The sequence below is a fragment of the Jidongwangia harbinensis genome, from assembly GCF_020216025.1.
In the GTDB taxonomy this organism is placed as follows: Bacteria; Actinomycetota; Actinomycetes; order Mycobacteriales; family Micromonosporaceae; genus Actinoplanes; species Actinoplanes harbinensis.
The window spans coordinates 227779-274228 of the sequence record NZ_JAIWNC010000011.1 but is presented as its reverse complement, the minus strand read 5'-3'; the positions used below and the strand labels follow the sequence as shown (position 1 = coordinate 274228).

The window sequence follows — 46450 nt, the reverse complement described above, 5'->3', positions numbered from 1 at the left end:
GTGTAGAGGATGAGTTGGCTGTTGGTGTCGTTGACGGCGAGCAGGTCGTCGTACTGGTCGCGGTTGACCCGGCCGATGGTGAGGTCGCGGAAGGTGCCCCAGCCGGCCCCGATCTCGGTCTTGGTGGCGAAGGGTGCGCCGGCGGCGTTGCCGGGGTAGAGCCAGAGTTTGCCGGTGGCCTGTTCGATGGCGGCGAGGTCGTCGTACTGGTCACGGTTCATCTTGCCGACGACGAGTTCGCGGTAGCCCGTCCAGCCGGAGCCGACCTGCACCCGGTCACCCCACAGCTCGGGGTTCGCGGTGCCGGGGTAGAGCCAGAGCCGGCCCGCCTCGTCGGGAGCGAGAAGGTCCGGGAAGCTGTCCCCGTTGAACTCGCCGATGACCGGATCGCGCAGGCGGTCCGGCTTGAGGGCGGTGCCGGCGCGGATCCAGCCGACGAGGTCGTCGGTGCGGGCCTCGACCGCACCGGACCGGGTCTCGGTCTCGCCGAGGCAGCCGCTCTGCCAACTCGTGTCGCTGGTGCCGACGAGTTCCGCACGACCCCCCACCACGCGGAAGGCGGGACTGCCCGCGTCGCCCTTACAGAGAGCGGCGCCCTGCACGGCGATCGAGGTGGCGGTGGTCGACTCGACGGTGAACGTGCCGGCGTGGAGGCGGTTCGGCACCCATTCCGAGGCGGTGCGCCCGAATCCGGCGATCCGCAGCGTCTCGCCCGCCTGCGGTGCTTCGCTGCTCAACGAGATCGGGTTGATGTCCTTGACCGGCCCGGACAACTGGGCCAGGGCGATGTTCCGATCCGGGTGCGGGGTCACCGAGACCACGGACAGCCGGTGTCCGGCGGTCCTGGTGAGGTCCGGGCGTCCGAGCAGGACGGTGGTCGGTCTGGCCGGAGCGCCGGCCGCCACCGGCGCCGAGCCGTCCGCGAAGCACGACTTGGCGGTGATGATCCACCGGGTGGCGACCAGGGCGCCGGTGCAGGCTCGTTGATCGGCGAAGCTGACCTTAGCCACGAAGGGGAACTCGCCGTCGGCGACGGTGGCCCCACCGCCCACCGCGTCGGCGCTGCCGCCGACCAGACCGCCGGTCAACACCGCGACCAGCAGCGCACCGCCCCATGCCCGCACTGATATGCGCACGAAAATCCCCCCGAGTATTCAGATGTGCAGCTTCGTCGATACCTGGGGGACCTTCGCACAACGACTCCGGCCGGCACAAGGGGACGCCGGGCGCTGTGATCTGAGCGGCGGAAGTGCCGAGGTACGCCCGACTGTCGTACCGGTGAGGAACACTGGTGACCATGGCCGCGCGTGGATTCCCGTACCCCGATCTGCAGAGTTTTCTGACCGCCCTGGAGGCCGCCGGTGAGCTGCGGCGGGTCGGTGTGCCGGTCGATCCGACGCTGGAGATCAGCGAGGTGGTCACCCGGACCGTGCGGGCCGGTGGCCCGGCCCTGCTCTTCGAGCGGCCCACCCGTGGGGAGATGCCGGTCGCGGTCAACCTGTTCGGCACCGAGAAGCGGATGGCGATGGCGCTCGGCGTCGAGTCGCTGGACGAGGTCGGCGACCGGATCGGCGCGCTGATCAAGCCGGAGCTGCCGGTGGGCTGGTCCGGCATCCGGGAGGGGCTCGGCAAGGTGCTGCAGCTCAAGTCGGTGCCGCCCCGCAAGGTGAAGTCGGCGCCCTGCCAGGAGGTCGTGCTGAAGGGTGACCAGGTGGATCTGGACCGGTTGCCCGGTCTGCAGGTGTGGCCGGGCGACGGCGGCATCTTCCACAACTACGGGCTGACCCACACCAAGCACCCGGAGACCGGCAAGCGCAATCTCGGCCTTTACCGGCTGCAGCAGCACTCCCGCAACACCCTGGGCATGCACTGGCAGATCCACAAGGATTCGACCGCCCATCACGCGGTGGCCGAGCGGCTCGGGCAGCGGCTGCCGGTGGCGGTGGCGATCGGCTGCGACCCGGTGGTGAGCTACGCGGCGAGCGCGCCACTGCCCGGCGACATCGACGAATACCTGTTCGCCGGGTTCCTGCGCGGGGAACGGGTGGAGATGGTCGACTGCCTCACCGTGCCGTTGCAGGTGCCGGCGCAGGCGCAGATCGTGCTGGAGGGCTATCTGGAGCCGGGGGAGCGGGCCCCCGAGGGGCCGTTCGGCGACCACACCGGCTTCTACACCCCGGTCGAGCCGTTCCCGGTGCTGCACATCGAGTGCATGACCATGCGGCGGGAGCCGGTCTACCACTCGATCATCACGTCCAAGCCGCCGCAGGAGGACCACGGCCTCGGCAAGGCCACCGAGCGCATCTTCCTGCCGCTGCTCAAGATGCTGATCCCGGACATCGTCGACTACGACATGCCGGCCGCCGGGGTGTTCCACAACTGCGTCATCGTGTCGATCCAGAAGCGCTACCCGAAACACGCCCAGAAGATCATGAACGCGGTCTGGGGCGCGCACCTGATGTCGCTGTCCAAGCTGATCGTGGTGGTGGACGCCGACTGCGACGTGCACGACTACGCCGAGGTCGCGTTCCGGGCCTTCGGCAACGTCGACTACGACCGCGACCTGCTCATCACCCAGGGCCCGGTGGATCATCTCGATCACGCCTCCTACCAGCAGTTCTGGGGCGGAAAGGCGGGCATCGACGCAACCCGTAAGCTGCCCACCGAGGGCTACACGCGGGGCTGGCCGGAGGAGATGACGATGACGCCCGAGGTGGTCGCGCTGGTGGACAAGCGCTGGAAGGAGTACGGGCTCTCGTGACCGCGGTCGCCCCCGAAACTCCCGGCCGGGTCCGGGCCTTCCTGCGACTGGTCGCCATCGAGCACTCGGTCTTCGCGCTGCCGTTCGCCTACCTGTCCGCGTTCGTGGCCATGTGGCCGGAGCGCCGCTGGACCGACCTGCTGCTGATCACGGTGGCCATGGTCGGCGGGCGGACGTTCGCGATGGCGGCCAACCGGATCCTGGACCGCAAGATCGACGCGCAGAACCCGCGTACCCGCAACCGTGAACTGGTCACCGGGGCGGTCAGCGTGCGCACCGCCTGGACCGGCGCGGTGGTGTCGATCGCCGTCCTGTTCCTCGCCGCGGGCCTGCTCAACCCGCTGTGCCTGCTACTGGCACCGCTCGCGGTGATCCCGCTGATCGTCTATCCGTACGCCAAACGCTTCACCAGCTTCCCGCACTACGTGCTGGCGCTGGCCCAGGCGGTGGCGCCGGTGGGTGCCTGGATCGCGATCACCGGTACGTTCGCCGGCTCCGGCCCGGCCTGGGTGCTGGGCGCCGCCGTGGGGCTGTGGATCGGTGGCTTCGACATCATCTACGCCTGCCAGGACGTCGAGGTGGACCGCCGGATCGGCGTGCACTCCACGCCGGCCCGGTTCGGGGTCCGCACCGCGCTGCGCATCTCGACCGCCACGCACGTCGTCACGTTCGCGCTGTTCGTCTGGTTCGGCGCGCTGGTCGGCCTGAGCTGGCTGTGGTGGGTCGGACTGGCGCTGACCGCGGTCGCGTTCGGCTACCAGCACGTGGTGGTCACGGAGCACGACCTCTCCAAGGTCAACCGGGCGTTCTTCACCGCGAACGGCTTCGTGGGCATCGCCCTCTTCCTGTTCGCCCTCCTCGATCTCATTCTGTTGTAACCCCGGAGGCCGGTCCATCCGTCTAGTCCCCGTGAATGACAGAGAGACGGAGTTCCGCGACTTCGTCGGCGCGCAGATGGAGCCGTTGCGCGGGCTGGCGTACCTGACGTGTGGTGACTGGCAGACGGCCGAGGACGCGGTGCTCACCGTGCTCGCGAAGCTGTACGTCAAGTGGGGCCGCATCGAACGTCCGGACAGCTACGCCCGGACGGCCGTGGTGCGGGCGGCGATCGACGAGACCCGGCGACCGTGGTGGCGACGGGAGCAGTCGACCAGTCACGCGATGCCGGAACCGCCGAGCTTCGACCGTACCCACGCGGTCGACGACCGGCTGCACATTCGCGCCGCGCTGCAGCACCTGCCGGCCCGGCTCCGGGCCGTGGTGGTGCTGCGCTTCCTGGAGGGACTGAGCGTCCAGCAGACCGCGGAGGCCTTGGCCTGCCCGGAGGGCACGGTCAAGAGCTACACCGCACGCGGACTGGACATCCTGCGGAAGGTCCTCGGCACCGACTTCACCGACCAGAACCCTGAGGAGGGGCGTTATGCAGCACGATCTGTACGACCTGCTCCAAGCCGCTAAGTCCGACGCCCCGCCGGCGCGCTACACGGTCGACGACGCGGTGGCGGCCGGCCGGCGGCGCCAGGGCCGGCGCCGGGTGGCGCTCACCGGCGCGGCGTCGTTCGCCGTGGTCGCGGCCGTCGCCGGCGCCGTGGTCCTGCCGCAGGCGCTGGCCGGCCGCACCCCCGGCCGCCCGGACGTGGCCGCCGCCACCGGTGCGACGACGAAGGCCGCGGCGGACGTACCGTTCACCTACCCGGCCGGCGACTTCCAGTTCGGCTTCCGCGGCTACACCGTCGGCAAGTACCGGGTGACCGATCCGGTGCTGGTCGCGCCGAACTTCCAGCAGGCCGACATCCGGGTCGGCAACGAGACCGAGACGATGTACGGCAGCGACTCGGCGGCCGACGAGAAGGCGACCGAGGACAAGAAGAACGGTCGCCCGTTCAAGTCGGGTGAGCGGAAGGCGTCACCCGACGACGTCACCGGGCCGAAGTTCGCGCTGAAGCTGACCGTCTACCGCCCCAAGGCGTTCAGCCCGGAGCGGTTCCGTACGTTCAAGGCCGAGCCGGTGACCGTGGCCGGCCGCCCCGGCTACTTCAGCACCGACATGCCGATCGACCGGGACCCGAGCGGCGGCGAGGGCCTCAAGTGGCCGGCGCTCGCGTGGCAGTACGCCGACGACGCCTGGGCGGTCATCGACAACGTGACGCCCGACCAGCACGGCAAGCGTGACCTGATGTCGATCGCCGCGGGCCTCCGGGGCGCGGACGCGTACCCCGCCTCGATCGTCTTCGAGACCACCTATCTGCCGGAGGGCTACCGGCTGGCCTCCGGCGGTCGCGGCGCGGACTGGCCGAACGGCGGCGGCTGGGCCCAGATCACCGGCACCCGGTACGTGCACGGCGCGGGTTCGGCGGCCGGCACCACCACCATGCCGGTCCTCGACCCGGAGGACAGCACCGAGCGCGACCTGCGGATCAACGTGTACGACCGGAAGTGGGCGACCAACAGCCAGCCGCCCAAGGGCCAGCCGGAGGACGCCGTCTGGTGCAACTCGGGCAACGCCCAGCTCTGCTACCGCCTGCTCCCGGGCGGCAAGTACGTGGCCGAGGTGCAGGGCAGCGGCCAGGAGTCGACCGCCGACCTGCGCAAGGTGATGGCCGGCCTGCGGTTCGCCGACGTCGACGACCCGGCCGCCTGGTTCCCGATGACGTAGGTGGACGGGCCGGTCGCGCCGCCGATGCGGCACAGCGCCGACGACATCGTCGCGGCCGGCCGCCGGTTACGCGACCGGCGGCGGGCGGGATGGCTCACGGCGGCGGTCGCGGCGCTGATCACGGCGACGATCGCGGTGCCCGGGGCACGCCAGCACGAGGGTTCCGTGCCGGTGGCCCCGGGCGTCAGCCGGGCTCCCGCGCCGGTTTCCGGGACAGGGCATGCTTGAGTCATGCGCACTCCCTGGGTGGTCGGCGTCTCGGGTGCTTCCGGCACCCCCTACGCGCGGGCGGTGCTGAACGCGCTGCTGGACGCCGGCGAGTCCGCCGATCTGGTCGTCTCCCGGGCGGCCCGGCTGACCCTGCTGGACGAGACCGGCATGACGGTGCGGGACGCGCACTGGAAGGACGACGTGGCCGCCTGGCTCGGCCGCGACCTGGGCGACCTGGTCTACTGGCCGGCCGGCGACCTGGCCGCCGGGCCGAGCAGCGGCTCGTACCCGGCCCGGGGCATGGTCGTGGTGCCGGCCAGCACGGCGGCCTGCGCCGGCATCGCCATCGGTCTCAGCAAGGATCTGCTGCAGCGGGCGGCCGAGGTGAACCTCAAGGAACGCCGGCGGACCGTGGTGGTGCCGCGGGAGACCCCGGTGACCCGCAGCCACCTGGAGCACCTCATCGCGTTGCACGACGCCGGAGCGGTGGTGCTGCCGGCCAGCCCCGGCTTCTACGGTTCCGGGGCGCAGGCGACCGCGGCGCAACTGGTGGATTTCGTGGCCGGGAAGGTGCTGGACGCGCTCGGCGTACCGCACCAGCTGTTCACCCGGTGGGCCGGTGAACTGAACGCTCAGCGCAGCCCGTTGGGCGGACCGTAGGTCGATCCCGGGTTTGCCGGGCCGCTGTTGCGCGGCCGGTTCGCCGCGTCGTCCTCACGCATCTCCTCGACGACGCCGTCGCCTTCCAGGAGCGCACGCACCTCGGACTCGCGGAACCGGCGGTGTCCACCCGGAGTGCGGATGCTGCCGATGCGTCCGGCGGCCGCCCAGCGCGTGACCGTCTTGGGGTCGACGCGGAACAGCGCGGCCACCTCGCCCGGTGTCAGCAGACGATCTCCAGTGTCCACAACCCCCTCCTCGCGTCATTGGTTTGGAGCGGCCGGTGGTCACGGTGCGTGTCGGCGAGCTCGGTCGGGACGTAAAGCAATTAGAGCATCGCCCCCACTACAAGTCCGTGAAATGCGGAAAAAGCCCCGATTGCGACAGTGATCATTATCCTGGCTTCCCTCAGCCACTACCGGGCGTGAGATGGCTTTACCCACCCGATTAGGGTCTGATGCCATGGACGCCATCGACCGTCGGCTGATCGACCTGCTGCGCCAGAACGCCCGTTCCTCCTACGCGGAACTCGCCCGGCAGGTCGGCCTCTCGGCCCCGGCCGTGCACGAACGCGTCGGAAAACTCGAGGCGGCCGGCACGATTCAGGCCTACCGCGCGGAAATCGATCACGAGGCGATCGGGCTCGGTGTCACCGCACTGATCGGCATCATCGAGGACTCCGGCGCCGACACCGACGACGTGCTCGCCGCCGTGCGGGCCATGCCCGAGGTGGAGTCCTGCTACTTCATGGCGGGCGTCGAGTCGTACCAGCTGACCGTGCGGGTCGGGACCATCGCCGAGCTGGAGCAGCTCATCGTGCGGATCAACCGCACACCGGGGGTGGCCTCCACCCGGACCGCCATCGCGCTCTCCACCAAGTGGGAGAACCGGCCCCAGCCCAGCGTCGGCTAGCGTCTCACGTCATGGAACAGCTGGACCGCTGCGACGACGCGGCACGCGACTGGGCCCGTACCGCCATCGCCCTGGTCGAGGCGGACGCGAACCGTTCCGCCGACACCCACCTCCTGCCCTTTCCGCTCCCTGCCGCCTGGGGCATCGACCTCTACCTGAAGGACGAGTCGTCGCACCCCACCGGCTCGCTCAAGCACCGCCTGGCGCGCTCGCTCTTCCTGTACGCCCTCTGCAACGGCTGGGTCGGCCCGCACACCACCGTGGTGGAGGCGTCGTCCGGCTCCACCGCGGTCAGCGAGGCCTACTTCGCCCGGATGCTCGGACTGCCGTTCATCGCGGTCATGCCGGCCACCACGTCGCCGGAGAAGATCTCGCTGATCGAGTTCCAGGGCGGCAAGTGTCACCTGGTCGACGATCCGACCAGCACGGTCACCACCGCCCGCGGGCTCGCCGCGGACCTGGGCGGGCACTTCATGGACCAGTTCACCCACGCCGAACGGGCCACCGACTGGCGGGGCAACAACAACATCGCCGAGTCGATCTTCGCCCAGCTCGCGCTGGAACGGCACCCGGTGCCCGCCTGGGTCGTGGTCGGCGCCGGCACCGGCGGCACCAGCGCCACCATCGGCCGGTACGCCCGCTACCGGCAGTTCCCCACCAAACTGTGCGTGGTCGACCCGGAGGGATCGGCGTTCTGGCCCGCGTACGTCTCCGGCGACTGGACCCACTGCACCGGCGGTGGCTCCCGCATCGAGGGCATCGGCCGCCCCCGCGTCGAGGCCTCATTCCAGCCCGCGGTGGTGGACCGGATGATGTCGGTGCCGGACGCGGCGTCGCTGGCCGCGATGCGGGCCGGATCGGCGGTCCTCGGCCGGCGGGTCGGCGGCTCCACCGGCACCAACCTGTGGGGCGCGTTCAAGCTGATCGCGGGCATGCGCGCGGCCGGGGTGAAAGGTTCGGTGGCGACCCTGATCTGTGACGGCGGAGAACGGTACGCCGACACCTACTACTCCGACGACTGGGTGGCCGCGCAGGGCCTCGACCTGGCACCGCACCGGGCGACCGTCGACCGGTTCCTGCTCGACGGCGTCTGGCCCTGAGCGGTCAGCGGATCAGCCTCGCCAGATCCGGGTAGTCCGCCACGAAGCCGTCGTCGTCGACGATCAGGTCGGCACTGAACGTCTCGTTCGCGAACCGGATCACCCCGGCGTCCAGCGGCGTGTAGATCTGGTCCGCCTGCACCACCTCGAGCGACGGCAGGAGCACCCAGGCCACGCTGATCCGGTGCGCCACCCCGGAGTCCGCCTTCAGCAGGTCCAGCCGGCGGATCGGCAGCGTATTGGTCATCGGCGAGCCGGTCAGATCCACGTCGAACGCGCCGTACAGCAGATCCGGATCCTCGGTGCCGGGCAGGCCCGCCCCGGCATGGCCGGCCGCGGACAGCACCGCATCGAGATCGCCCTGCTCGGAGGTGGTCGCGCGCCAGCGGCCCGCGGCCAGTTCCAACCGGAGGGTACGGGCCCAGCCGGCCCCCTCCACGCTCACGTCGAAGCGGTTGGTCACCCAGCCGGGGTCGGTCTGCAGCTCATACCGGCAGGTGTACGGAATCGGGTCCACGGCCAGCGCGATGCCCCGGGCGTAGAGGCCGGTGCGGGTGTCCACCAGGGCATGCTCGGTGCCGTCGGTGTCCCGGCGGGCCCAGAACCGGGAGGCGGGCAGTGTCGGCATGATGGCACGCTACCGCTTCCCGGCGCCGTCGCGCTCGCCTCCGCACCCGCCCGGCCGCCGTGTTGGCCGTCCCGCCCGGCCGCTGTGTGCCCCCGCCCGGCCGCGGTGTTGCCCGCCCGGCCGCGGTGTTGGCCGGCACGGCGGAGCCCCGGCACGCGATGCGTACCGGGGCTCCGTGATGGTGCGTCAGTAGGTGCGGGCCGGACGCGGCGCGCTGTACCGCCGCTCGCCCGCCGCCGGCTCGCGCCGGTCGTTGCGCGGGGCGTCGCGCCGGAAACCGCCGACACGTTCGCCGTTGCGGGCCGGGCGCTCGCCGAAGCTGCGCTCGGTACGCGGGCGGTCGCCGTACGGACGGTCGCCGGTCGGCCGCTCACCGTAGGTGCGCTCGCCGGTCGGCCGCTCACCGTACGTGCGCTCGCCGGTCGGACGACTGCCGTAGCCGCGGTCACCGGCCGGACGGCTCGGTGCCCGGTCGCCGTACGACCGGTCGCCGGTCGGGCGGTCGCTGTAGCCGCGGTCGCCGGTCGGGCGGTCGCCGTACGCCCGGTTGCGGTCGCCGTAGCTGCGGTCGCCGCGCGGCCGGTCCCGGTCGCCGTAGCCGCTGCGCGGCCGGTCGCCGTACCCGGTGCGGGGACGGTCACCGAAGCGCTTCGGCCGGTCGCCCCGCTCGCGGCGGGCCTCCGGCTCCGGGGGAACCGGGACGCCGCTGGGCTCGCGGGCGCCGGTGACCTCGGCCAGCTTCTCGTCGCCCAGGCGGACCCGGACCTCGGAGGGCGTCACGCCCGCCTTGGTCATCATCGCCGTGGTGGTGCGGCGCTGCTTGGGCAGGACCAGCGTGACGACCCCGCCGGACTCACCGGCGCGTGCCGTGCGGCCCGCCCGGTGCAGGTAGTCCTTCGGGTCCTTCGGCGGGTCCACGTGCACCACGAGCGAGATGCCGTCGACGTGGATGCCGCGGGCGGCGACGTCTGTGGCGACCAGGACGTTGGAACGCCCCTCCTTGAACTCGGCGAGCGTGCGGGTGCGGACCCGCTGGGTCTTGCCGCCGTGCAGCGCACCGGCCCGGACACCGACCGCGGCCAGCTGGTCGACCAGGCGGTCGACACCCATCTGGGTGCGGGCGAAGACGATCGTCTTGCCCGACCGGTTGGCGATCGCCGCGGTGATCGGGAACTTCTCGTGCGGCGGGATCAGCAGCAGGTGGTGGTCCATGGTGGACACGCTCGCCTCGGCCGGGGCCGTGGAGTGCGTGACCGGGTCGGTCATGAACCGCTTGACCAGCGTGTCGACGTCGCCGTCCAGGGTGGCCGAGAACAGCAGCCGCTGGGTGCCCTCCGGCGTCTTGGCCAGCAGCTCGGTGACCTCGGGCAGGAAGCCCATGTCGGCCATCTGGTCGGCCTCGTCCAGCACGGTGATCTCGACCTGGTCGAGCTTGCAGGCGCCACGCTCGATGAGGTCGCCGAGGCGGCCCGGGGTGGCGACGATGACCTCGACGCCGCGCCGCAGCGCGTCCATCTGACGGTCGTACGGCACGCCGCCGACCGCGGTCTTGAGGAAGACGCCGACCGAACGGCCGAGCGGCATCAGCGCGTCCGCCACCTGCATGGCCAGCTCGCGCGTCGGCACCAGGATCAGTGCCTTGGGGTAGTGCGGCTGCGCGCGGCCACTCTTGGCGACACGCGCCAGCAGCGGAAGCCCGAACGCCAGCGTCTTGCCGGAGCCGGTCTGGCCACGGCCGAGCACGTCCCGGCCGGCCAGCGCGTCCGGCACGGTCGCAGCCTGGATCTCGAACGGGGCGGTGATGCCCTCGCGGGTCAGGACGCGCACCAGCTCGGCGGGGATACCGAGATCGGCGAAGCTGACCGGGGCGGGGGTGTCGATCGTGGGGGTGGCGGCCTCGTCCACAGGCTGTGCCACCTCGGGGGAAGGGGTTTCGAGGGCGGACGGGAGCGTGCTGGGATCAGCGAAAGTCGTCAAGAGAACCTCTCTACGGGGGCGCATGCTCGCGAATGGCCCGCCGCGGCTTGAAGCCGACCGCTGAATTGCCCGCAAGAACGCCCGTGGCGCACCCCGTGGTGCGCCGCATCAATAATTACCATCAGTGTACGGGTCAACGTTTCCGTCAACGCCCGCATTCCGCCCCGGTAGTGGGCATACTCACGCCCGGGCGCAACCTCGCCAGCTTAGGGTCTGGCCGTCCGGCCGACAAATCGGATCCGGTCACTCCTTGCCGAGGACGCCGTTGAGCATGTCGGTGAACGCCTCACCCGCGGTGAAGAGGAAGAGCACGCTGATCCCCACCAGGACCAGCAGCACCACCAGCATCGCGATGCCGACCTTCATGTTGCTGCGCCGGCCGGTGTCCGCGCCGAAGTCCCAACCCTGGGCCAGGATGTGACCGGTCAGCGAGCCGGAATTCTCCACCGCCGGGTTCATGCTCACCGGCATGGTCATGTCGATCGGTGACTGATTCCCGACACCGCCGTACACCGTGCCCTCGCCGCGCTGCTGCGGCACGCCACCACCACCACCACCACCGCCGTACGTGCCGGGCGCGGGCGGCGTGCTGACCTGGGCGGCCGGCGCCGGCCGGAAGCCGCCCGGGGAGTGCGGGCCGCTGGGTGCGTTCCAGGCCGGGCCGCTCGGGGCGGGCGCGGCGCCGGGGTGGTCCCAGACCGGGCCGCCGGGGGTGCCATACGCCTGGTCGCCGTCGGACTGCTCCGCCGCCGGCCGGCCCCAGGAGGATTTGCCGGAGCGGTACGGGTGGTCCGAGTCGTCCGGCGCGGCCGGCTTCTCCGACGCCGCGCCGCTGGTCGGAATCGTGTAGCTGGGCAGCCCGGAGGCGGACGGCATGGTCGGCGGCGGCGGGAAGATCGGCACCGGCGGCCCCGGCACCGGCGACGGTTCGGGGCCCGGCGGGACCGGGTTCGGCGACGGCGGTCCGGGCACGGGGGACGGGCCCGGACCGGGCGGCACCGGACTGGGCGACGGTCCCGGGCCGGGAACCGGGGACGGCCCCGGGCCCGGTGGCACCGGCGACGGCGAGGGGCCGGGCGAGGGGTACGGACCCGGCTGCGGGCCCGGGCCCGGCGCCGGGAAGGGGCTCGGCGACGGCCCGATCGGGTCCGGCGGGTCGAACGGCTTGTACGGCTCGGGCTTGTCCGGATCGCCGGGCCTGCCGGGCGTGGGCATGGGCGCGGGCGGACGGCCCGGTTCGGGCTCTCCCGGCTCCGGGCGCCCCGGCTCCGGGTGCCCCGGCTCGGGGCGTTCCGGGTCGGGTCGGCCCGGTCCGGGCTGGTCGGGGTCGGGCCGGTTCGGGTGAGGTTCGTCCGGTTGGGGCTGATCGGGATCGGGATGCCCGGACTCGGCGGAGGCCGGCTTGCGGATTCCGTAGACCGTGGACTGACCGACCGGGCGGCTGCCGGAACCGACGTCCGCCGGATCCGGGCGCACCGCGCCGGGCACGGTGGCACGGGCCGCGTTCGGGCTGGGCATGGCGGAGATCGGCCGGCTGCTGCTGCCCACGTCGAACGGCCGACCCGAGCCGGACGAGCCGGACGAGCCCGATCGGGCCGGGGACAGGGGCGCTCCGGGCACCGAGGCGCGCCCACTGGAACCGGGACTGACCGGCGCGGCACTCGAGAACGGGCCGGTCCCGGCGGCCGGTGCGTCCGGTGTCGAGGCCCACAGGGCGCCCTTGGCGGGCGGCGGGGGAGGCTCGTATCCCTGGTCGTCGTGCGGCGTCCGCCCAGCGTGCGGCTTGTTGCCGTCGCCGTCCGGTGGAGCCTGCTGCTCGTCCATGGGTCCTCCCGATCCCCGCGTGCCGACACCGGTGGAGACGTCGGGCGCTGCCTTTACCGTGCCATATCGGCGCGCGTATGCGCACGCGGCGTCGGCCGGTGCTGGCGCGGATCGGGCCGGGGACTACTCGCCGTCGTCGTCCGCTGACGAGGAACTGGACGCCGAGGCGGAACTCGATGCCGACGAGGAGGAGCCGGCCGAGGAGGACGCCGCCCCGTCGCCTTCCGGCGACTCGTCCTCGTCCGAGGAGGCCGGCGGGTTGCTGGGCTGCTCGGGAGGGTCCGTTTCCTCCGCGGGCGGCTCCGTCGTCGGGGGCGTGGTGGTCGGATCGGTCTTCGGCGGCGTGGTGGTGGGGTCCGTCTTCGGCGGGGTGGTGGTGGGGTCCGTCTTCGGCGGCGTGGTGGTGGGATCGGTCTTCGGCGGCGTGGTGGTGGGGTTGGTCTTGGGCGGGGTGGTGGTGGGGTTGGTCTTGGGCGGCGTGGTGGTCGGGTTGGGCTGCGTCGGGTTGCCCGAGTTGCCCGGGTTGTTCAGGTTGGGAACCGAGGTCGGTCCGTCGACCGAGCCGTAGATCCGGGTGGCCGCGAACAGCCGGGACCACCGCACCGGCACCAACCGGACATTGAGCCCGCTGCGCGGCGCCTCGACCATCTTGCCCTCGCCCGCGTACATGGCGACGTGGTGGATGCCCGTCCAGCTGTTCGAGGAGCTGAAGAAAAGCAGGTCGCCGGGGACGAGCGAGTACCGGTCCACCGTCTTGTCGTTGGTCTGGTCGTACTGGTCGCGGGACACCCGCCGCAACGGGAAGTTGCCGGCCGCGTTGCTGCGGTACGCCGCGTACATCAGGCCGGAGCAGTCGTACTGGTCCGGGCCCTCCTCGGACCAGACGTACGGATCGCCGATCTGGGCCAGGGCGAACTCGACCGCCTTCACCGCCCGCGGGTCCGCGCCGCGTCCCTGGGCGGCGCCGTCCAGGTAGTTCGCGCCCAGCCGGCGGTCGGCGGCACTCTCCGCCGCCTCGGCCGCGGACAGCTCGGTGCGGTGCTTCTGCTCCAGCTTCTGCAGCGCGGTCTGCTTCTTCGCGATGGACGCGTTCAGCTTGGTGTACTGCTGGGAGAGGTCGGTGGCGCGGGCGGTGGCCGCCGACTTCTCGGTGAGCGCTGCGGCCTGTGCGGCCCGGGCGATGGCGAGCTGGCGGGCCGCGGCCTGCTCGGTCGCCGACTCGCCGCGCTGCATGCGGGCAAGCGCGTCCAGGTCGGCGAGACCGGAGCCGACCGAGCCGGGCGGCAGGGCGGCCTGGTCGCGGAACGCGTTGGCCGCCGCGATGGCCGCTTCGCGCTCGGCCTGCAGCAGCGCGGCCTGGGCGTCGGTCACCTTCCGCTCGGCGATGGTGACCTGCTGCAGGGCCAGGTCGCGATCCTCGCCGAGCTTGATCAGCTGGTCGCCGAGGGTGGCGATCTCGGTGCGCCGCCGCTCGATCTGGGTGAGCAGCGGAGAGCTCGGCAGACCGGTCGGCGTCACCACCGGCGTGGTGGGGGTGGTGGTCGGCGTGGGCCGCTGTCCGGGCATGGTCAGCGGACCGAGCGGCTGGGGGCGCGAGCCGGCATCGGGCACCACCGGGGCCACCGGTGGCCCCGGGACCTGCGGGGCGGCGGATGCCGGGAGTGGCTGGAACAGCATGGCGATGGCCGCAGCGGTGGCAGCGGAGTACGCCAGCGGTGTGCACCGCCGGAGTGGCCGCTGTCCGAACTGCCGGTCCGTCCCCATACACTCCCCGTCCGCCGCGCCGGTGTCCGCCGTCGCGTAGTCGTCCCTACCTAAGGTATTACCCCACCCGGAGCATCGCTGTCGATTGATCCGGCATGAAAGGAAGCTGTGAATCGCCGATCGGTCAGGTGACCTTCGCCGCCCCGGCGCGTCCGACCGGACGTTCTGTCGGGGGCGGGACGTACTCTCGACGACGAGTGGAGAGAGGGGCGCACATGGATGCCGGACTGAAGCGTGAGCTGGAGGCCAAGGTCTACGCCGGCGAGCGGCTGACGCGCGAGGACGGCATCGCTCTGTACGCCTCGGACGACCTGGCCTGGCTCGGCCGGTTGGCCCACCACAAGCGTACCGAGATGAACGGCGACCGGGTGATGTTCAACGTCAACCGGCACCTCAACCTCACCAACGTGTGTTCGGCCAGCTGTGCGTACTGCTCCTTCCAGCGTAAGCCGGGGGAGAAGGACGCGTACACGATGCGCATCGACGAGGCCGTCCGCAAGGCCAAGGAGATGGAGGACGAGCAGCTCACCGAGCTGCACATCGTCAACGGCCTGCACCCCACGCTGCCCTGGCGCTACTACCCCAAGGTGCTGCGCGAACTCAAGGCGGCGCTCCCGAAGGTCAAGCTCAAGTGCTTCACCGCCACCGAGGTGCAGTGGTTCGAGAAGATCAGCGGCCTGCCGGCCAGCGACATCCTGGACGAGCTGATGGACGCCGGGCTGGAGTCGCTCACCGGCGGCGGGGCGGAGATCTTCGACTGGGAGGTCCGCCAGCACATCGTCGACCACAACTGCCACTGGGAGGACTGGTCGCGGATCCACCGGCTGGCGCACTCCAAGGGCATGAAGACCCCGGCCACCATGCTGTACGGCCACATCGAGGAGCCGCGGCACCGGGTCGATCACGTCATGCGCCTGCGTGAGCTGCAGGACGAGACCGGTGGCTTCGCCGTGTTCATCCCGCTGCGTTACCAGCACGACTTCGTCGACTCGGCGGACGGCAAGGTCCGCAACCGGATCCAGGCGCGCACCACGATGGCGGCTCCGGCCGAGTCGCTGAAGACGTTCGCGGTGTCCCGGTTGATGTTCGACAACGTGCCGCACGTCAAGTGCTTCTGGGTGATGCACGGGCTGTCGGTCGCCCAGCTCTCGCTCAACTTCGGGGTGGACGACCTGGACGGCTCCGTTGTGGAATACAAGATCACCCACGACGCCGACTCGTACGGCACACCCACCACGATGCACCGCGAGGACCTGCTCAATCTGATCTGGGACGCCGGTTTCCAGCCGGTCGAGCGCAACACCCGCTACGAGGTCGTCCGGGAGTACGACAAGCCGGTGTCGCTGTCCGACCGGCGCAGCGTGCCGCAGCAGGTCTGGGCGTAACCGGACCGGACCGACCGCGTACCCTCGAACTGTCATGACCGACACCCGGAGTGCCCGCCGCCCGCGCCGTGACGCGGACGGACGCCTGGCGACCATCGCCGACCTGGTCGGCGTCGCGCTCGCCGGCCTGGTGACCGGATTCGCCGTGCTCCTCGTCTTCGAGGGGGCGATGTCGCTGGCCCGGTTGTCCGAGTTCGGCGACTCCAGCGGCTGGCTCGCGCTGATCCTTCCGGTGTGGCTGTTCACCGAGGAGTTCCGGGCGGCCGGCTTCGGCGCCTACCGGATCGTGGTGGCGTTTCTCGGCGCCGGGTTCGGGGTGGCGACCGGGATGACGCTGGCCGGGCTGGCGTCCGGCATCTTTCCGTCGTTGATCAGCGGCGCGATCGGAGCACTCGCTCTGACCGTGGTGTATTGCCTGGTCTGGTTCTACGGCCTGCGCTGGCTGGGCCACCGCGCCGGGACCGGCCGCAGGGGAACGGAGTGACCTGGTGAGCCCCGCCGTCAAGTACACGCTCGGCCGGATCGGCCTGTTCGTGGTCGTCTTCGCCGCACTGCTGCCGGTGCCGCTCAACCTCTTCGTCAAGGCGATGATCGCGGTGATCGCGTCGGCGGCGTTCTCGTTCTTCCTGCTGGCCAAGTGGCGCCTGGAGATGGCCGAGCAGCTCAGTTCCGCCGCGCAGCGCCGGGCCGCGGAGAAGAAGCGGCTGCGGGCGGCGCTGGCCGGCGACGAGGACGCCGCGGCCGAGGGTGACCGTGCCGTGGACACCAAGGACGGCGCCTGACCCGCCCGGTCGGCGGCGGTACGACCATCACGCGGACGTAGGGGGAACATTGGCATGCCCGGCGTGAGCCGTGATGCATTGCCAAGTGTCGATCGCGGGTGATGCAGTGACGGGGCCCGAACCCCTCATTCCCGGAGGTCGTTCATGAGACGACGCGCCACCGTGTTGGTCGCCGCCGCCCTCGTCGGGTTGGCGATGACCGCTGCTTCCTCCGCCGTCGCGGGGCCCGCCACCGCGGAGCCGCGCGCCGACGTCGCCGCCCCGTACGAGGTCTTCGACGTCCGTACGCCCGCCCAGCGCAACCTCATCGCCGGCACCGGCGCCGCCATCGACAGCGTGGAGCACGGCGTGGTGGCGATCACCGCGACCGGGAGCGAGATCAAGGCGCTGCGGGCGATGGGCTTCACCGTCAAGGCGACGCCGGCCGCCACCGCACCGGGCGGCCTGTCCACCTTCGACTTCCCGTCGCGGGACGCCGCCTTCCACAACTACAGCGAGATGATCGCCGAGGTGAACCGCGTCGTCGCGGCGTACCCGTCGATCGCCTCCCGGCGGGTCCTGGGGCGGACCTACGAGGGCCGGGACATCGTCGCCGTCAAGATCTCCGACAACGTCGGCACCGACGAGGCGGAGCCCGAGGTGCTGTACGACGCCAACCACCACGCCCGCGAGCACCTCACCGTGGAGATGGCGCTGTACCTGCTGAACATGTACACGTCGAGCTATGCCGGCGACACCCGGGTGCGGAACGTGGTGAACAGCCGGGAGATCTGGATCATCCCGTCGGTCAACCCGGACGGCGCCGAGTACGACGTGGCGACCGGCGAATACCGTTCGTGGCGCAAGAACCGGCAGCCGAACCGGAACTCCAGCTATGTCGGCACCGACCTGAACCGCAACTACGGCTACCGCTGGGGCTGCTGCGGCGGCTCGTCGGGCAGCCCGTCGTCGGACACCTACCGGGGTACCGCGGCGTTCTCCGCCCCGGAGACCCAGGTGATCCGGTCGTTCGTGGAGAGCCGGGTGGTCGGCGGCGTGCAGCAGATCAAGGCCGCGATCGACTTCCACTCGTACTCGGAACTGGTGTTGTGGCCGTTCGGGCACACCACCGCGAACACCACCACCGGGATGAGCGCGGACCAGTACAACACGTTCGCCACGCTGGGCCGGCAGATGGCCGCGACGAACAACTACACGCCGGAGCAGTCGAGTGACCTCTACATCACCGACGGCGACTCGCTGGACTGGCTGTGGGGCACCCAGCGGATCTGGGCGTTCACGTTCGAGCTGTACCCGCGGTCGTCCTCGGGCGGCGGGTTCTATCCGCCGGCGAGCGTGATCACGCGGGAGACCAGCCGGAACCGGGAGGCGGCGCTGATCCTGGCCGAGGCGGCGGACTGTCCCTACCGGGTGATCGGCAAGGAGTCCACGTACTGCTGAGTTTGGTGATTTCGGGCTACCTGTCATAGCTTTTGGGCTATGACAGGTAGTTCGCATGCCTAGGGCCGGCCTGACCACCGGCGCGGTCGTCGACGTGGCGCTCGCCCTGGTGGACGAGAAGGGCCCCGACGCGCTCAGTCTGGCCGCGGTGGCGGACCGGGCCGGCGTCGCCGCACCGTCGCTCTACAAGCACGTCGGCAGCCTCGCCGACCTGCGCGACCTGATCGCGCTGAAGGCCCTCCGGCAGGCCACCGCCCGGTTCGCGGCCGCGGTCATGGGCCGCGGCGGGGACCAGGCGGTGGAGGCGCTGATGCGGACCTACCGGGAGTACGTCCGGGAGTTCCCGTCCCGGTACCGGCTGATCCCGCTGGATCCGCTGCACAGCCCGGACCTGGCCGAGGCCGGCCGGGAACTGCTCGCCGTGTTCGTGGCGGTGATGCACGAGTACGGGCTGGACGACGCGGCCGCCACCCACGCCATCCGGCGGATGCGGGCTGCCGCGCACGGCTTCGCCGACCTGGAGGCGCGCGGCGGGTTCGGCATGCCGGAGGACATCGAGACCTCGTACGACCAGGTCATCGACATGGTGCTGCGCAGCCTGCGGGAACCCCCGGCAGGTGGGATAGCGTCATAGGGACCGCGTCGCAGCGAAGCCGGTGCGAATCCGGCGCTGTCCCGCAACTGTGATGCCTGCCGAGGCGCAGGCCAGCCAGGTCGCCTGGACGCCGGTCGCGAACCAGCGCTCTCGGGGAGGGGCGCCTCGCGGACGGGACGTCACACCGCCCTGTCGGCGAAGCACCGTATGCCCGGCCGACAGGAGGACCCATGAAACGCATCTGGACCGCCGCGATCACCGCCGCGGCGTTACTGCTCGGCGGGTGTGCCGGCGGCGCCGACGAGGGCACCGGCACCGCGCAGCCGAGCGCCGGCGGACCCTCGTACCCGGTCACGGTCGGCTCCCTGACCCTGGAGAAACGGCCGGAACGGATCGTCTCGCTCTCGCCCACCGCCACCGAGATGCTCTTCGCTCTCGACGCCGGACCGCAGGTCACCGCGGTCGACGACCAGTCGACCTATCCGGCCGAGGCGCCGCGCACCGACCTGTCGTCGTTCAAGCCGAACGCCGAGGCGGTCGCCGCGAAGAACCCCGACCTGGTGGTCGTCTCCGACGACCTGGACAAGATCGTCGCCCAGCTCACCGCGCTGAAGATCCCGGTGTTCCACGCGCCCGCGGCGAAGTCGCTGGACGACACGTACACCCAGATCGGCCAGCTCGGCGCGCTCACCGGGCACCCGGGCGAGGCGACCGCGCTGACCGGGCGGATGCGCGCCGACATCACCGCGATCGTGCAGGGCGTGCCGAAGCGGGCGAAGCCGCTCACCTACTACTACGAACTCGATCCGACGCTGTACTCGGTGACGTCGAAGACGTTCATCGGCTCGCTGCTCAGCCCGCTCGGCCTGACCAGCGTGGCGGACGCCGCCGACCCGGACGGCGCCAAGGGCGGCTACCCGCAGCTGTCCCAGGAGGCGCTGGTCGGCGCGGACCCGGCGCTGATCTTCCTGGCCGACACGAAGTGCTGCAAGCAGTCCGCCGCCACGGTGCAGGCGCGTAAGGGCTGGTCCGGGATCAGTGCCGTGCGCACCGGACGGATCGTGGCGATCGACGACGACATCGCCTCGCGGTGGGGTCCCCGGGTCGTCGACCTGGTCCGGACCGCGGCCGACGCGGTGGCCGACGTCCCGGCGTGACGCCGGTGGGCCGGACCGGCACCGTGCGCCCGCGGCCGGCCGGGCTGCGGCCCTGGTGGCTGGTCGCGGGCGTGCTGGCGGTGGCGGTCGCCCTGGTGGCCGGGATCGCGTTCGGGCCGGTCAGCCTGCCGCCGGGCAGCGTCGCGGTGGAGCTGCTCAACCTCATCCCCGGGGTACGGATGGACAGCGGCCTCACCGAGCGTGAGATCGCCATCGTCACCGAGCTGCGGCTGCCGCGGGTGGTGCTCGGGTTGCTGGTCGGGGCGATGCTGGCGCTGGCCGGGGCCGCGTACCAGGGCGTGTTCCGCAACCCGCTAGCCGACCCGCACCTGCTCGGGGTGGCCGCCGGTGCCGGGCTGGGCGTCACCGCGGTGATCGCCGGGCGGGCCAGCACCAGCGACGTCACCGCGAACCTGCCGATCGGCGTGCCGCTGGCCGCGTTCGCCGGTGCCCTGATCGCGGTGGCGCTGACCTGGGTGCTCGGTTCCGCCGGGGGCCGGGCCCGGACCCCGGCCACGCTGATCCTGGCCGGGGTGGCCGTGTCCGCCTTCCTGTCCGCGGCGCAGACCTTCCTGCTGCAGCGGCACGTCGACGCGATGCGCGAGGTCTACTCCTGGCTGCTCGGCCGGCTGGGCACCGCGGGCTGGCACGACGTGCTGATGGTGCTGCCGTACGCGGCCGTCACCGGCGCCATCGTGTTGTCCCGCCGCCGCGAACTCGACGTGCTCACCGTCGGCGACGAGGAGGCCGCCAGCCTGGGCCTGCACCCGCAGCGCAGCCGGTACCTGCTGATCGTGGCGGCCTCGCTGGCCACTGCGGCGGCCGTGTCGGTGTCCGGCTTGATCGGCTTCGTCGGCATCATCGTCCCGCACACTCTGCGGCTGCTGGCCGGGCCCAGTTACCGGTCCATCCTGCCGCTGTCGGTGCTGTTCGGTGCCGCGTTCCTGGCGCTCACCGACCTGCTCGCGCGGACCGTCGCCGGCCAGGCGGAGATACCCATCGGCGTGGTCACCGCGTTCCTCGGCGCGCCGTTCTTCGTGCTGGTGCTGCGCAGCACCAAGGCGGTGGCGCCGTGATCGTGGTACGGGACCTGAGCGTCCGGCTGGACGGCCACCTGATCGTGGACCGGGTCGACCTCGACGTCGCCGAGGGCGAATGGGTCACGATCATCGGCCCGAACGGCGCCGGGAAGAGTACGGCGTTGCGCGCGGTCGGCGGCGTGCTGCCGTTCCACGGATCGGTCCGGCTCGGCGGCGACCCGGTCGAGCGGCTGCCCCGGCGGGAACGCGCCAAGATCGTCGCCACCGTGATGCAGTCGCCGGTGGTGCCGCCCGGCATGCACGTCCTGGACTACGTGCTGCTCGGCCGTACCCCGTTCATTCCGCCGCTGGGCCGGGAGTCGGCGTCCGACCTGGCCGCGGTGGACGAGGTGCTGGCCGCGCTGGACCTGGCCGACATGAGCGGACGGCGGCTCGACACGCTGTCCGGCGGGGAACGGCAGCGGGTGTTCCTGGCCCGGGCGCTCGCCCAGGGCCCGCGGATCCTGCTGCTCGACGAACCGACCAGCGCCCTGGACATCGGGCACCAGCAGGAGGTGCTGGACCTGGTCGACCGGCTGCGCACCGAACGCGGCCTCACCGTGCTCGCCACCATGCACGACCTGACCATCGCCGGCGAGTACGCCGAACGCATGGTGCTGCTGGCCGGCGGCCGGGTGGTGGCCGCCGGTACGCCCGCCGAGGTGCTGACCGAGGAACTGCTGGCCGCGCACTACCGGGTCCGGGTGCGGGTCATCGACGGCGACCACGGCCCGCTGGTCGTGCCGGTCCGCCGCTAGCGGCTCTGCAGGATCGAGAACGTGCCGCCCTGCGGGTCGGAGAGCACCGCGTACCGGCCCATCGGGAAGGTGGTCGGCGGGTGCACGATCCGCCCGCCGAGCGCCCGGGCCAGGTCGGCCGACTCGTCGCAGCTGCGGACCGCGAAGTAGATCATCCAGTGCGGCGGGAGGTCGTCCGGCCAGGCCGCGCCGACCATCGGCTGCATCCCGGCGACGGTCCGGCCGTCCTGCTCCCACACCACGTACGGCACGTCGGACATCGCGTTCGGCCGGGCCGTCCAGCCGAAGACCGCACCGTAGAACGCGATCGAGCCGTCCACGTCCCGGGTGGTCAGCTCGTTCCAGGTGAGCGCGCCCGGTACGTCGAACACCTCGCCGCCGGCCATGGTGCCGGCCTCCCACACGCTGAACGGCGCACCGGCCTGGTCCAGGCACGCGGCCATCCGGCCCTGCTCCATCACGTCGAACGGCGGCACCAGCACCTTGCCGCCGGCCGCCTCCACCCGGTCCGCCACGCCGTCCGCGTCGTCGGTCGCGATGTAGGTGCTCCACGCGGTCGGCTGGCCCTCGCCGAGCAGTGGTCCGGCGCCCGCCACCAGGCGCCCGTCCAGCGCGAAGAAGGTGTAGCCGCCGTAGTCGTCACCGGAGACGTGCGCGGTCCAGCCGAACAGTTCGGTGTAGAAACCGGTGGCGTCGTCCAGGTCGGCGGTTGCCAGATCGACCCAGTTCGGTACGCCGGGCGTCGGTGCGGTCATCCGGCGTCTCCTCCGGCATGCCCTCCCGGCCCCGGCTTCGGGGCGGTGCAGTCGGTCATGTCGGCATGGTCCCACCGGTTTTCTTTGGTCGGGCTTAAGTGTCGATGTTCTGGCTGAACCGACGACCCTCTCCCGTCGATTGGCCCATGCGCCCTAGCATCGCGGCATGGCCGACCTGGTGCTGCGTTCCGCGGAAGCGCACGACGTGCCCGCCGTGCTCGCGTTCTGGCGGGTCGCCGCGGTGGACCGGCACCGGCCGGCGGACACCGCCGGCGCGGTCGCGACGCTGCACCTGCGTGACCCGGACGGGCTGATCCTCGCGGTGGACGGCAACGACATCGTCGGCACCGTCATCGCCGGCTGGGACGGCTGGCGCTGCCACCTGTACCGGCTGGCGGTGGCACCGGACCGCCGCCGCGAGGGCATCGGGCGGGCCCTGGTCACGGCCGCCGAGGACCGGTTCCGCATCCTCGGCGGTGGCCGGGTGGACGCCATGGTGCTGGACGACAACGCCGACGCCCACCGGATCTGGCAGGCCTGCGGCTACCGCCGCCAGGACGAGTGGTCGCGCTGGGTCAAGCCGCTGTAGCCGCCGCGGTGGAATCGCGTAACGGGCCGGGCAGCGGTTGCGCGTGCAGCACCGACAACCGGGACACCGCGCGGGTCAGCACCACGTACAGCCGGTGCAGCCCGCGCGGCTCCGCGGTCACGATGTCCGCGGGCTCGACCACGATGACGTGGTCGTACTCCAGGCCCTTGACGATCGTCGCCGGCACCACCGTGACGCGCGCCGTGGAGTCGACGTCGTCCGGTGTCGCGGTCTCCACCCCGGCGGCCGCCAGATGGGCGCGCAGCCGCCCGACCGCCCGGTCCGCCGCGATGACCGCGACCGAGCCCTCGTGCTCCAGCGCCGCGGTCACCTCGACCAGCATGGCGCCGTCCAGATCGGACGGTGCACCGACCGGCACCACGGCCAGGTCGCCGTCGCGGCGCAACGACACCGCCTCCGGCACGTCCACGTCGAGAGCCGGCAGCAGCCGGTTGGCCAGGGCGACCACCGCGGCGGGTACGCGGAACCCGACGGTCAACGGCACCACGGCCGCGTCCGGCTTGCCGAGATGGCGGAGCGTCGTGCCCCAGTCCCGGGCCGCCCACGGCGCGGTGCCCTGCGCCAGATCACCGAGCAGCGTGACGGACCCGTGCTCGCTGCGCCGGGCGATGGCCCGCGCCTGCATCGGCGACAGGTCCTGCGCCTCGTCCACCACCACGTGCCCGAAGCTGGTCTCCCGTTCCAGCAGTCCGGCCGCCTCGTCCAGCAGCACCAGGTCGGCGGCGCTGAACCGGGCCGCCTTCACGGTCCGCGGCGGCCGGGCCCAGCGCAGCGCCTCCTGCTCGGCCGCGCTCAGGAGACCGTCCGCCACCGACGGGTCGGTGAGCAGATCCACCACCAGCGCCTCCGGGGTGACCGCCGGCCACGACGCGTTCAGGAACCCGGTCACCGGCGCCACCTTGGCCATCCGGCGCAGCCAGCCCTCGCCCGGCGAGTTCCCGGTGCGGTACTCCGACTGCCGCTGCAGCAGGGCCACCACCCGGGCCTGGACCCGCTCCCGCCCGACCGCGTACGGCAGCCCTTCCCGGCGCGCCTCGTCCACGATCCGGCGCAGCGGCTCGGCGTCGATCCGCCACCGGTACGAGCCGTCCGACACCATGATCGGCTCGGTCGGCTTGCGCAACCGTCCCCAGAGCGCCCGGGCCAGCACCTCGGCCATCCGCGGATCGTGCTTGAGCAGCGCCGCCTCCGCGCTGTCCGTGCCGCGCACCGGCGCCCGGGCGATCAGATCGTCGATCGTCGCCTGCTGCACCTCGACCTCGCCCAGGGCGGGCAGCACGGCGGAGATGTAGGACAGGAACGCGGAGTTCGGCCCCACCACCAGCACGCCCGACCGGCGCAGCCGCTCCCGGTGCAGATAGAGGAGGTACGCCGCCCGGTGCAGCCCGACCGCGGTCTTGCCGGTGCCCGGCGCCCCCTGGACGCAGATCGAGTCGTCCAGCTCGGCCCGGACCAACTCGTCCTGTTCCGGCTGGATGGTGGCCACGATGTCGCGCATCGGCCCGACCCGTGGGCGTTCGATCTCGGCGGTCAGGATCCGGCTCTTCGTGCCGAGTTCCTCGCCGCGGTCCAGGTGCTCGTCCTCGAAGCTGGTCAGCTCGCCGCGGACGAAGCCGAACCGGCGCCGGGTCGTGACGCCCTGCGGGTCGCGGACGCTCGCCCGGTAGAACGACCGGGACAGCGGTGCCCGCCAGTCCAGCACCATCGGTTCACCGGCGTCGTCCGTGACGTGCCGCCGGCCGACGTGGTACGCCGTCTCGTCGATGTCCAGCCGGCCGAAGAAGAGCGGGGTGGTCGGGTCGTCGGCGAGCTCGGCGACCCGGCGGGACAGGGTGCGTCCGAGCGCCTCCGCGCCGTACGCGTCGCCGGCCACGTCGGCGCCGGTGGAGTAGAGCGCTTCCGCGCGGCCCCGCATGCGGCGCAGGGCGGCCCGGGAGGCGGTCAGGTGGGTGCGTTCGGAGGTTAGCTCGGTGTCGAGGTCGGGTGCGGGCACGCTGACTTCCTTATCGGGTCACCTGCTGCTCGCTCGCGTATCCGGGACCGGATGGCCGGCCGCTCGGCGCGGGGACGTCCGCTACGGTGCCGTTTCACCGCGGCCGTCAAGCGGCCAACCACGTTACCCACCGAGGCCCGTCCGCTCCACCCATTTACCAGGTGCCGGACCGCGGTGTGGGACACGCGACTCGGCGCCGCCGGGCCGGAACGCGCTTCCCGGCGCTAGCGTCGGGGGATGAGCGACAGCGTCCAGCGGCCCCGGGTCGGGCACATCCAGTTCCTCAACTGCCTGCCCATCTACTGGGGGCTGATGCGTTCCGGCGCGCTGCTCGACGTCGATCTGCGCAAGGACACCCCGGACCGGCTCAACGCCGCCCTGGTCGCCGGCGACCTCGACATCGGCCCGATCTCGCTGGTCGAATACCTCCGCCACGCCGACGAGCTGGTGCTGCTGCCCGATCTGGCGGTCGGCAGCGACGGCCCGGTGCTGTCCGTCAACCTGGTCTCCACCCGCCCCCTGGCCGAGCTGAACGGCCGCCCGGTGGCGCTGGGCTCCACCTCGCGAACCGGCGTGCTGCTCGCCCAGATGCTGCTCGCCGAGCGGTACGGCGCCGAGCCCCGGTACTTCCGGTGCCCGCCCGATCTGGCCCAGATGCTGATGGAGGCGGACGCCGCGGTGCTGATCGGCGACCCGGCGCTGCGGGCCATGCACGAGGCCCCGGTCCACGGCCTGCAGGTCACCGACCTGGCCGAGGCGTGGAAGGAGTGGACCGGCCTGCCGATGGTGTTCGCGGTCTGGGCGGCCCGCAGGGACTTCGCCGAGGCCAACCCGGGTGCGGTGAAGGACGTGCACGAGGCGTTCCAGCGGTCGCGCGACCTGTGCCTGGGCGAGCTGAACGAGGTCGCCGAGGCGGCCGCGCGGTGGGAGCCGTTCGCGGCCGAGACGCTGGCGACCTACTTCCGGGCGTTGGACTTCTCGCTGGGGGAGCGGCAGATCGCCGGCCTGCGGGAGTTCGCGCGGCGCGCCGCGGCCCGCGGCGAAGCCCCGGCCCTCCCGGCCGCGGGGCCCGCCTTCGCCGAGGTCTGACCCGCCCCGCCCTGCGGGGCGGAGCGGGATGGGTTAGGGGAGGAGGGCGTCGAGGGCGGCTACGTCGGCCGTGGTGAGTTGCCAGGTGGCGGCGGCTGCGTTCGCGTGCACCTGGTCGGGGGTGGTGGCGCCGGCGATCACGCTGGTCACGGCCGGTCGGGCGGCCAGGCCGGCGATCGCCACGTCGAGGAGGCTGTGGCCGCGTTCGGCGCCGTACTCGGTGAGGGCCTCGATGGTGTCCCAGTCGGCGCCGTCCAGCCAGCGCTGGTAGCGGGGCAGCGACAGCCGGGTCCCCTCGGCCGGCGTCTCGCCGCGCCGGTACTTGCCGCTCAGCAGGCCGCTGTCCAGCGGGAAGAACGGCAGCAGGCCCAGCCCGAAGTGCTCGCACGCGGGCACGACCTCGGCCTCCACCTCGCGGTGCAGCAGGCTGTACTGGTTCTGCGCGCTGATGAACGGGGTCAGGCCGCTCGCCCGCGCCGTCCAGTCGGCGTCCGCGATCTGCCAGCCGGTGAAGTTCGAGTTGCCCAGGTACCGCACCTTGCCGCTGCGGACCAGGTCGTCCAGGGCGGCGAGGGTCTCGTCGATCGGGGTTGCCGGGTCCGGCTCGTGCATCTGGTAGAGGTCGAGATGGTCGGTCTCGAGCCGGCGCAGCGATGCTTCCACGGCGCGCACGATGTACCGCCGGGAGCCGCGGGCGCCGAAGTCGTTGCCGTTGATCCCCTCCATGTCCATGCCGAACTTGCTGGCCAGCACGATCTCGTCGCGCCGGCCCTTGAGCGCCGCGCCCAGGCACTCCTCGGAGGCGCCGTGCGGGGTGCCGTAGATGTCGGCGGTGTCGAACAGGGTGATGCCGGCGTCGAACGCGGCGTCCACCACCGCGCGGGTGCCGTCGGCGTCCAGTTTCCGGCCGAAATTGTTGCAGCCGATGCCGACCACCGACACCACGAGGCCGGAGTTGCCGAGTCGGCGGTAGCTCATTCCACTCATGGCCCGAGACTATGCCGTCGACCCGCTGCGTAATATCCCGGCAATACATCAGTCATAGTCTATTGACACACGTTGTTAACAGTACGATTCTGTGAGAGCGCTCTCCCGAGCCGTCCCCCCTCGGAACTGAGGAGCTCACGTGCGTACTCGAAGAAGGCTCTTCCCCGCCCTCGCCGCCCTGCTCGCCGCGGTGCCGGTGGCCCTGTCCGCCACCCCGGCGCAGGCCGTCGGCCCGGCCCTGCTGCCGGTCACGGTCGCCAACAACACCGGCCGCGGCGACGCGGTCCACCTCTATGTGATCGGCATCCAGCTCTCCAGCGGCCGCCTCGGGTACGTCAACCAGGGCGGCACCTTCATCCCGTGGACCGGCGGCGCCCTCCCACCGGCCCCGGCGCCGGACGCGTCCATCCCCGGTCCGGGCAACGGCGGCAGCGCCACGATCCAGTTCCCCCGCGGATTCTCCGGCCGGGTCTACTTCTCGTTCGGCGAGAAGCTCAAGTTCTTCCTGACCCCGGACGGCCTGGTGCAACCCGCGCCCTGGTCGCCCGGCGACGCGAACCGCGACATCCTGTTCGACTGGAGCGAGTTCACCTACAACGACTCCGGTCTGTGGCTGAACAGCTCGCAGGTGGACATGTTCGCGGTGCCGCACGCGGTCACCGTGACCGGTGCCAACGGCGCCACCCGGCGCACCGGCGACGTGGTGAACAACGGCCGCAACGCGATCATCGACGGCATCCGCGCACAGTCCGGATGGGCCAACACTGTCCATACCCGGTCCGACGGCACCGTGCTGCGCGTACTGGCACCGGGCAAGGCGGCCGGCGCGGGCCTGCTCAGCGCGAACTACCTGGACTCGTACATCGCCTCGGCGTGGAACGCGTACACCACCAAGACGCTGACCGTGGTGCCGTTCGGGGACCAGCCGAACACCCGCTACTTCGGGCGTACCTCCGGCAACGTCATGCGTTTCACCAACAGCGCCGGGCAGCAGGTGGCGCAGTTCAACCGGCCGTCCTCGGCCAGCGTCTGGGGCTGCGACGGCGACCTGCCCGCACCGAACGACCAGGTGGTCGGCCCGATCTCCCGGACGCTGTGCGCCGCGCTGAACCGGGGCACGCTGGGCACGATCGACACCCAGCCGAGCACCAACGCGGCCGAGTTCTACCGCAGCAACCCGACCAACCAGTACGCCCGCGTCATCCACCAGAACATGGCGGACGGCAAGGCGTACGCGTTCGCGTTCGACGACGTCGGCGCGTTCGAATCGCTGGTGCACGACGGCGACCCCCGCGCTGCCGGAGTGATCCTCAGCCCGTTCGGCACCGGCGGCGGCGGGCCGCAGCCGGGCACCGGGTCTCCGCTGATCAGCAACTGGAACAACAAGTGCGTCGACGTGCCCGGTGCCAACTTCGTCGACCGCGCGCCGCTGCAGATGTACACCTGCAACAACACCAACGCGCAGCGGTGGACGTTCGACGGCAACGCGGTGAAGAGCGAGAACAACAAGTGCCTGGACGTCGACGGCGGCGCGACCGGCAACAGCGCGGTGGTCCAGCTCTACACGTGCAACGGCAGCGGGGCGCAGCAGTTCGCCCTGAACGGATCCGGTGACCTGGTGAACCTGGCGGCCAACCGGTGCGTGGACATCAAGGACTGGAACGCCGGCGACGGCGCGCGGCTCCAACTCTGGGACTGTGGCGGCTCGGCGAACCAGAAGTGGCGCCGGGGCTGACCCGGCACTGACCGCGGAAGCGGGCCGGCTCGCACCCCCGGCCCGCTTCCGGCCGGCCCGGCGCCCGGTGCCCTCAGGCGTCGGGCGCCGCGGCCAGGTCGCGGTACGCCGGGCGCAGCAGGTCGACCAGCGGGATGTGCCGGACCCGGACCGGTGGCGCATCCAACGCGCGCAGCAGCAACTCGGGCGGCGTGGCGACCCGGGCCGGCCGTTCGCGCAGGCGGCTGAGCGAGATGCCGGGGGAGTAGTAGTCGGCGAGCCGGTCCGCCAGCGCCTCCTCCTCGACGGCGAGCGGATCGAACTCCTCGGCCGGTTCGGGCATGCCGCGCAGCGCGGACAGCAGTTGTTCCCGGTCCCGGCCGCGCCACGCGAGCACCAGGAACGGGTCGTCGTCGAACGCCTCGGCCAGCACGTACAGCACCGCGGAGACGTGCTTGCACGGCACACTCCAGTCCGGGCAGCTGCAGCGCATGTCGAGGGCGGACGGGAAGAGCGGCAGGTCCAGCCCCGCGAAGACGTCGACGATCTCGTGCGGCATGTCGCCGGCCAGCAGCGCGGCCCGGTACAGCGCCTGGGACGCCAGCGCCTGCGACGCCACCGTCCACTGGGCGTCGTCGTACGCGGCGATGTCGATCGTCACGAGATACGGGTCGGGCCGCGAACCCTGGACCTGCCCGGTCACCCGGCCCGGCGTGAGAACGAAGTCGATGACCTGCCCCTTGCGCGCGTACGTCCGGCCGCGCGCCAACCGCCCGCCGTCGCACACCTGCTCCAGGATGTCGACGAAGCGCCGGGACCACCACTGCTCGCCGATCTTGCCGCGTTTCGCGCGCACCGCGATGCCGCCGTCCACCCGGATCGGCTGCCCGCCCTCGAAATAGCGCCCGTCGGGATCCACCGGCACGTCAGCCCACCGCCACCGGGTCGAGCGAGAACAGCTCGCGCAGCTGATCGGTGTTCAGGTCGGTCACCCAGTCCTCGCCGGTCCCGACCACGGAGGACGCCAGCGCCTTCTTCCGCTCGATCATCGCGTCGATCTTCTCCTCCAGCGTGCCGGTGCAGATGAACTTGCGCACCTGCACGTCGCGCGACTGTCCGATGCGGAACGCCCGGTCGGTCGCCTGGTCCTCGACCGCCGGATTCCACCACCGGTCGAAGTGGACCACGTGGTTGGCTGCGGTCAGGTTCAGGCCGGTGCCGGCCGCCTTCAGCGAGAGCAGGAACAGCATCGGCTCGTCGTCGGTCTGGAACCGCTCGACCAGCTCGTCCCGCTTGGCCTTGGACAATCCACCGTGGAGCCACAGCACCGGGCGTTCCAGATGCGCCGACAGATAGGGCTGCAGCATGGTGCCGAACTCGGCGTACTGGGTGAAGATCAGTGCCTTGTCGCCGTCGGCGATGATCTCCTCGGCCAGTTCCTCCAGCCGGGCCAGCTTGCCGGACCGCCCGGGCAGCCGGGAACCGTCCTTCAGCAGATGGGCGGGATGGTTGCAGACCTGCTTGAGCTTCGTCATCGCGGCGATCACGTTGCCGCGCCGCTGAATGCCCTCGCTGCCCTCGATGACGGCCATCATGTCCTCGACCACGGCCTGGTACAGCGTCGCCTGCTCGGCGGTGAGCGTGCACCACACCTTCATCTCGTTCTTCTCCGGCAGATCCGAGATGATCGACTTGTCCGTCTTCAGGCGGCGGAGCACGAACGGCCCGGTCGCCCGCTTCAGCGCTGCGGTGGCATCCGCGTCCTGGCGTACCTCGATCGGCTCCTGGAACCGCCGCCGGAACCGTTTCGCGGAACCGAGCAGCCCCGGATTGCAGAACTCCATGATCGACCACAGTTCGGCGAGGTGGTTCTCCACCGGCGTACCCGTCAACGCCAGCCGGGTCCGCGCCGGGATCGCGCGGACCGCCTGCGCCTGCCGCGTCCCGCTGTTCTTGATCGCCTGCGCCTCGTCGCAGGCCACCCGGCCCCACTCCAGGTCGCGCAGCGCACCCAGATCGCGCAGCGCCGTGCCGTAGGTGGTGACGACCAGATCCGCCTCGGCCACCGCATCGCGGAACTCGTCGTCCCGCTTGCGGGTGCCGCCGTGATGGACGTACACCCGTAGGCTCGGCGCGAAGCGCGCCGCCTCCTTGTGCCAGTTGCTGACCAGCGACATCGGGCAGATGAGCAGGGTAGGCGCCGGCCGCGCGCCGTCGGCCCGCTCCGCGAGCAGCAACGACAACGTCTGCGCGGTCTTGCCGAGGCCCATGTCGTCGGCCAGGATGCCGCCCAGGCCCAGCCGGGCCAGGAAGTGCAACCAGGACAAACCGCGTTCCTGGTACGGCCGGAGCGTGCCCTGGAAACTCGTCGGCGTCGCCACCGGGCTGAGCCGGTCGGCCGCCTCCCCGGACAGCAGGTCGCCGAGCATGCCGTCCGCGTCCACCTCGACCAGCGGCAGATCCTCGTCACCGCCGTCCACCACCTGCTGGAGCACCTCGGCCGCGGTGACCTCGCCCTCGCGACGGCGGCCGACCGCCTTCAGTGCCGCCTTCAGCTGCCGCTCGTCCAGCTCGACCCACTGTCCGCGGACCCGGACCAGCGGCACCTTGAGCCGGGCCAGCTCGGCCAGCTCGTCGGCGCTCACCGTGCCGTCGCCGATCACCAGGTCGATGCGGAACTCCACCAACTCGTCGAGACCGAAGCCGGAGTCCGCAACCGCACGCGAGGACGTACCCTTCGCCCGGGTCCGGGTGGTGAGCTTGAGCCCCACCCCCTTGCGACCGGCCCAGGCCGGCAACTGCACGCCGAAGCCGGCGGCCTGCAGCAGCGGCGCGGCCTGCCGGAGGAACTCGTGCGCCTCCGCGGTGTCCAGCGTCATCGCCGCCGGTTCCGGTTCGAGCAGCGCGACGTGCAGCAGCGGGAACAGCCGGACCGCCCGGCCCAGCCCGGCCAGCAGCGTCTCGTCCGGGCGGGGCGGCAGGCCCGGGAAGCGGGCACCGGCCCAGACGTCCTCGGCCGGAAGGTACAGCGCGGAGTCCTCGGCCGACTGCAGCGCGAACTCCAGCCGCCACTCGTCCTCGCCCGGCATGGGTTCGACCAGGCGGAAGCTCACCCGGATCGGCCCGTTGGCGTCGTTGGCCGCCCGCATCCAGTCGTCCAGGGCGCGGCGCAGGTCGGCGACGTCCGCCGGCCGGGCGCCGGGCAGCGTGGGGTCCGGTGCGGTGAGCGCGGCCACCCAGCGGTCCGGCAGCGGCGCCTTCGGCCCCGGCCGGTGGCCCAGCAGCAGCCGCTCCGGCATGATCGCCCGGGCCGCCGCGTCGACCAGCGTCTGCAGCGCATCCCGCAGCGTGGCCTGCACCCCGGCCGGTCCGCCCATCCCGGCCGGTCCGCCCATCCCGGCCGGTCCGCCCATCCCGGCCGGTCCGCCCATCCCGGCCGGCCCGTCCACCACGGCTTGCGCGCCTGCCCTGGCTTGCGCGCCTGCCCTGGCTTGCGCGCCTGCCCTGGCTTGCGCGCCTGCCCTGGCTTGCGCGCCTGCCCTGGCCGGCGGGCCTACGGTGCCGGTCGGGGTCGGGGTCGGGGTCGGTGGCTCGGCCGGCACCACGGCGCGGCAGACCGGTGGCATGGCGGCCGCGAAGTCGCGGTAAACGGCCGCGTCGCCGCCGGTCAGCACCGGTCGCCAGCGGGCCGCCGGCTCGCCGGCCTCGGTCACCAGCTGTGGCAGCATCCGGCCGCGGCGGGCCAGGTCGCACGCCTGGCCGGCGAGCACGCACAGGTAACGCAGGGAGGCCGCCGCGGTCCACGGCCCGTCCGGGTCCGGCTCGGCCAGCGCGCCGAGCGCCGCCATCGCCGCGTCCGCCGGGACCAGCAGGGCGGGCGTCGTCCAGTCGTCCAGGCGTACTCCCCGGGCCGGGGTCTCGCTGCCCGTCTCCGGGGACGGCAACGGGCCCCGGGCCGTGCTCGGCAGCCGCAGGGTCAGCTGCGCCGCCACGGCGTCGGCCAGCGCGTCGCGCACGTCGTCGGACGAGCCGGTCAGCGCGGCGGCCAGCGCCGGCGCCGGGACCGCGAACGGATGCGGGCGCCGCCGTGCCCGCGACCCGGTCACCGCCGGCAGCGCGGGATCCTCGGCCCACAGCGCCAGCCGGCCCGGTCCACCGGCTCCCGGCACCCAGCCGCCGTGTACGACCTGCACTGTCCCCCCATCCCACGAACCCGCGTCGAGACTAACGAGCACCTATGACATTCCGCCGCGGCGCCATGGTCGGTGACCCGCGCCGCTGACGGCCGGGCGGATCGGGACGTACGCTTCAGATCGTGACGGCGAACCCGGTGATCGACAGCATCCTCCAGCGCGGCGCGGACGGCGGGCGGATCACGCCCGAGGAGGCGCTGCTGCTCTATACGGACGCGCCCTTCCACGCCCTGGGCGAGGCGGCCGACGCGGTCCGCCGCCGGCGTCACCCGGACGGCATCGTCACCTACCTGATCGACCGCAACATCAACTACACGAACGTGTGCGTCACGGCGTGCAAGTTCTGCGCCTTCTACCGGGCGCCGAAGCACGCCGAGGGCTGGTCGCATCCGATGGAGGAGATCCTGCGGAGGTGCGGCGAGGCGGTCGAACTCGGCGCCACCCAGGTGATGCTGCAGGGCGGACACCACCCGGACTACGGCGTGGAGTATTACGAGACGCTGTTCGCCACGGTCAAGCAGGCGTACCCGCAGCTCGCCATCCACTCGATCGGTCCCAGCGAGATCCTGCACATGGCCAAGGTGTCGGGCGTCTCGATCGAACAGGCGATCCTGCGGATCAAGGCGGCCGGGCTGGACTCGATCGCGGGCGCGGGCGCGGAGATGCTGCCGGACCGGCCGCGGAAGGCGATCGCTCCGCTCAAGGAGACCGGCGCGCGGTGGTTGGAGGCCATGGCGGTCGCCCACCGCAACGGCCTGAGTTCCACGGCCACGATGATGATGGGTACGGGCGAGACGAACGCCGAGCGCATCGAGCACATCCGGATGATCCGCGACGTGCAGGACCTGGCCGTGGCGAACGGTTACCGGGACCTGCCGGTCGAGGAGTCGCACACCGTCGGCGGCTTCCGGGCCTTCATCCCGTGGACGTACCAGCCGGAGAACAACCACCTGAAGGGGCGGACCCAGGCCACCAGCCTGGAGTACCTGCGCTTCGTGGCGGTGTCCCGGCTGTTCTTCGACAACGTGTCGCACCTGCAGGCGTCGTGGCTGACCACCGGCAAGGACGTCGGTCAGCTGGCGCTGCACATGGGCGTGGACGACCTCGGCTCGATCATGCTGGAGGAGAACGTGATCTCCTCGGCGGGCGCCCGGCACCGGTCCAACCTGCACGAGCTGATCGGCATGATCCGCACCGCCGACCGGATCCCGGCGCAGCGCGACACCCTGTACCGGCATCTGGCGGTGCACCACACTCCCGCCGACGACCCGACCGACGAGCGGGTGGTCTCGCACTTCTCGTCGATCGCCATGCCGGGCGGCGGGGCCGGGCGGACGGAGCTTCCGCTGGTGGAGTCGCGCTGAGGCGTCCGCGGTTCGTCATCCCGGAGCCGTCCGAGAACCGGGCCATGCGCGGGGCCGGGTGACGTCGCGCTGGTCTTTGGGCGACATGCGGCTTCTGGTCGATAAGCGGCCTTACTGCTGCTCCCCGATGCGGCTCTATTGCGGCGCTGGCCTCGTCCGGCGGGCCACTCTGCCCGATATGCGGCTTGCTTAGACCAGATCTGGGGGTCCTATATGAGTTGGATCTTGCGGGCTGCCAGATCTTGGAGGCACGGCGCAGATCTTGGAGGGCGCGGGCGCAGATCTTGGAGGCGCGAGCGCAGATCTTGGAGGGCGCGGGCGCAGATCTTGGAGGCGCGAGCGCAGATCTTGGAGGCGCGGGCACAGATCTTGGAGGCGCGGTCAGATCTTGGAGCGGGCTGGCCCGTCTGGGGGCGTTGCGGCGCCAAGATTCGCCCATGCCGCCAAGATCTCGCCTACTCAAGGCCGCATAACGGGCAAAGCTGCGTGCTCGACACCGCCGGAGCCGGGAAAGGCCGCATTCGGGCAGCGATGGTCGCCGGCTCGTGGATCCCCCGCGACTTTTCGGCATCCCGCCCGTGTGCGTGACGATGGTGTGGAGTTTCGGGTGCGCGGCGTGCCGTAACTCCGGGGCTCGCGTGATCGGGGTGGTGCGTAGCGCGCCAGTACTCCGCAAGCCATGCCCAGGTGTCCGCCCTCGCGCGCAGGTGAACCGATGAGAGCTCGACGCCGTACTCCTGTCCGGGACGGATAAAAGGCCGGGCGAGTGGAAGTCCCGGCGTAGCGCCAAGTCGTGGAGACACCCGAGCGCGCACCGCTCCGAGGCACCGCGAGTCACCGCCTGGTGGCCCTCCGAGGCGCCGCCGATGACCGTTCGGTCCAACGTCTCGGTGGCCGTTCGGGTGATCCGCCATGTCTTAAGGCCTGGTTAAGCGCCGCAGGGATCGGGCATATCGGCTCTTCGATGGATCAATCGAAGAGCTTGGCACGTCTTCGGGGTCGCGCACCAGCAAGATCACTCGCTAACCTGCCCGCTCTAGATATCATCCGTCCCACGGGGAGCCCCCTTTCATGTCGTTGCGTAACCTCACGCGCGCATCTGCCACGGCTGTGCTGGCCGCCGGTGCGCTTGCCCTCTCCGCGACCCCGGCGCTCGCCGCCGACGTCGACTTCGGGCTGAACCTGACCGGCACCACCATCGCGGCCGACGCCACCGGCAAGCTCGGCATGGTCGCCGTCACCAACCACGGCACCACGACGCCGAAGGCCGTCAACGTCATCTTCGACGCCTCCAAGGTGGACGACTCGAAGATCGAGATCTACATCGACGACGAATGCCAGTTCGACGAGAACGACATCGCCGTCTGTGGCATCGACTCCGAGTTCATCCCGGGCCCCGGCAAGACCACCGAGCTCGCCGTGCCGCTGACCCGGCAGGACGGCGCCAGTGGTGCGGCCGGCAAGCTGACCATCAAGGTCGAGGTCGAGGGCGACAGCAACAAGGCCAACGACAGCAAGACGGTCAACGTCAACGTCGGCGGCAACGGCGTCGACCTGGGCGTCTACGCCCCCGACGTGACCGGCGTCGACCAGCAGACCGGCGAGCCCAACGACAAGGACGTCAAGCCGGGCGAGGTCGCCGTGGTCTGGGCCTACGTGTGGAACCGGGGCGACCGGATCGCCGACGGCCTGCGCGTGGAGGTGCAGCTGCCGAAGAACGTCGTCTTCGCCGACAAGGAGCAGGGCTGCAAGTACGCGGGGGACAACCGCAGCGTCCGGTGTGACTACAAGGACTTCTCGCTGCTGCCCGAGGACGTCACCGGTGGCCCGAGCGAGGAGTCGAGCACCGGGTTCTTCTTCCCGGTGCAGGTCTCCGCGGACGCCAAGGGCCCGGTCGCGCTCAAGGGTGGCGAGGTCACCATCAACGCGCTCGAGCAGTCCGCCGTGCAGGCCGGCAACAAGAAGTCCAAGCGCAAGTCGGTGCGCCCGGCCAACGCCCGGCCGCTGACCTCGGCGCAGGCCGCCAAGGACGTCGACGCCACCGACAACACCGACCCGTTCGCGGTGCTGGTTGCCGGCGGCACCAGCACCGGCGGCAGCGGTGCCGGCGACGGTGACGACGACCCGAGCCTGCCCGTGACCGGTCCGGTCGCGGCCACGGTCGGCGGCGTCGGCGTGGCCGCGCTGGTCCTCGGTGCGTTCCTGTTCGTCACGGCGCGCCGTCGCCGGGTCGTCCTGGTGGCCCCGGGCGACGAGAAGTAAGCATCACCCGCACGGCGGCCCGGCACCCGATGGGTGCCGGGCCGCCGTACGTTGCGGCGCGGTTGAGCGCCGCAGGGACACTGGCGGCATGGGGCATCGTCGATGGGCCGGGGTGCCACGTCGCATCCGGATTACCGTTGCGGTGACGGTGGCGGTGTTCGCATACGGCACGGCGGTTCACGTCGGGCAGCTGCTCATCGGCGGGCTCGACCCGTACCCGTCGATGCCCGCATGGCTGGCCGGCTACTTCGTCGCGCTCACCATCGCGGACCCTGCCACGGCCCTCCTGCTGGCGTTTCGCCGCATTGAAGGGCTGGTGCTGGCGTGCCTGGTCCTCGCGACTGACGCTCTCGCGAATGCGTACGCCAACTATGCGGTCGACCAGGCCGGCGGTGTCACCCCCGGGCGCGTCGGACAGGCCGTGATCACCTTGCTGACCGCGGCGCTGCTCATGAGGGCTCCGGCGATTGCGCCGTGGCTCCGGCGGCGGCCAAGCCCATCGGCGTCGCGAAGCCAGTCCCCAAGGCCCCCTGAGGGGTGGTAGTGGGCCGTTCGGACGGGTCGGGGTCCACCCCCGGAACAGGGGGTGGTTGCTCCTCGGTAACGAGCGGCGCGACTCTCTGTACCCGGGTGTTTCTGCTGGTTAGGTTGCCTGCGTAACACCTCGTACCTCGCATACGTCGCCAGCTGCCATCAGCGCCGGCGACGGCTTCGGACCCGACCGATGGCGGTCGTATATATAGAGCACCAGGCGCGGGCGGGATGGTCACCATCCCGCCCGCGTTATTTGTGCCCTCCAGTGGCAGAGTGGCAGGCGTGACGCGAGCCGATCTGGACAAGCAGCCGCGCGAGGTCGCCGAGATGTTCGACGGCGTGGCCGAGCGGTACGACCTGACCAACACCGTCCTGTCGTTCGGCCAGGACCGGGGCTGGCGCCGGGCCACCCGGGCGGCGTTGGCGCTGCGGCCCGGCGAGCGGGTGCTGGACGTCGGGGCCGGGACCGGGGTGTCGACCGAGGAGCTGGGTCGCTCCGGCGCCTTCGCGGTCGGCGCCGACCTGTCCATCGGCATGTTGCGGACCGGGCGCCGGATCCGATCCGTCCCGCTGGTCGGTGGCGACGCCCTGCACCTGCCGTTCCCGGACGGCGCGTTCGACGCGGTGACGATCTCCTTCGCGCTACGCAACGTGGTGGACACCGGCGCCGCGTTGCGTGAGCTGGCGCGGGTCACCCGGTCGGGTGGCCGGCTGGTGGTGTGCGAGTTCAGCCATCCCACGAGCGCCCCGTTCCGGACGGTCTACCTGCAGTATCTGATGCGTTCGCTGCCGGCCGTCGCGCGTGCGGTGGCCAGCAACCCGGATGCGTACGTCTATCTGGCCGAATCGATCCGCGCCTGGCCGGACCAGGCCGGTCTGGCCGCCCGGATCGCCGGGTCGGGGCCGTGGGACCGGGTGGGCTGGCGCAATCTCACCGGTGGTGTGGTGGCGCTGCACCGGGCCACCCGGCGTTAGGGGCGGGTGAAAAATCCGGTTCCGGCGCGAGGGCCTTCGCGAAAGTGCTTAAGTCGCCCGTATGGGGACAATCGGTCAACTGGACGACACCGACATCGACCTGGCGATCGACGAGCGGGACGAGGGCGAACGTCGCGCGCTGGAGCTGGCCAACCGGATCCGCCTGGTCGCCGCGGAGGACCCGGCGCGCGCCCAGGAGTTGGTGGATGAGCTGATCGTCGCGCTTGATCAGGCGCTGGGCGGTACGTTTCGGGAACACCTGGACGGAGCCGCCCGAGGGGTCGCAGAGCGGGCATTGGCGCGGAGTTTGACCAGTTAGGGTTCCCTAACCCTCAACCGCTTCGATGGCCGCCATAGACTCCGACCTGGGCTGGCTTGTGAACCGTTTCACGAGCCCGCGCGAGACGGAGGTGAGGCCGTGCACGAGCAGCACACGCCCGTTGCCGACGAGGCCGACGTGATCGTCGTCGGGGCGGGGCCGGGCGGTTCCGCGACGGCTTACCACATGGCCCGGCACGGGCTCCGCGTCCTCCTGTTGGAGAAGACCGAGTTCCCGCGCGAGAAGGTCTGCGGCGACGGACTCACGCCGCGCGCCACCCGCCAGCTGATCCGGATGGGCATCGACACCTCCGAGAAGGCGGGCTGGCTGCAGAACAAGGGCCTCCGGGTGATCGGCGGCGGGGTACGCCTGGAACTCGACTGGCCGGAACTCGCCAGCTTCCCCAGCTACGGCCTGGTGCGCACCCGCCTGGACTTCGACGACATGCTCGCCAAGCGGGCCGCCGAGGCCGGTGCGGTGCTGCTGACCAACGTGAACGTCACCGGCCCGGTGCTGGACGACGACGGTCACGCCATCGGCGTGTTCGCCAAGGTCGGCCCCGGCAAGGAGTCCGTTCAGTATCGGGCGCCGCTGGTCGTGGCGGCGGACGGCGTGTCCGGCAAGCTGCCGCTGGCCATGGGCCTGACCAAGCGCGACGACCGCCCGCTCGGCGTCGCGGTCCGGCGCTACTACCACTCGCCGGTCCGGGCCGACGACGACTACCTGGAGTCCTGGCTCGAGCTGCGCAGCGCGCAGGACCGGAACGTGCTGCTGCCCGGGTACGGCTGGATCTTCGGCATGGGCGACGGCCGGGTGAACGTCGGCCTGGGCATCCTGAACTCGTCCGACGCGTTCGGCAAGACCAACTACCGGGCGCTGCTCACCGACTGGCTGGGCACCACGCCGGCCGAGTGGGGCATGCGCGACGAGACCAACGCGGACGGGCCGATCCTGGGCGCGGCGCTGCCCATGGGTTTCAACCGGGTGCCGCACTACACGCGCGGCGTCCTGCTGGTCGGCGACTCCGGTGGCATGGTCAACCCGATGAACGGTGAGGGCATCGCGTACGCGATGGAGTCCGGCGAGCTGGCCGCCGAGGTGGCGGTGCAGGCGCTGGCGCGTCCGGCCGGTGCCGACCGGGAGCGGGCGCTGCAGGCGTACCCGGCGGAACTGAAGATCCGGTTCGGGGGGTATTACCGCCTCGGCGGGGTATTCGTGAAGCTCATCGGAAAGCCCGAGATCATGCGGATCGCCACCAAGCACGGGATGCCGCACCCGACGCTGATGCGTTTCGTACTGAAACTGCTGGCCAACCTGACCGACCCGCGCGGCGGGGACGCCATGGACCGGGTCATCAATGGTTTGACGAAGGTAGCGCCCGCGGTATGAGCACCACAGACGCCCAGGACACCCCGGTCGACGCAAGGCGAAACCGGATCAATAGTGTGAACCGGCTAACAGTCGAGCAGGAGAGAAGATGACGATCAATCCGTACGTCCCGATCGTCGGGCTTTTGATCCTCGGGGCGCTCTTCGCCTTGTTCTCGGTGTCCATCGCGCCGATCGTGGGTCCCAAGCGGTACAACCGCGCGAAGCTCGAAGCGTACGAATGCGGTATCGAGCCGGCGCCGCAGCCGATCGGCGGCGGCCGCTTCCCGGTCAAGTTCTACCTGACCGCGATGCTCTTCATCATCTTCGACATCGAGACCATCTTCCTCTACCCGTGGGCCGTGTCCTTCGAGGCGCTCGGCCTGTTCGGGTTCGTGGAGATGGTCCTCTTCATCGTCACCGTCTTCATCGCCTACACGTACGTGTGGCGGCGTGGCGGCCTGAACTGGGACTGAGCTATGGGAATCGAAGAGAAACTGCCGAGCGGCATCCTGCTGACCTCGGTCGAGAAGCTCTCCAACTGGGCCCGCAAGTCGTCGTTCTGGGGCGCCACGTTCGGCCTGGCCTGCTGCGCCATCGAGATGATGGCGTCCGGCGGGCCGCACTACGACCTGGGCCGCTGGGGCATGGAGGTCTTCCGGGCCTCGCCCCGGCAGGCCGACCTGATGATCGTCGCCGGCCGGGTGAGCCAGAAGATGGCCCCGGTCGTCCGGCAGATCTACGACCAGATGCCGGAGCCGCGCTCGGTCATCTCGATGGGCGTCTGCGCGTCCTCCGGCGGCATGTTCAACAACTACGCGATCGTGCAGGGCGTGGACCACATCGTCCCGGTCGACATCTACCTGCCGGGCTGCCCGCCGCGGCCGGAGATGCTGATCGACGCGATCCTCAAGATGCGCGAGAAGGTCATGGCTCAGCCGCTGGGCCCGAACGGCCGCAAGATGCTGGAGGCCCGCCAGGCCGAGGGCAAGATGCCGATCGTGGCACCGGGCGCGATGCCTTCTTCGTACCGCGTCGACAAGGCCCGCCGGGCGGAGTGGACGCAGGCCGTCAAGGAGGGTCGCGAGGAGCAGCTGCGCATCGAGAACTGGATGAAGCTGCAGCCGCACCTGCGGGAGGGTGGGAAGTGAGTACGCACTCCGAATCCGACGGCGGCGTGCCGGTGACCGCGCCGGTGGGCGCGAACCTCGACGCACCGGCGCAGACCCCGCCGAGCCCGGACAAGGGCATGTTCGGCGTCCAGGGCACCGGCGACGTGTCCGGCTTCGGCGGGCTCGCCCGCCGGCGCCCGACCGGGGTGGACAGCCCGCGGCCGTTCGGCGGTTACTTCGACGAGGTGTACGACGCGCTCGAAGAGGCGTACCCGGGCTTCGCGGACGCGATCGAGAAGGTCGTGGTGGACCGCGGCGAGCTGACGCTGCACATCAAGCCCGAGCGGATCGCCGAGGTCTGCCAGATCATGCGCGACGACGAGTCGCTGCGCTTCGAGCTGTGCTCGTCCGTCGACGGCGTCGACTACCTGGGCAGCGACAACCGCCGGTTCCACATCTCGTACCAGCTGACCTCGATGACCTACCGGCGGCGGGTGCGCCTGGAGGCGGCCGTGGCCGACGGCCAGTCGCTGCCCAGCGTCACCGGCGTCTACCCGACCGCCGACTGGCAGGAGCGGGAGGCGTACGACATGTTCGGCGTCGTCTTCACCGGCCACCCCAACCTGACCCGGATCCTCATGCCGGACGACTGGGAGGGTCACCCGCAGCGCAAGGACTACCCGCTCGGCGGCGTTCCCGTCGAGTACAAGGGCGCCTCCATTCCGCCTCCTGACCAGCGGAGGGTCTACCAGTGACTACACCCGGATACGCGACCGAGCGGGAGACCACCGAGGGCCGGGTCTTCACGGTCACCGGCGGCGACTGGGACACGATCGCCGGCAACATCGACCCGCTGAGCAACGAGAAGATCGTCGTCAACATGGGTCCGCAGCACCCGTCCACGCACGGGGTGCTGCGGCTGGTGCTGGAGCTCGAGGGCGAGACCGTCACCACGGTCCGGCCGGTGGTCGGCTACCTGCACACCGGCATCGAGAAGAACCTGGAGTACCGCAACTGGACCCAGGGCGTCACGTTCGTGACCCGGATGGACTACCTGTCCAACATGTTCAACGAGGTGGGTTACTGCCTCGCGGTGGAGAAGCTGCTCGGCGTGACCGACCAGATCACCGAACGGACGAACACCATCCGGGTGATGTTCATGGAACTCCAGCGGATCGCGTCGCACCTGGTGTGGCTCGCGACCACCGGCATGGAGCTGGGCGCCATCTCGATGATGCTGTACGGCTTCCGCGAGCGGGAGTACATCCTCGACATCTTCGAGGAGACGTCCGGCCTGCGGATGAACAACGGCTACATCCGGCCCGGCGGCCTGGCCCAGGACCTGCCGGAGTCCGCTGTCCGCAAGATCCGTGACTTCCTGAAGTACCTGCCGAAGAAGCTGAAGGAGTACGAGGCCCTGCTCTCCGGCCAGGTCATCTGGCAGGAGCGGACGCAGGGTGTCGCGGTGCTGGACGTGACCGGTTGCCTGTCGCTGGGCATCACCGGCCCGGTGCTGCGCTCCGCCGGCCTGGCCTGGGACCTGCGCAAGACCATGCCCTACTGCGGGTACGAGAACTACGAGTTCGACGTGCCGACCGCCACCACGGCCGACGTGTGGGGCCGCTACCTGGTGCGGGTGGCCGAGATCCGGGAGTCGCTCAAGATCGTTGAGCAGGCGCTGGACCGGCTCCGGCCCGGTCCCATCTGGATCGACGACAAGAAGGTCGCCTGGCCGGCCCAGCTCGCGCTGGGGGTGGACGGCCTCGGCAACTCGCTGGAGCACGTCGCCAAGATCATGGGCCAGTCGATGGAGTCGCTGATCCACCACTTCAAGCTGGTGACCGAGGGCTTCCGGGTGCCACCGGGCCAGGTGTACGTCGGCATCGAACACCCGCGCGGCGAACTCGGCGTGCACGCGGTCTCCGACGGCAGCACGCACCCGTACCGGGTGCACTACCGCGACCCGAGTTTCGTGAACCTCCAGGCCATCCCGGCGATGGCCGAGGGCGCGCTGCTGGCCGACGTGATCGCCGGCGGCGCCTCCCTGGACCCCGTGATGGGTGGGTGTGACCGCTAAATGTCCGTAAGCACGCCTGAGTTCTCCCCGGCCGCCGCGCCGCTGGCCGAGAAGCTTCTGGAACCCGCGCTGGAGATCATCGCCCGCTACCCCGAGGGTCGTGGGCGCTCCGCGCTGCTGCCGCTGCTGCACCTGGTGCAGACCGAGGAGGGCTTCGTCAGCCCGAACGGTGTGGCGTTCTGCGCCGAGATCCTGGGCATCAACAAGGCCCAGGTGGGCGCGGTCGCCACCTTCTACACCATGTACAAGCGCAAGCCCACCGGCGACTACCTGGTCAGCGTCTGCACCAACACGTTGTGCAACGTGATGGGCGGCCAGGAGGTGTACGACCAACTGGCCGAGCACCTCGGCGTCGGCCACGACGAGACCACGGCCGACGGCAAGATCACGCTGGAGCACGCCGAGTGCCTCGCGGCCTGCGACTACGCGCCGGTGATGACCGTCAACTACGACTTCGCGGTGGACAACACCACCCCGGAGGCGGCGGTCGGCCTGGTCGAGCAGCTGCGCGCCGGGGAGCGGCCGATGCCCAGCCGCGGCGCCCGGATCTGCTCGCTCAAGGAGATGCAGGTGCAGCTCGCCGGCTTCGCCGACGAGCGGGACGGCGCGGTCGCGGACGGTCCGGCCGGCGCGCCCACGCTGCGCGGCGTGACGCTCGCGCAGGAGCACGGCATCGCGGTGGCGAACTTCAACCTCGACACCCCGATCACCAAGACCAAGCCGGCCCGCGAGGACGCCGGCGACGGCAAGGTGAGCACCGCCGCGAAGAAGGCCGCGGGTGCGGTCAAGACCGCGGCCGCCACGGTGGCCGGTGTGGCGGAGAAAGCCGCGGAGAAGGCGACCGAGAAGGTCGCCGAGACCCGCAAGTCGCGTCCCCGCAAGACGGCCGCAGCCAAGCAGGCCACCGACAACGCGGGCAAGGTCACCGACACCGGCGACGTCAAGGACCCCGAGGTCCGCACGGCCGAACAGCGCAACCCCACCATGGGTACGCCGGACCGGACCGGCGACGCGACGGCCACCGAACCGGTGCCGACCAACCCGGCGGAGGCGGCCGGGGTCGCCCAGAACCAGACCGCCGGTGACGGCAAGCCGGCCGGTGACACCGAGCGCGGCGAGAGCATTGTCGGCGAGTCCACGGCAGGCACCGGCGACGCGACGACCGCCACGGAGAACCCCGGGTGGAACAACGCGCAGCGCGGGAACGAGGAGACGAAGTGACTCAGCCACGGCGTGAGGTGCTCCAGAAACTGACCCCCGTCCTGACCAAGCGCTGGCTGTCGCCGGACGCCTGGAAGATCGACGTGTACCAGCGGCTGGACGGGTACGCCGCGCTGCGCAAGGCCCTGGACGTGCACCCGGACGACCTGATCCAGCTGGTCAAGGACTCCGGACTGCGCGGCCGGGGCGGCGCCGGCTTCCCGACCGGTCTCAAGTGGGGCTTCATCCCGCAGGGCGACGGCAAGCCGCACTACCTGGTGGTGAACGCGGACGAGGGCGAGCCGGGCACCTGCAAGGACCTGCCGCTGATGACGTACGACCCGCACTCGCTGATCGAGGGCGTGATCATCGCCAGCTATGCGATCCGGGCCAGCCGGGCGTTCATCTACATCCGCGGCGAGGCGGTACACGCGGCCCGCCGGCTGCGGCACGCGGTACGCGAGGCGTACGCCAAGGGCTTCCTCGGCGAGAACATCCTGGGCTCCGGGTTCGACCTGGACCTGGTGGTGCACAGCGGTGCCGGCGCGTACATCTGCGGCGAGGAGACCGCGCTGCTCGATTCGCTCGAGGGCTTCCGCGGCCAGCCCCGGCTGCGCCCGCCGTTCCCCGCGGTGGCCGGCCTGTACGCCAGCCCGACCGTGGTGAACAACGTCGGCACCATCGCCAGCGTGCCGTACATCGTGCTGGGCGGCGCGGACTGGTGGAAGAGCATGGGCACCGAGAAGTCGTCCGGCCCGATGATCTACTCGCTGTCCGGCCGGATCGCCAACCCGGGCCAGTACGAATGCGGCCTCGGCATCACCCTGCGCGAGCTGATCGAGCTGGCCGGTGGCATGCAGCCGGGCCACAACCTGAAGTTCTGGACGCCCGGCGGCTCGTCGACGCCGCTGCTCACCGACGAGCACCTGGACATCCCGCTGGACTTCGAAGGGGTGGCCGGAGCCGGCTCGATCCTGGGCACCACCGCGACCCAGATCTTCTCCGACCAGGACTGCCCGGTGTACGCGACCTGGCGCTGGCTGGAGTTCTACCACCACGAGTCCTGCGGCAAGTGCACCCCGTGCCGCGAGGGCAACTACTGGATGGTCCGGACGTACCGGCGCATCCTCTCCGGCCAGGGCGCCTACGCCGACCTGGACACGCTGCAGGACACCGCGGACAACATCTTCGGCCGGTCCTTCTGCGGCCTCGGCGACGGTGCGGCCACCCCGGTCGTGTCCACGTTGAAGTGGTTCCGGCAGGACTACCTGGACTACATCGAGGGCCGGACCGCTCCGCGGCTGTCCGAGAAGGCCCTGGTAGGAGCGCACTGATGACCGACGTCGCCAAGAAGACCGACACCGTCACCCTGACCGTCGACGGCGTCGAGGTGGTAGCCGAGAAGGGCGAGCTGGTCATCCGGGTCGCCGAGCGGATGGGCATCGCGATCCCGCGGTTCTGCGACCACCCGCTGCTCGCTCCCGCGGGCGCCTGCCGGCAGTGCCTGGTCGAGGTGGAGGGCCAGCGCAAGCCGGTGGCCTCCTGCACCCAGACCGTGGCCGAGGGCATGGTGGTCAAGACCCAGCTCAGCTCCCCGGTCGCCGCCAAGGCGCAGGCCGGCATCATGGAGATGCTGCTGATCAACCACCCGCTCGACTGCCCGACCTGCGACAAGGGCGGCGAGTGCCCGCTGCAGAACCAGGCGATGTCCAGCGGCCGCGCGGACACCCGGTTCCACGAGCACAAGCGCGAGTACGAGAAGCCGATCCACATCTCCAGCCAGGTGCTGCTGGACCGGGAACGGTGCATTCTCTGCCAGCGCTGCACCCGGTTCTCCGAGGAGATCGCCGGCGACAAGTTCATCGACCTGATGGACCGCTCGTCCGGCGAGCAGATCAACGTGTACCGCGACGACTTCTTCGGCGGCGACGGCACCGGCGACGGCCAGGTCGGCGACGACGAGGGTGACGTCCCGTTCAACTCGTACTTCTCCGGCAACACCATCCAGATCTGCCCGGTGGGCGCCCTGACCGGCGAGCAGTACCGCTTCCGGGCCCGCCCGTTCGACCTGGTCTCCACGCCGACCACCTGCGAGCACTGCGCGGCCGGCTGCTCGATGCGGGCGGACCACCGGCGCGGCAAGGTGCTGCGCCGGCTGGCCGGTGACGAACCGGCGGTCAACGAGGAGTGGAACTGCGACAAGGGCCGGTG

The 46450-nt window shown here is 71.2% G+C and carries 42 protein-coding genes, 1 pseudogene and 1 riboswitch (1 of these 44 cut by a window edge); of the genes and pseudogenes, 32 read left to right on the top strand and 11 right to left on the bottom strand.

Features of this window, described 5'->3' with window-relative positions; translation table 11 throughout:
- A partial coding sequence (locus tag LDL48_RS17455; RefSeq protein WP_225256186.1) for a S1 family peptidase occupies nt 1-1136 on the bottom strand: 1136 nt, incomplete at its 3' end.
- A gap of 161 nt (nt 1137-1297) precedes the next feature.
- Between LDL48_RS17455 and LDL48_RS17450 the strand changes: the two genes are divergently transcribed.
- Genes LDL48_RS17450 through LDL48_RS17425 form a run of 6 tightly spaced genes read left to right on the top strand, consistent with a single transcriptional unit; the run spans nt 1298 to nt 6287 of the window.
- Nucleotides 1298-2761: a menaquinone biosynthesis decarboxylase gene (locus tag LDL48_RS17450; protein ID WP_225256185.1), complete on the top strand. Its 1464-nt coding sequence runs from the start codon at nt 1298-1300 to the stop codon at nt 2759-2761.
- Entirely contained in the window at nt 2758-3639 is an 882-nt protein-coding gene (mqnP, locus tag LDL48_RS17445; protein ID WP_225256184.1) for a menaquinone biosynthesis prenyltransferase MqnP, read from the top strand. The genes LDL48_RS17450 and mqnP overlap by 4 nt, the downstream gene beginning before the upstream one ends.
- A gap of 31 nt (nt 3640-3670) precedes the next feature.
- Nucleotides 3671-4219, top strand: a complete 549-nt coding sequence (locus LDL48_RS17440; protein WP_225256183.1) for a SigE family RNA polymerase sigma factor — start codon at nt 3671-3673, stop codon at nt 4217-4219.
- Entirely contained in the window at nt 4182-5417 is a 1236-nt protein-coding gene (locus LDL48_RS17435; protein ID WP_225256182.1) for a hypothetical protein, read from the top strand. The genes LDL48_RS17440 and LDL48_RS17435 overlap by 38 nt, the downstream gene beginning before the upstream one ends.
- Nucleotides 5418-5645: a hypothetical protein gene (locus tag LDL48_RS17430; RefSeq protein ID WP_225256181.1), complete on the top strand. Its 228-nt coding sequence runs from the start codon at nt 5418-5420 to the stop codon at nt 5643-5645.
- 3 nt (nt 5646-5648) lie between these two features.
- A complete protein-coding gene (locus tag LDL48_RS17425; RefSeq protein ID WP_225256180.1) occupies nt 5649-6287 on the top strand; it encodes a UbiX family flavin prenyltransferase in 639 nt (212 codons plus the stop codon).
- On the opposite strand, the gene LDL48_RS17420 is transcribed toward LDL48_RS17425, so the two are convergent.
- Nucleotides 6260-6535: a BldC family transcriptional regulator gene (locus LDL48_RS17420; protein ID WP_225256179.1), complete on the bottom strand. Its 276-nt coding sequence runs from the start codon at nt 6533-6535 to the stop codon at nt 6260-6262. The genes LDL48_RS17425 and LDL48_RS17420 overlap by 28 nt on opposite strands.
- A gap of 214 nt (nt 6536-6749) precedes the next feature.
- Here LDL48_RS17420 and LDL48_RS17415 point away from each other — a divergent pair, with 214 nt between their 5' ends.
- Both LDL48_RS17415 and cds1 read left to right on the top strand, forming a co-directional pair.
- Nucleotides 6750-7199, top strand: coding sequence for an Lrp/AsnC family transcriptional regulator (locus LDL48_RS17415; protein ID WP_225256178.1), 450 nt, complete (start codon nt 6750-6752; stop codon nt 7197-7199).
- 11 nt (nt 7200-7210) lie between these two features.
- The gene (gene cds1, locus LDL48_RS17410) at nt 7211-8299 is read left to right on the top strand and encodes an L-cysteine desulfhydrase Cds1 (RefSeq protein WP_225256177.1); all 1089 of its coding nucleotides are present in this window, start codon (nt 7211-7213) and stop codon (nt 8297-8299) included.
- A gap of 4 nt (nt 8300-8303) precedes the next feature.
- Here the strand turns inward: cds1 and LDL48_RS17405 are convergent, their stop codons facing one another.
- The 4 genes from LDL48_RS17405 to LDL48_RS17390 all read right to left on the bottom strand — a co-directional run bounded on the left by LDL48_RS17405 (nt 8304) and on the right by LDL48_RS17390 (nt 14342).
- Nucleotides 8304-8927 (bottom strand): putative glycolipid-binding domain-containing protein, encoded by a 624-nt coding sequence (locus LDL48_RS17405; RefSeq protein WP_225256176.1) that lies wholly within the window; start codon nt 8925-8927, stop codon nt 8304-8306.
- Between the two features lie 186 nt (nt 8928-9113).
- Nucleotides 9114-10904: a DEAD/DEAH box helicase gene (locus tag LDL48_RS17400; RefSeq protein ID WP_225256175.1), complete on the bottom strand. Its 1791-nt coding sequence runs from the start codon at nt 10902-10904 to the stop codon at nt 9114-9116.
- A 243-nt stretch (nt 10905-11147) separates the two neighbouring features.
- Nucleotides 11148-12728 (bottom strand): hypothetical protein, encoded by a 1581-nt coding sequence (locus LDL48_RS17395; protein WP_225256174.1) that lies wholly within the window; start codon nt 12726-12728, stop codon nt 11148-11150.
- 123 nt (nt 12729-12851) lie between these two features.
- On the bottom strand, nt 12852-14342 hold the full coding sequence (locus LDL48_RS17390; RefSeq protein WP_225256173.1) for a C40 family peptidase: 1491 nt from the start codon (nt 14340-14342) through the stop codon (nt 12852-12854).
- Between the two features lie 365 nt (nt 14343-14707).
- Here LDL48_RS17390 and mqnE point away from each other — a divergent pair, with 365 nt between their 5' ends.
- From mqnE to LDL48_RS17350, 8 genes and pseudogenes are all read left to right on the top strand, one after another.
- The gene (gene mqnE / locus LDL48_RS17385; RefSeq protein ID WP_225256172.1) at nt 14708-15877 is read left to right on the top strand and encodes an aminofutalosine synthase MqnE; all 1170 of its coding nucleotides are present in this window, start codon (nt 14708-14710) and stop codon (nt 15875-15877) included.
- A 34-nt stretch (nt 15878-15911) separates the two neighbouring features.
- A complete protein-coding gene (locus LDL48_RS17380) occupies nt 15912-16361 on the top strand; it encodes a hypothetical protein (RefSeq protein ID WP_225256171.1) in 450 nt (149 codons plus the stop codon).
- Nucleotides 16362-16365: 4 nt separating this feature from the next.
- The gene (locus LDL48_RS17375; protein ID WP_225256170.1) at nt 16366-16659 is read left to right on the top strand and encodes a DUF4229 domain-containing protein; all 294 of its coding nucleotides are present in this window, start codon (nt 16366-16368) and stop codon (nt 16657-16659) included.
- A 144-nt stretch (nt 16660-16803) separates the two neighbouring features.
- Nucleotides 16804-18096, top strand: a pseudogene (locus LDL48_RS17370) (M14 family metallopeptidase); the annotation flags it as partial.
- A 58-nt stretch (nt 18097-18154) separates the two neighbouring features.
- Nucleotides 18155-18733, top strand: a complete 579-nt coding sequence (locus LDL48_RS17365) for a TetR/AcrR family transcriptional regulator (protein ID WP_225256169.1) — start codon at nt 18155-18157, stop codon at nt 18731-18733.
- An 18-nt stretch (nt 18734-18751) separates the two neighbouring features.
- Nucleotides 18752-18813: riboswitch (cobalamin riboswitch) on the top strand.
- A gap of 111 nt (nt 18814-18924) precedes the next feature.
- On the top strand, nt 18925-19851 hold the full coding sequence (locus tag LDL48_RS17360; protein ID WP_225256168.1) for an ABC transporter substrate-binding protein: 927 nt from the start codon (nt 18925-18927) through the stop codon (nt 19849-19851).
- Nucleotides 19848-20927, top strand: coding sequence for a FecCD family ABC transporter permease (locus LDL48_RS17355; protein ID WP_225256167.1), 1080 nt, complete (start codon nt 19848-19850; stop codon nt 20925-20927). The genes LDL48_RS17360 and LDL48_RS17355 overlap by 4 nt, the downstream gene beginning before the upstream one ends.
- Nucleotides 20927-21688, top strand: a complete 762-nt coding sequence (locus LDL48_RS17350; RefSeq protein ID WP_225256207.1) for an ABC transporter ATP-binding protein — start codon at nt 20927-20929, stop codon at nt 21686-21688. Before LDL48_RS17355 ends, LDL48_RS17350 begins: the two co-directional genes overlap by 1 nt.
- On the opposite strand, the gene LDL48_RS17345 is transcribed toward LDL48_RS17350, so the two are convergent.
- Nucleotides 21685-22443 (bottom strand): VOC family protein, encoded by a 759-nt coding sequence (locus tag LDL48_RS17345; RefSeq protein ID WP_225256166.1) that lies wholly within the window; start codon nt 22441-22443, stop codon nt 21685-21687. The two genes, LDL48_RS17350 and LDL48_RS17345, sit on opposite strands and share 4 nt — an antisense overlap.
- Nucleotides 22444-22609: 166 nt before the next feature.
- Between LDL48_RS17345 and LDL48_RS17340 the strand changes: the two genes are divergently transcribed.
- Nucleotides 22610-23032, top strand: a complete 423-nt coding sequence (locus tag LDL48_RS17340) for a GNAT family N-acetyltransferase (RefSeq protein ID WP_225256165.1) — start codon at nt 22610-22612, stop codon at nt 23030-23032.
- On the opposite strand, the gene LDL48_RS17335 is transcribed toward LDL48_RS17340, so the two are convergent.
- Nucleotides 23019-25046 (bottom strand): HelD family protein, encoded by a 2028-nt coding sequence (locus LDL48_RS17335; protein ID WP_225256164.1) that lies wholly within the window; start codon nt 25044-25046, stop codon nt 23019-23021. The two genes, LDL48_RS17340 and LDL48_RS17335, sit on opposite strands and share 14 nt — an antisense overlap.
- 237 nt (nt 25047-25283) lie before the next feature.
- Here LDL48_RS17335 and LDL48_RS17330 point away from each other — a divergent pair, with 237 nt between their 5' ends.
- Nucleotides 25284-26135 (top strand): menaquinone biosynthetic enzyme MqnA/MqnD family protein, encoded by an 852-nt coding sequence (locus LDL48_RS17330; RefSeq protein ID WP_225256163.1) that lies wholly within the window; start codon nt 25284-25286, stop codon nt 26133-26135.
- Nucleotides 26136-26168: 33 nt separating this feature from the next.
- Here the strand turns inward: LDL48_RS17330 and LDL48_RS17325 are convergent, their stop codons facing one another.
- The gene (locus tag LDL48_RS17325; protein ID WP_225256206.1) at nt 26169-27113 is read right to left on the bottom strand and encodes an aldo/keto reductase; all 945 of its coding nucleotides are present in this window, start codon (nt 27111-27113) and stop codon (nt 26169-26171) included.
- Between the two features lie 148 nt (nt 27114-27261).
- Between LDL48_RS17325 and LDL48_RS17320 the strand changes: the two genes are divergently transcribed.
- Entirely contained in the window at nt 27262-28857 is a 1596-nt protein-coding gene (locus tag LDL48_RS17320; protein ID WP_225256162.1) for a beta-1,3-glucanase family protein, read from the top strand.
- A 73-nt stretch (nt 28858-28930) separates the two neighbouring features.
- Here LDL48_RS17320 and LDL48_RS44540 read toward each other — a convergent pair whose 3' ends face one another.
- A complete protein-coding gene (locus tag LDL48_RS44540; RefSeq protein ID WP_225256161.1) occupies nt 28931-29761 on the bottom strand; it encodes an SWIM zinc finger family protein in 831 nt (276 codons plus the stop codon).
- Nucleotide 29762: 1 nt separating this feature from the next.
- Nucleotides 29763-33029, bottom strand: coding sequence for a DEAD/DEAH box helicase (locus tag LDL48_RS17310; protein ID WP_225256160.1), 3267 nt, complete (start codon nt 33027-33029; stop codon nt 29763-29765).
- A 122-nt stretch (nt 33030-33151) separates the two neighbouring features.
- Between LDL48_RS17310 and mqnC the strand changes: the two genes are divergently transcribed.
- The 13 genes from mqnC to LDL48_RS17245 all read left to right on the top strand — a co-directional run.
- On the top strand, nt 33152-34393 hold the full coding sequence (mqnC, locus tag LDL48_RS17305; RefSeq protein ID WP_225256159.1) for a cyclic dehypoxanthinyl futalosine synthase: 1242 nt from the start codon (nt 33152-33154) through the stop codon (nt 34391-34393).
- A gap of 1071 nt (nt 34394-35464) precedes the next feature.
- Complete coding sequence (locus LDL48_RS17300; RefSeq protein WP_225256158.1) at nt 35465-36655, top strand: cell wall anchor protein; 1191 nt, start codon at nt 35465-35467, stop codon at nt 36653-36655.
- A gap of 142 nt (nt 36656-36797) precedes the next feature.
- On the top strand, nt 36798-37199 hold the full coding sequence (locus tag LDL48_RS17295) for a hypothetical protein (protein WP_225256157.1): 402 nt from the start codon (nt 36798-36800) through the stop codon (nt 37197-37199).
- A 272-nt stretch (nt 37200-37471) separates the two neighbouring features.
- A complete protein-coding gene (locus tag LDL48_RS17290) occupies nt 37472-38164 on the top strand; it encodes a demethylmenaquinone methyltransferase (RefSeq protein ID WP_225256156.1) in 693 nt (230 codons plus the stop codon).
- Between the two features lie 61 nt (nt 38165-38225).
- The gene (locus LDL48_RS17285) at nt 38226-38483 is read left to right on the top strand and encodes a hypothetical protein (protein WP_225256155.1); all 258 of its coding nucleotides are present in this window, start codon (nt 38226-38228) and stop codon (nt 38481-38483) included.
- A 99-nt stretch (nt 38484-38582) separates the two neighbouring features.
- Complete coding sequence (locus LDL48_RS17280) at nt 38583-39872, top strand: geranylgeranyl reductase family protein (RefSeq protein ID WP_225256154.1); 1290 nt, start codon at nt 38583-38585, stop codon at nt 39870-39872.
- Nucleotides 39873-39960: 88 nt separating this feature from the next.
- Entirely contained in the window at nt 39961-40326 is a 366-nt protein-coding gene (locus tag LDL48_RS17275; RefSeq protein WP_225256153.1) for an NADH-quinone oxidoreductase subunit A, read from the top strand.
- Nucleotides 40327-40329: 3 nt separating this feature from the next.
- A complete protein-coding gene (locus LDL48_RS17270) occupies nt 40330-41001 on the top strand; it encodes a NuoB/complex I 20 kDa subunit family protein (RefSeq protein WP_225256152.1) in 672 nt (223 codons plus the stop codon).
- Entirely contained in the window at nt 40998-41717 is a 720-nt protein-coding gene (locus LDL48_RS17265; protein ID WP_225256151.1) for an NADH-quinone oxidoreductase subunit C, read from the top strand. Before LDL48_RS17270 ends, LDL48_RS17265 begins: the two co-directional genes overlap by 4 nt.
- Nucleotides 41714-43039, top strand: coding sequence for an NADH-quinone oxidoreductase subunit D (locus LDL48_RS17260; protein WP_225256150.1), 1326 nt, complete (start codon nt 41714-41716; stop codon nt 43037-43039). Before LDL48_RS17265 ends, LDL48_RS17260 begins: the two co-directional genes overlap by 4 nt.
- Nucleotides 43040-44260, top strand: a complete 1221-nt coding sequence (nuoE, locus tag LDL48_RS17255) for an NADH-quinone oxidoreductase subunit NuoE (protein ID WP_225256149.1) — start codon at nt 43040-43042, stop codon at nt 44258-44260.
- The gene (gene nuoF, locus LDL48_RS17250; protein ID WP_225256148.1) at nt 44257-45573 is read left to right on the top strand and encodes an NADH-quinone oxidoreductase subunit NuoF; all 1317 of its coding nucleotides are present in this window, start codon (nt 44257-44259) and stop codon (nt 45571-45573) included. Before nuoE ends, nuoF begins: the two co-directional genes overlap by 4 nt.
- Nucleotides 45573-46450: the 5' end (the start) of an NADH-quinone oxidoreductase subunit G gene (locus tag LDL48_RS17245; protein ID WP_225256147.1), read on the top strand. It continues 1621 nt past the right edge of the window; only the first 878 of its 2499 coding nucleotides appear in the window; its start codon is at nt 45573-45575; the stop codon falls past the right edge of the window. Before nuoF ends, LDL48_RS17245 begins: the two co-directional genes overlap by 1 nt.

Excerpts from the sequence above, each read along its gene's own strand:
- LDL48_RS17425 (WP_225256180.1), top strand. The coding sequence starts at position 5,649 with ATGCGCACTCCCTGGGTGGTCGGCGTCTCGGGTGCTTCCGGCACCCCC.
- LDL48_RS17380 (WP_225256171.1), top strand. The coding sequence starts at position 15,912 with ATGACCGACACCCGGAGTGCCCGCCGCCCGCGCCGTGACGCGGACGGA.
- LDL48_RS17345 (WP_225256166.1), bottom strand. The coding sequence starts at position 22,443 with ATGACCGCACCGACGCCCGGCGTACCGAACTGGGTCGATCTGGCAACC.
- nuoE (WP_225256149.1), top strand. The coding sequence starts at position 43,040 with ATGTCCGTAAGCACGCCTGAGTTCTCCCCGGCCGCCGCGCCGCTGGCC.
- LDL48_RS17405 (WP_225256176.1), bottom strand. The coding sequence starts at position 8,927 with ATGCCGACACTGCCCGCCTCCCGGTTCTGGGCCCGCCGGGACACCGAC.
- LDL48_RS17365 (WP_225256169.1), top strand. The coding sequence starts at position 18,155 with ATGCCTAGGGCCGGCCTGACCACCGGCGCGGTCGTCGACGTGGCGCTC.
- LDL48_RS17270 (WP_225256152.1), top strand. The coding sequence starts at position 40,330 with ATGGGAATCGAAGAGAAACTGCCGAGCGGCATCCTGCTGACCTCGGTC.
- LDL48_RS17330 (WP_225256163.1), top strand. The coding sequence starts at position 25,284 with ATGAGCGACAGCGTCCAGCGGCCCCGGGTCGGGCACATCCAGTTCCTC.
- LDL48_RS17360 (WP_225256168.1), top strand. The coding sequence starts at position 18,925 with ATGAAACGCATCTGGACCGCCGCGATCACCGCCGCGGCGTTACTGCTC.
- cds1 (WP_225256177.1), top strand. The coding sequence starts at position 7,211 with ATGGAACAGCTGGACCGCTGCGACGACGCGGCACGCGACTGGGCCCGT.
- LDL48_RS17285 (WP_225256155.1), top strand. The coding sequence starts at position 38,226 with ATGGGGACAATCGGTCAACTGGACGACACCGACATCGACCTGGCGATC.
- LDL48_RS17395 (WP_225256174.1), bottom strand. The coding sequence starts at position 12,728 with ATGGACGAGCAGCAGGCTCCACCGGACGGCGACGGCAACAAGCCGCAC.
- LDL48_RS17435 (WP_225256182.1), top strand. The coding sequence starts at position 4,182 with ATGCAGCACGATCTGTACGACCTGCTCCAAGCCGCTAAGTCCGACGCC.
- LDL48_RS17300 (WP_225256158.1), top strand. The coding sequence starts at position 35,465 with ATGTCGTTGCGTAACCTCACGCGCGCATCTGCCACGGCTGTGCTGGCC.
- LDL48_RS17450 (WP_225256185.1), top strand. The coding sequence starts at position 1,298 with ATGGCCGCGCGTGGATTCCCGTACCCCGATCTGCAGAGTTTTCTGACC.
- LDL48_RS17340 (WP_225256165.1), top strand. The coding sequence starts at position 22,610 with ATGGCCGACCTGGTGCTGCGTTCCGCGGAAGCGCACGACGTGCCCGCC.
- LDL48_RS17415 (WP_225256178.1), top strand. The coding sequence starts at position 6,750 with ATGGACGCCATCGACCGTCGGCTGATCGACCTGCTGCGCCAGAACGCC.
- LDL48_RS17325 (WP_225256206.1), bottom strand. The coding sequence starts at position 27,113 with ATGAGCTACCGCCGACTCGGCAACTCCGGCCTCGTGGTGTCGGTGGTC.
- mqnE (WP_225256172.1), top strand. The coding sequence starts at position 14,708 with ATGGATGCCGGACTGAAGCGTGAGCTGGAGGCCAAGGTCTACGCCGGC.
- LDL48_RS17275 (WP_225256153.1), top strand. The coding sequence starts at position 39,961 with ATGACGATCAATCCGTACGTCCCGATCGTCGGGCTTTTGATCCTCGGG.